Origin of the sequence: Acinetobacter boissieri (genome assembly GCF_900096955.1) — a bacterium.
Taxonomy (GTDB): Bacteria; Pseudomonadota; Gammaproteobacteria; order Pseudomonadales; family Moraxellaceae; genus Acinetobacter; species Acinetobacter boissieri.
In genome coordinates, this window is the sequence record NZ_FMYL01000008.1 from 57,672 (window position 1) to 115,342 (window position 57,671).

The window sequence follows — 57,671 nt, forward strand, 5'->3', positions numbered from 1 at the left end:
AAAACTACTTTATATTGATGATTCATCTGCACTCCCCCCCACAGAACTCAGATCACGTGCCAGACGTATTGCAAAACAGCATGATGGGAAAATTGGCTGCATTATGGTCGACTACTTGCAGCTAATGAAAGTCCCGGGTATGGGCGATAATCGTGTAAATGAAATCTCAGAAATATCAAGAAGCTTAAAAGCACTGGCTAAAGAGATGAATTGCCCAGTCATCGCATTGTCTCAGCTTAACCGAAGCCTAGAAAATAGACCCAATAAACGTCCAGTCATGTCAGACTTACGCGAATCTGGAGCGATTGAACAAGATGCTGACTTAATTATGTTTATTTACCGTGATGAAGTCTACAACAAAGAATCCAAAGAAGCAGGCACTGCAGAAATTGTTATTGGTAAACAACGTAATGGCCCTATTGGTACTGTACGACTCTCTTTTGAAGGACAGTACACCCGTTTTGGTAATTTATCTCCAGAATATTACAACCAATTTGATGATGATGAATAATCTTCAGAGAAAATTGATATTGTATATAGCCCTATGACCTTAAACTAAGGTATGATTATTTGAAAAGAACAACATGGTCATATCTACTTATTTCATATGTATACATCAGAAAAAGAAACATCAAATAGCTTATACCGCCAATGGCAAATACTATCGCATCTCAATACTGGAAAGTGGACCGGTACAAGACAACTGCAAACGATACTAGAAAGAGACGGTGTTGATGTCAGTATGCGTACAATACAACGTGATCTAAACCAACTGTCTGAACGCTTTCCCATAGAAAGAAACAAAGAAATTCCTCAAGGCTGGCGCTGGCGTGATGATGCACCCATTCAAAGCCTACCTCACATGACAAGTTCACAAGCAGTCACGTTTATGATGGTAGAAGATCATCTCAAACACCTGTTACCCCCTAGCCTAATTGAAGAAATGAACCCTTGGTTTGATTTAGCACGGCGCAGTTTATCTGAGCAAAACAATGCTCGCCAATGGATTAACCGCGTAAGAATTGTCCCCGCAACTCAACCACTTATTCCACCTATTGTAGACAAAAAAGCCCAACAAGCAATTTATGAAGGTTTACTACAAGATAAACAAATTGAATGTGTTTACCGTAGTCGTACTAATCCAGCTCAAGATAAAACCTATATTCTAAATCCATTGGCTTTAGTACAAAAAGGCGCTGTTATTTACCTTATTTGCACTCGCCATGATCGTTCAGATATACAGACTTTTGCACTCCATCGTTTTTCATCCACCAAAGTGCTAGAAGCGCGTGCGCTACACCCAGCAAACTTTAATATTGACGAATATATAGAATCAGGTGCATTAGGCTTCAGGGTTGATTTTAACCAACCAACACAAAATGTACGATTAGAACTGCATATGGACCACAACATTGCGCAAATGTTTTATGAAAGTCCTTTAAGCAAAGATCAAAATATTGGCATACTCAATGAACAACTGACGAAAGTCACTGCAACTGTGCCATTTACGTCGCAACTCATATGGTGGCTAAGAAGTTTTGGTCAACGTATTTCACATATTTCACCCGAAAACGTGGCCAAAGAAGTATATGAGCAATAAAAAAAACTGCTCATAACGAGCAGTTTTTTTATTTAAAGGTATGTTGTATTAAGCACTTTTTTGCTTGAAATGATTTTTACGTACAGTAATCATAATAAGCTGAACTGCAGCAGGTGTAACACCAGGTATACGATTGGCCTGTGCTAAAGTTTCTGGACGCACATTTTTTAACTTTTGCGTAATTTCACGAGACAATCCAGACACTACATCATAATCAAAATCCACAGGAATTTTTGTTTCCTCTAAACGCTTTAACTGAGCTACATCTTCTTGCTGACGGTCTATATATCCCGCATATTTCACAGCAATTTCAATTTGCTCACCCACTTGAGTGGAAACAGTAGAACCTGTAAGCTCTGCAATATGAGAGAAATCGATTTTAGGACGTTTTAATAAGTCAATCGCACTACACTCTTTACTTAAATCAGCACCTGTCATCTCTACAAACTTTTTACCCATTGGGTTGTTCGGTGCAGCCCACAAGTGTTTTAATCTTGCCATTTCAGACTCAACAGCGTCCATCTTTTCACAATATGCCGACCAACGTACATCATCAACCAAACCAAGCTCACGACCAATTTTAGTCAAACGTTGATCTGCATTGTCTTCACGCAACATCAAACGATACTCTGCACGAGAAGTAAACATTCGGTATGGCTCTTTGGTACCTAAAGTAATCAGGTCATCTACCAAAACACCCATATAAGCTTGGTCTCGCTGTGGTGACCATTGCTCTTGATCCCATGCACGGCGTGCTGCATTTAAACCAGCAAGCAAGCCCTGTGCACCCGCTTCTTCGTAACCTGTTGTACCGTTAATCTGGCCTGCAAAATATAAGTTTTGAATGGCTTTTGTTTCTAAAGTCATTTTTAGTGCTTGAGGATTAAAGTAATCATACTCAATGGCGTAGCCCGGGCGTAGAATATGCGCATTTTCCATACCACGTATTGAACGAACCAATTGAAACTGCACATCAAATGGCAACGATGTTGAAATCCCATTTGGATATAATTCATGTGTGGTTAAACCCTCAGGCTCGATAAAGACTTGGTGAGAATCTTTATCCGAAAAGCGATGAATTTTATCTTCAATGGATGGACAATAGCGTGGACCAACCCCTTCAATCACCCCTGTATACATTGGAGAGCGATCTAAGCCTTGACGAATAATGTCATGTGTTTGTTCATTGGTATGGGTAATATAACAATTCACTTGCTCTGGATGCATAGAAGCATTGCCCATAAATGACATGGTTGGTGATGGAAAATCACCTGGCTGTGCAGTCATTACAGAGAAATCTACTGAACGTGCATCAATACGTGGTGGTGTACCTGTTTTTAGACGTCCAACAGGCAAGTTTAACTCTCTTAAACGGTCGGCTAGCGCAATAGACGGTGGATCACCTGCGCGTCCCCCACTCGATTTTTGCAAGCCAATATGAATCACGCCACCCAAAAAGGTACCTGTAGTCAACACCACAGTTTTGGTGTCAAAGCGAACACCCATTTGAGTCACAACACCTTTAACCGTATCGCCCTCGACAACAATATCATCAGCTGCTTGCTGAAAAATATCTAAATTTGCTTGATTTTCTAATTTTTCACGAATGACTGCTTTATATAAAATACGGTCTGCCTGAGCACGTGTTGCACGGACTGCAGCACCTTTTCTAGAGTTTAAAATACGAAATTGTATACCGCTTTTATCGGCTGCTAATGCCATTGCACCGCCCAGCGCATCAATTTCTCTGACTAAGTGAGATTTACCAATCCCACCAATCGCAGGGTTACAGCTCATCTGCCCCAAAGTTTCAATATTATGGGTTAGAAGTAAGGTCTGACGTCCCATACGTGCAGCAGCAAGTGCAGCTTCGGTACCCGCATGACCACCACCAATCACGATAACATCGTAAACTTTTGGATAATGCATAATATAAACATCGGCAATGAAAAGACCGCGTATTATATCAGAGTATATTAAAATAAATAAATATATTCATGGCCCAGAAAAACCCCAAGAACACAATCACAAATATAAAGAAAATATGAGTGCACTTAAAAATAACAACGAGCCATTGATTTAGCTCATAAAATTGACAATACAGCATGGTTAAAATATGGCATAATATAAACATATGTTATGGCGTTAATTTAGGTATTTATTTGATGAATCTTGAACGTGTTGATTTAAATTTACTTATCTACCTTGATGTACTACTCAGAGAAAAAAATGTCACTCGCGCTGCTGAACAACTTGGTGTGACTCAGCCAGCCATGAGCAATATTTTACGCAGGCTCAGAACATTATTTAACGATCCACTGCTTATACGCTCATCTGAGGGCATGACCCCTACCGAACGTGCCATTGAGCTACAACCTAGAATACGCAGTGCTTTGGCTGACTTATCAAGTATTTTAGAACCTCGTACTGATTTTAAGCCTTATAGTAGTCATCGTGTATTTCGAATTATGACTTCAGACTATGCAGAAGCCACGTTAGTTCCCAAACTCATTAAAGCTTTACGTGCTGAAGCACCGCACGTTGTTTTAGACTTTCTCACACCAAGCGATGTCTCTTATAGAGATATGGAACAAGGTAAAGTCGATCTTGCGATTAACCGCTTTAATGAAATCCCACAAAGCTTTCATCAGGTTCTCGTGTGGCGTGACCGTTTTTCATGTTTAATGAATGCAAAACACCCTTACGTCAATAATCTCAACTTAAAAAACTATTTAGATGCAGATCATATTTGGGTTTCTAAAACAGGTATGGGAATTGGATTTGGTGTCAACCCAGAAAAACAATCTGGTCTAGGTTGGATTGATCAATCCCTTGAACGAATTGGACAGAAACGAAAGATTTCTATTTTTACTCGTCATTATCAAATGCCTGCACTCTTGGCACGAAATGTTGACCTGATTGCAACATTACCCACACGAATTGCAAATTTACAAAATAACAATAGCGACCTTGTGATTCAGGATCCTCCTTTTTATATTCCAGAAATAGAGCTTAAAATGGCATGGTGTCCACTACTTCACCACCACCCTGCACATCGTTGGCTACGCCAATTAATCTTATATGTTGCAAGACAAATGGTTGAAGAGGAAAATAAAGAGTTTCTTAATAAACAGAATACAGTCTTACATGCTTCACAGTAATGATTAGATAAAATCAAAGATATGCAGCAACCCTTTTTTATGTTAAAAAACATAAATAATGCAAAATTTATAAACATAGGTGCATTGTGACTTTTTTTCAAAGTATGATGGTGATGGGCATACTCATGATCGGTGGTGGCTTTCTTGCCCTTGCCGAAATTGCTTTAGCAGGTGCCCGCAAAGTAAAACTAAAAATATTGGCTGAGTCAGGTGATGAACGTGCACAAAAAGTACTCGATGTACAAGCACAATCAGCAGATTTTTTTGCAGCGTCTCAAATTGGTTTAAATGCCGCTGCAATTTTAGGTGGTATTGTTGCAGAACCGGCTTTTCGCTCTTTTTTTGCAGACTTTCTTTATCAGTTTTTTGTCGGTGCATGGATTGAAAAAGCAGCTTTTGGCTTATCTTTTTTGGTCGTCACTATGGCATTTATTTTATTTGCAGACTTTATGCCAAAACGGCTTGCTATGATTGCACCTGAAAAAATTGCTTTAGCTGTTATTAACCCAACCCTGATTTATGTCAAAATTTGCACACCGCTGGCGTGGGTCATCAATGCCATCAGCAACTTATTATTTAGACTATTTAAAGTGAACACTATACGAGAAGACAATGTCACGTTTGATGATATTGCGGCAGTCATGGAGGCTGGAGCTCAAGCAGGTGTTTTACTGAAACAAGAACGACATTTTATTGAAAATGTATTTGAACTAGAAGAACGTACTGTTCCTTCAAGTATGACCACTCGTGAAAATATTGTTTTTTTTACACCCAATGAACCAGAAGATAGTATTCGCCAAAAACTTGCTACATATCCTTTTTCTAAGTTTTTGGTTTGTAATGAAACAATTGATCAAACAATTGGTTATGTTGATGCAAAAGACCTATTGGTTCGTATTTTAAATAATCAAAAACTTAATCAACTTAATGAAACTACTATTCGTAGTGTACTCACTATACCAGATACACTTACTTTATCAGAGCTACTTGACCGATTTAGAGCCAGCAAAGAAACCCTTGCTGTTGTAATTAATGAATATGCATGGGTTGTTGGGGTCATTAGCTTAAATGATATTATGAGCACTGTTATGGGCGACTGGGTCACCCCAATGGATGAAGTTCAACAGATTATTAAACGAGATAATCATTCATGGCTGATTGAAGGTAGTACACCCATTGAAGACATGAAGCATGCTTTAGATTTAGATGAATTACCAGACGAAGAAAACTATGAAACAGTCGCTGGTTTTATGATGTATAAACTGAGAAAAGTACCACGCCCTGCGGATTTTGTAGAATTCGACCACTTTAAATTTGAAGTCGTCGATGTAGACCACTATAAAATTGATCAGCTATTAGTGACTCGCCTCTCAGTGATTAATGAAAATCTCATCATACCCAATAAAACAGATTAACTAAAATGATTTAAAAAAAACCCTCAAATTTGAGGGTTTTTTATTAGCTACCGATTAAACATCTTTACGGCGCATGTGAGGAAATAATAATACATCTCTAATACTTGCAGCATTTGCAAACAACATGACTAAGCGGTCAATACCAATGCCCTGACCTGCTGTTGGCGGTAAACCATATTCTAGTGCTTCAACAAAGTCAGCGTCATAGTGCATTGCTTCATCATCACCCGCATCTTTTTCAGCAACTTGTGCTTGAAAACGCTCAGCCTGATCAATTGGGTCATTTAATTCGCTAAAACCATTCGCCAGCTCACGACCACCAATAAAGAATTCAAAACGGTCGGTAACGTGTGGATTATGGTCATTACGGCGAGCCAATGGTGAAGTTTCTGCAGGATACTCGGTAATAAACGTGGGTTGACGTAACTGTGTTTCTACTGTCTCTTCAAACACAATTGTTTGTAGCTTGCCTAAACCAAAACCTGCTTTTACCTGCTCTTTCAGCTCAGTTTGAATAAACTGTGCAAGAAATTCACGGTCTGCTACATTTTGTGCTGTAAAGCTTGGGTTATGCTCTAAAATTGCATCAAACATAGAGATTTTTTTATATGGCCCTTTAAAGCTAAAGACTTCTTCAGCATATGGCACATCAGTAGAACCCAAAATATCTACAGCTAATTTTTCAAGCATGTTTTCAGTCAGGGTCATCAAATCTTTATAATCTGCATAAGCCTGATAAAACTCAATCATGGTAAATTCAGGATTATGACGAGTAGAAACCCCCTCATTTCTGAAATTACGGTTAATTTCAAACACACGTTCAAAACCACCTACTACCAGACGCTTTAAATATAGCTCAGGTGCAATACGCAAGAATAAATCCATGTCTAGCGCATTATGATGCGTAACAAAAGGTTTTGCAGATGCTCCGCCTGGAATAATATGCATCATTGGTGTTTCAACTTCCATAAAACGCTGATCAACCAAATACTGACGTACACCAGCCACGACTTTGGCACGAATCTCAAACGTTTTACGTGTTTCTTCATTTACAATCAGGTCTAAATAACGCTTACGATATTTTGCTTCAGTATCATTTAAACCATGAAATTTATCTGGTAATGGACGCAATGACTTGGTAAGCAACTCAAAAGCTTGCAAATGCACATATAAATCACCTTTACCTGAACGACCAATATAGCCACTGGCCGCTACAATATCACCTAAATCTAATGATTTAATCGACTCAAGTTGTTCGCTTGGTAGCCCTTTACGATCTACATAAAGCTGAATACGACCTGTCATGTCTTGTAATACAATAAAAGAGCCACGGTTAAGCATGACACGACCTGCAATTTTTACATGCACGTGTTCAGCGGCTTCAATGTCTGCTTTTTCTACCCCATCAAATTGCGCTTGCAAGTCACCTGCATAGTGCTCACGTCTAAACGTATTTGGCCAAGGGCTTGTGCCATTTTCTTTAGCTTGTGCCTGAATCTGTTTTAACTTGGCATGACGCTGTGCAATTAAATCGTTTTCGGAAATAGTGGGTTCAGAACTCGACTGAGCGTGTTGTTGCGCCATCTCTGCCTCTATAAAATATCAAAAGAAATAAAGGTGATAGCATAGCAGAATTCGTACTTAATTTTCATCTCTTCTTGAGATTAGATGCAAAACATTCTCTTAGATATAACCACCTATTAGACCATTTGCTAAGTTGATAGCGCGTTAAAGCAAGGTAAGATCAATAGATTAAGTCAGTTTGATTGGTCTATTTAAAAGAAAGATAATAATGAAAATACACCCCGCGCAAAGTGCAAAAATTTTATTTTTACACGGTTTAGATTCATCTAAAGCATCAAAAAAATTTGATGCGATTGCCTGTGAGAACAAGTATTGTATTGATGTAGATTACCGTCATCTTAGTTTTCAGACTGTACTCGACTTATATATCAATACGATTGACAAAATTCAACCTAACTTATTGATTGGTCACGGCATAGGTGGCTACTGGGCACTTAAACTGTCTTATTTTTTTAAAATACCCACAATTATTGCCAATCCCAGTTTAAAACCACGATTTAGAAATGATTATACAGATATCCAAGACAGCGACCTTCAACATGACATACCTCAATTGGCCTATATTGAACTTGGTGATGAAGTTTTAAATATGCATGAAACGAAAGCACTATTAGAGCAATTTATGTTTATAAAAACTTATTGGGGAGGATACCACCGTCTAGAACACCCTGAAAACCTAAACCCTCTCATCGATTTTTTTCTAGATAATCATTTAATGAGCAACATACAGCTGGCATAAAAACACCCAATCATGGGTGTTTTTATTTAAATCATTTTACTTATCTGTTTCAAACAATGCTGCTACAAAAGATTTAGCCGAAAATGGGCGTAAATCATCAATCTTTTCGCCTACGCCAATAAAGCGAATAGGTACTTGAGTGCGACTCGCAATATTAAACAAGACTCCACCTTTGGCTGTACCATCAAGTTTAGTAATGGTAATTCCTGTTAAACCAACCACTTGATCAAACTCTTTTACTTGGTTAATCGCATTTTGCCCTGTGCCTGCATCAACCACCAACATAATTTCATGCGGGGCTGTTGCATCTGCCTTTTGCATAACACGTTTAACTTTTCGGAGTTCTTCCATCAAGTTACTTTTATTGTGTAAACGGCCTGCTGTATCTGCAATTAAAACATCTATCCCTTTGGCTTTTGCACTTTCAAAAGCATCAAAAATAACAGATGCACTATCTGAACCATGCCCTTGTGCAACCACAGGAATTTGATTGCGCTCACCCCAAATCTGTAATTGCTCTGTCGCAGCAGCACGGAACGTATCTCCAGCTGCAAGCATGACTTTTTTCCCTTCACCCTGTAATTTTTTAGCCAGTTTACCAATGGTTGTTGTTTTACCTACACCATTCACACCAACTACTAAAATTACATACGGATTTTTTGAAGTGTCTATTTGTAGTGGTTTAACGCACGGCTCAAGTAAACTCACTAACTCTTCTTGTAATGCTTTATACAACGAGTGTGAGTAAATCAGATCACCACGGGCTGTGCGCTCTGTCAGGTTAGTAATAATACGTTTAGTGGCATCTATGCCAATATCTGCAACCAATAATTGCTCTTCAACTTCTTCAAGCAGCTCATCATCAATTTCTTTACCACCAATTAAAATACTGACCATACCATCAGTAAAATTCTTTCTAGTTTTAGTCAAGCCTTCTTTCATACGACCAAAAAAACCACCTTTCGATTTCTCTTCTTCTGGTTGTTTAGGCTCTGAAAGTTGTTCTAGAGGCTGTTCTATAATCGGGACATTGGCCACAGGTAAGCTAGGTAACGTGACATCGTCATCACCGATCTCTGTATCAATTAGAAACTTGTTAGACACATTGTTTTGCTCTTGCATGCTGGTCCCTTGAAAAACAGTGCATTATAAAAATTATAATCTTAACATATATCCATGTTGCGTACTGATGCTTTCATACACGTAACGTATCTCTTTTAACGTGTTTTTACCTGTATCGCAGGGTAAGTTTTTATACTTTTTTGTTCTGTATGATATGCATGTAATAAACGAAAGTAATCTCTTGTAGTCACATGGTCTTGCTGTAATAACACTTTTGCCATAGATTCTGTTTGACGATATTTCATTTGTTCTGAAATCTGTTGTACTTGTGTATACTGACGATCACTGATCGGATTTTTCAGTAAAAAATACCCAAAAATAAAGACAACAAGAATTAAAAATATAGGCATAAAACGATGTAAATAGACTAAAGCCAGCTTTAATGACTCATTTTTAAATGGAAACTGAACAAAATTAAACATATTAAACCTCTTCTGTTCAGTCTAATGTGAATGTACGACGATAACAATCCTAAATAAATGGTTATCTCAAATATTGTATATGTCTATGTTTTTTAATTACATCCTTTGCTTTTCATAAAAAATGGAAACATTTGCTTAAATTTTTCTTAAAAATTTTCAGCAAAAGACTTTTTGTTTACTTATTATTCATGTAACATCAGTTTTCTACTCAGCAACCCTAATATTGGGTTGACACAATTGTGTGAATGTAATATTAGTTTAATAAAATAAGTTTAAATTAATATCTTATTAGGACTTGTGAGAAGTCCTTAAAATCATAATTACAACACTTAGGAGATTTAAATATGATTCAACAACTCTCTCAACATGATTTAGATCATGTATACACTACAGCAGTTCATACTATTCAATCACAAATGAATTTTAAAGATGCTGTAACAGACTTAGAAAACGTTGCACGTGCTGGACACGGTAAATCTGCACTGTTCTTGGCTGAATTATACATTCAAGGCTTCCGTGTAGAACGTGACAGTTATAAAGCACAATATTGGCAAAAGATGGCCACAATGGTCGCATGATAAAACGTCACCTCGGTGGCGTTTTATTTTATCTGCTCTTTTAAAACTGTAAACACTTTACATATATACATCGATTTATGCACGAGCTCTTAGAAACTTCATAATACAAAAGCCACTAAGCAACCCAAGCCCTATCACAAATACAATTGCAGCAGCATTAAACCAAATTAGATTATGCTCTTTGGTTAATATACCAAACAACAAACCAAAAATTGCAGGCGAAACAGCTGCATTATTTCCTTCAGATACCGTTGGCGTGACAAGTAAAGCAAATAAGACCAAAGAAGATACTGCGCAAAACTTGGAGTACGGTTTTGTAATAAGGTACCAACACAGTAATACAATGAATGTACCACCACAATACACAGAAATTGCAATCGCTCCTTCAGGAAACTGATCAAGTAATGAAAGTAACTGATGCAACATTCCTGTTTGTGTATTAAGCACCTCTTAGCCCCTCTGGTTCTACCGCATTAGGATTAATCAAACCTTCTGGAGGCATTTGTATAAAAAAACCTCTCGTTTGCAATGAGTCTAACACGTGCAGAGTATTTGCTCTTGCTAATCTTCTTGCTTCAGTCAGCTCTAAATGCATTACAAACGTTGCTCGACCAAAAGCTTGGCGCATGGCCTCAGGCAAAATTTCTAGCGGGTCTACCCCTTCAATACTTTCATCTGTTTGTTCATTTGTTGCAATGTAAACATACATTTCATCTTTTTTACTTGAACGATAAATATTACAGTGCATAAATCACCTAAATTAAAGTAATGTGTATGAAAACTAAAATTGTCGTTTCACAGCAACTTGCTGTAGTAAGTTTTCCTTATCTTGTTCTAGTAACAACAATAAAGGTTGTGTGAGCACAGCATATCGCCAGCCCTGTAAGTAAGGAGACAAAGTCACTCGATCTGTTGTACCAGCTGTGACATGTACATACAGTTCATTAAACCATTTCTTACGCATGAGTACCATTTTTGGAATATGCAACTCATCAGCAACTTGGCTAACCAAGTTCTCTATTTTAACAGCAACATGTTCAGAAATATACTTCACTGGACGAGAGATGTTTTTAGGCCAAAGCTCTTTGTCAGGTAAAAAACGTAGTAAGTCTAAAATTGTTTTACCATGCTCTCGAATCACCGAAACACGTATACTTTTTATTTCTGACAACTGAAAAATACTTTTAGGATTTTTTTCAACCAAATCAATCATTGCACTATTTTTCAAAACAAAACTTCGTGGAATATTGACCGCTTTAACCAATTGCTCACGCCAAACCATGAGTTGTTGTAATTGCATGAGCTGTCTAGATGAATGTCGATAATTACCTACATCTTGATATAATTTTGACGTTACTGTTTTTCGAGAGATTTCTTGCGCTAAGCTTTTACAATCTTCCACTACATAGTCAAGTAGGTGTTTTTCTTGAAGCTGTAATTTTAGTAAATTTGCCAGTTTAGGCAAAAAAATCACATCATTAGCCGCATAACACAGTTGTTCAGACGTTAAAGGACGAGCTGTCCAATCTGAACGGGTTTGATCTTTTTCAAGGTCTACATTTAAATGTTGCTTTAATGCATTTTGATAACTGACTTGCAAACCATGTCCCAAAAAAGACAATGCAACCTGTGTATCAAATACATTGGTCAGCGGTGATTGTTTAGAATAAAAGTATATTAAGTCGAGATCTTCACCACAGGCATGAAAAATATTTTCTTCTGCTTGTGTAAGTAATGACCAAAACTCAGTCAAGTCTAAAGTAGTCCCATCAAGCAGATAAATTTGCTCTTGGATATTAATTTGAAATAACCCTAATTTGGGCCACAATGTATCTACTTTTAAAAACTCTGTATCTGCCGCATATTTTCTATGCTGTACCATATGATCTAACACTTGGGTAAGCTGGCTTTGCGTTTGAATAAATTGATACATACCCATGTTGTAGATCCAAACAATAATGATATAAGCGCTATTTAAATTGCAAGCGATGATGCATGGCTTGGCCTAGAGTATGGCTATCTACATACTCTAACTCACCACCTTGTGGTACGCCTTGTGCAATACGCGTAAGTTTTACAGGTAAATGTTTGCATGCTTCGAGTAAGTAATGTGCCGTTGCCTGACCTTCTACCGTTGCATTGGTTGCTAAAATTACTTCTTGAACAGTGCCTTGACGCAAACGTGCCATAAGCGCAGGAATGCCAATATCATCTGGCCCAATACCATCTAATGGAGACAAATGTCCACCAAGTACATAATATTTACCCCGAAAACTTCCTGTTTGCTCAATGGCCATGACATCTGCTGGTGACTCTACAACACACATTAGCCCATCATCACGCTCAATAGATAAACAAATATCACAGACATCTTGCTCAGTCAAAGAGTGACACTTTTGACAGCTCCGAATACTATTTACAGCATTGTGTAATGCATTCGCTAATATTTCAGCTTGAATTTTATTTTTCATCACTAAATTAAGCGCCATACGCTGAGCCGACTTTGGCCCAACGCTTGGTAATGTACGCAACGCTTGAACGAGCTCATCAAATTTTGGGCTAAACATGCCTGTTTACCTTATTAAAATAAGCCTGAAAGACCTGGTGGTAAACCCGTACCTGCACTGGCTGCTTTCATTTTTTGCTCAGAAATAGTTTCTGCTTGGCGTGACGCATCGTTTATTGCAGCCGCAATCAAGTCTTCAACCATATCTGCTTCATCTTGTAAAAGCTCTGGGTTGATTTCTATACGTTTCACCACATGACGACAAGTCATGGTCACTTTAACCAAACCACCGCCCGCCTCTGCATGAACTTCTGTTTGTGCAAGCTCTTCTTTCGCCTTTTTCGCATTGGCTTCTACATCTTTTTGCATGCGCTGTGCTTGCTGCATTAACATATTAATATTCATAAGAAACGCTCCAACGTTATATCAAATCTAAACCACGAGATAAGTCACGTATAATATCATGAATGTCTTCTAATCCGACAGAAAGTCGAATTAAACTCTCATCAATGCCAGCATCTTTTTGCGCTTGCGCTGAAAGTTTACCATGTGTTGTGGTTGCAGGGTGTGTAATGGTTGATTTAACATCACCTAAATTTCCCGTAATTGAAATAAAAGTGGTACTGTCAATGACTTTCCATGCTTCGTCTTTGCCACCTTTAACTTCAAAAGAGACGATTCCACCAAATCCTGATTGCTGTTTTTTAGCCAACTCGTGTCCAGGATGTGTTTCCAAACCAGAATAATAAACTTTACTGACTTTTTCATGTTGATTCAGCCATTGTGCAATCTGTAACGCCCCCTCACAATGTGCTTTCATACGCAAATTCAACGTTTCTAAACCTTTTAGAAACACCCATGCATTAAACGGACTCATTGATGGCCCAAGCGTACGTACCACAGAAAACACATCTTCAAGTAAGTCATGCTTACCCACAACTGCACCACCCAATGCACGGCCCTGACCATCAATATATTTGGTTGCTGAATACACGATCAAATCTGCACCAAATTTAATGGGTTGCTGTAAAGCCGGGGTACAAAAGGTATTATCAACCACCAATAAAGCATTATGCTGGTGTGCAATATCTGCAATCGCTTGAATGTCACCAATCACAGCCAATGGATTAGATGGCGATTCCATAAAAAACATTTTAGTATTTGGTTTCGCTAAATTTTTCCATTGTGCTAAATCAGTTAAATCCACAAAGTCAACTTCGACACCAAATTTACGAATATAACGCTCAAACAATCCAACAATAGAGCCAAACACATCACGTGAGCAAATGACATGGTCTCCAGCTTTAAGGTAAGCCATCATAATCGCTAAAATTGCGCCCATGCCAGAACCTGTAGCGACAGCTCTTTCGCCACCACATAATACTGCCAGTCGTTTTTCAAAGACAGCGACAGTCGGGTTTGTAAAACGTGAATAAACATTCCCAGACTCTTTACCTTGAAACTTATTGGCCGCCTCTTGTGCATTTTTATATACAAAAGAAGAGGTTAAAAAAATAGGTTCACTGTGCTCACCTTCGTGAGTACGTTCATGCCCTGTTCGAATCGCTAAGGTATTTGGTCCAAATAAGTCATCTTCTTCATGCATGTTATTTACTCTGAGCTCTTTTTTACTTTAAATTTAGTTTCCATTTTGAATAGCAACACATCTGTGGGTCAAGTAGAAAGTGATAAAGATGGGATATAGATAAAAAATTTCAGCAAATAAATCAAAAGCATGAATTTTTTTAAAATTTATGCATCAAAAATCTCAAATATTAGTGCATTTATCAGTAGACGAATGGCTTTGAGCCACTTAGGATAAACAATCAACTCAACACAAATAGATGTGAGACAACAATGACACAAAGCATTTCTTTTATTGGACTCGGGGCAATGGGATACCGCATGGCATCGCATTTACCAAAAGCATTTAGTGATGTCCGTGTCTGGAACAGAACGACAGAAAAAGCACAAAAACATGCACAAGAGTTTGGCACACATGCTGTTTCGTTAGAAAATGCGGTACAGGCAGATATTATTTTTTCATGCTTACCTACAAGCCAAGATGTTGAGAAATTAGTGGCCAGTGTTCACATTAAATCGGGCGCTATTTGGGTAGATTGTACGAGCGGTGTACCTGAAAGTGCTCGTAACTTGGCACCAATACTCTTAGAAAAAGGCGTACAATACTTAGATGCACCTGTCAGTGGTCAAACCATTGGCGCAGAAAATGCAACACTTACTTTTATGGTTGGTGGACAAAAAACGGCATTTGATCGTGCATTACCTGCCATGCAAACCATGGGTAAACTCATTAAACATGTCGGTGATTCAGGCGCAGGATTTGCTGTAAAAGCAGTCAATAACATGTTGCTTGCAATTCATTTATGTGCAGCGTGCGAAGGCGCATCTACACTCAAATCACACGGCGTTAACCTACAAGAAGCCTTTGATTGTATCAATGCATCGAGTGGTCAAAGTGGAGTTACTTCAAGTGTATTACCAAACCGTGTTTTTAACCGAAGCTTTCCATCTACTTTTGCCCTCTCACTGCTTGCAAAAGATACAGGAATCGCTTTAGATTTAGTCCGTGAAAGCAAATTATCTGCACCAATTATTGCCGCATCGCAAAGTCTTGTACAAGCGGCAAGTCACTTATCTGAAGATGGCAGTGATTTTTCCACTTTAGCGAAAATGTATGAATCAATGAATAAGCTAACCATAGAGTAAGCCTTGAAATTGGCATATATGTCCGCATATATAGCGTATAAGGTGAGCAATTTTGTCATTTCGATGATTGCAACAAAGGACGTATTTATGAAAAAGTTTTCTATTCTTATGTGTGCAAGTTTACTCAGCACGTATGCGTTAGCATCTGCACCCACTTGCCAAAAACTACAAGACGACTACAACCTCATTTATGCAGCGAAAGGCTTTTGTTTTAAAGAGCCAGAGGCGATTGCAAAATATGGAAATGACAACTGCTTTACCAATAAACCAAAGTTCTCCGAACGTGAACAACAACGCTTAGATCAAATTAAAGAAAACCAAAAGACATTAAACTGTAATTAGCCGTATAAGTAACAACCAAATGCATAACGCTTTTGGTTGTTGCTTAACACTTGTATTTTTCGGAAAAACACCATGGCTTACGACCAAAATAATATTTTTGCAAAAATTTTACGCCAAGAAATCCCATGTATTAAAGTCTATGAAGACGAACATACCTTAGCATTTATGGATATTATGCCTCAAGCAGATGGCCATACGCTGGTCATTCCTAAATATGAAGCAGTGACTTTGTTAGACTTACCCACTTCTGAACTGACACATACGATACAAGTTGTACAGAAAATTGCTTTAGCGCTTGAAAAGTCACTCGATGCGAAAGGTATTGTACTCATGCAATTGTCTGGCGAAGCTGCTGGGCAAACTGTACCCCACCTGCATTTTCATTTAATTCCAAGCTCTATACATACACTTAAAAATCATGCTTCAGACATGGCAGATCAAGCACAACTCCAGATCTTTGCAGAAAAAATTAAAGCAGCCCTGTAAGCTGTTTGACACTTTAAATATCAATAAAAAACCCAGCATATTAAATATGCTGGGTTTTTTATTGAATCATGACTTATTTTAAAAAGCCAGACACCATACCTAAAACTTTTTGAATATCGTTATTCGCTTCTTGTGAACTAGATTGTTCACCTTGAGGAGTTAATGCATTAATAATTTGTGGGAGAACTGTGCTAATTGCACCATATACATCTTGTTTATCTGTTTGGGTTTGATTTGCCACATCCTGTACATCTTGGTCATTAAATAGGCCTTGTACATGGCTTTGTGATACGTCATCACCGCTTGCAGATGGGTTCACCCAGCTTTGTACTTGGCTAGTTAAACCAGCACCACGCAGTTTATCTAAAGCGGATTGTAAGCCACCTTGTTGCTGAATCCATGACAATATTAATGGCACTACAGCAACCAATAAAGATTGTGCATTAAAACCACCAGAACCAGAAGATGTATTATTTTCAGTACTTTGCTGATTTGAGCCGCCTGTTAATGAACCCAATACTGAACCTAACATGCCACCCATACCAGAGCCACTACTTTGGTTATTATTACCTAAAGAGCCCAGTACTGACCCCAAAACACCACCTAAACCCGATGAACTTTGGTTATTTTGGCTACCTAATGCTTGTTTTGCTAAAGTTTCAACAATACTACTCAGATCAGTCATTTATACAACCTCTATTATTGCGCTGATTAAATTATGATTTAAGACTAACCCATTTTAAAGTAGCTGTCTGTTACTTTTTCATACAAGCGAAATTGAATATATACCTACCAGCGAAATTTATCCCAATTTTCTGGGTTCGCCCAAAAACGAGAATTAAACCAATCTGGCACATGTTTATAGGTCAAAATATTAAACTGCCATAACATCATTTTTTGTCCGAGCTCTGCATACTGCCCCAGCATTTGAGTAAACCCGAGTGAACGTAATAACTTTTGGTCATCTAGCTCACAGATTACAATCAATTTTTTCACGAACAAATCTCTTAATTTCACCAATACCTGAGACTTTTGCTCTGCTGTACACTCCGTAATACTCTCTACATTCAGTACAACAAAACCTAAATCATAACGCTGTGTAAATGGCAGACTTAACAGGTCAGATACGTTAAAATACTGCCAATATATTGGTTGTGTGGTTTCAAAGCGTGCAATATTTTGTCCAACACACAACGCTGTTTTTATGGGTTGCTCTTGAGCCAAATCGTCTAGCAAAGACGTGATGACATTTTGCTCTGCCATAACCTGCACCTTTTAAAAATTTAGAGAGATTTTATATGGAATTTCAAGGCATTTGCCATAAAATGCATGCCGATTTAGCCAATATCAGTATGAAAGATGAACATACTGAACAAGCCAATGTTCAATATAGCTTTGTTCTTAACAAATCCGTCGTTGATACCCCATTAAGTTTAGGTCAGCATCTCGAAATTTTATGGACTGGTCATATTTACTGTACATCATGTGGTAAAAAAACACCGAAGTCATATGCGCAAGGGCATTGTTATCAGTGTTTTAAAACCAAAGCAGAATGTGACATGTGTATTATGAAGCCGGAAACTTGTCACTTCCACCTCGGGACTTGCCGTGATGAAAGTTTTGCACATCGAATATGTTTTCAACCACATATTGTTTACCTCGCAAACTCAAGTGCATTAAAAGTAGGTATTACACGTATTAGCCAAATGCCTACCCGCTGGCTAGACCAAGGAGCAAGCCAAGCATTACCTATTATGAAAGTAGGATCAAGACGACTATCAGGCTATTTGGAAACCATGTTTGGTGAACAAGTTGCCGATAAAACAGACTGGCGTAAATTGCTAAAATCAGCACCTGAGCAAATTGACTTGCTGTCTATTCGTGATGAACTATGCCTAGAGTTTGAAGAACAAATCGAAGCCATCTCCGATGAGTTTGCTTTAAATATGGAATTTGATGAACACGTTGAATATATGGAGCAACAACCCGTTAGAGAGTTCATCTACCCCATTCAGCACTATCCAACCAAAATAAAATCCCACAACCTAGATAAAACCCCCCATATTTCAGGGGTATTACAAGGCATTAAAGGTCAATATTTACTTATGGATACAGGCGTGATTAACCTGAGAAAATATACAGGCTATGAGCTGATCATTCGAACTACGGTATAAAATACTAAATCAGCGCCAAAATTGCTGAAACAGGATCTTCTGTTTCACCAGAGATCAATTGTTTATGCATACTAAGATGTTGCATTTTTTGTAGTTGCGCTTGCTCATGATTCATCAAATAGCGTATTTCTTGGGCTAAGCGTTCAGGTGTTGCATCTTGCTGTACCAATTCCGCAATGACTTTTTTACCTGCAATAATATTTGGTAGCGATACATAAGGTATTTTTATCATTTTTTTTACTAACCAGTAAGTTAGCTGATTAAGTTTATAAAATGTCACCATAGGGCGATGCAGTAACATCGCCTCAAGCGTTGCTGTACCTGATGCCAATGCAACAACGTCACTCGCAGCCATGACTTGCCGACCAATTTTAGCATCTGTATATGTATTGTTTAAAATGTTAACACTGCGCTGTAAATTCATTGAAAATGTAGAGAGTACCTGTTGAATTTGAACTTTACGTTTCTCGTTAATTGCAGGAACTAAAAACTCGCCGACATAACCATGCTGTTGTAAAATTTCTGCAGCCCCAAAAACCAATGGTACAAGGCGTTGTACTTCTGAACCACGGCTACCTGGCAATAAAGCAATGTATTGTTGATCTTTAGCTAAACCGAGGTCTTGGCGCGCAGCAACAATATCATCAATTAATGGTAATTGTTTTGCCAAAGGATGCCCCACAAAAATTGCAGGTACATTATGAGATTGATAAAAATGCTTCTCGAAAGGGAATAAACACATCACTAAATCGATGTTTTTGCGAATCCCAATCACCCGCTTTTGTCGCCATGCCCATACAGATGGACTCACATACTGTACTGTTTTAATCGCCAATTGCTTTTGCTTAATTTTTTGTGACACCCTTAAATTAAAATCAGGGGCATCTATACCAATAAAAACATCAACGGGTTGCTGTTGCCAACGCTGAATTAAACCATCCCGTATTGCAAAAAGCGCTTTAATGTCTTTTAAAACTTCAATAATACCCATAACGGATAGCGTATCCATGGCGTAAAGGCTATTAAACCCTTCTGCAATCATTTGCGGGCCACCAATGCCCTCAAAGTCTGCATCAACTCCTTGTGCTTTAAACTGTCGAATCAATTCAGCACCGAGCGTATCGCCAGATACCTCACCAACAACAATACCGATTCTAAGTTTACGTTTTTGCACAGGTCTATACCTTATTTTTTGTCTATCACTATTATAAATACATTACAACAAGACTGCACTGTAAAATACAATCGCAATAATGATGTGACTTTTTATACTTTATTTACATCAAAGATGTGCCTGCTTGAAATAACATGAAAAGAATCTATGACCCAATTTAAATAACAAAATTCTTTTAACCTAGTTTTATGTTTTAAATAAACTTACAATCTGCAAGCACTCTTCTTTCATAATATATATGGAATAAAAAACCAGAATAACTAGACAACAAAATAAATCACATAAAAAAAATAAGATCGTGAAATACAACACCTAAAATTTACAATTTAATTGTAAAAACTCACTAAAACCATAAAAGGACACTTGCAAAAAAATACAAATATAGTAATGATACTGCAAATTATTTTCATTTAGATTTAGGGAATCTTTACATGAAATACAAACTCTCTCCCCTTACTGTTGCTATTGTTGCAACAATGAGTATGTCTTGTGTATATGCTGCAGATAATTCAGCCACAGCCGTACTTCCTACCATTAACTCTAAATCTGAAAAATCATCTGTACAGCCTTCCGAACAAACGAATGCCTATACTGTTAAAAATAATTCCAGCGCAACTGGTTTAAATTTATCTGTTCAAGAAACCCCACAAACGGTCAATGTTGTCACACGTCAGCAAATGAATGACTTCAACCTGACCAGTACTCGTGACATTTTAAGCAACACTCCAGGCGTGACTGTGACAGGTTTAGAAACCAACCGCACAACCTATACTGCTCGTGGTTTCGATATTTCTAATATTTTGTATGACGGCGTAGGTATCCCTCAAGTAGATAGCTACAACTACAATGGCTCAGATGATGACAGCTATTTTTATGACCGTGTAGAAGTCATTAAAGGTGCAGATGCGCTCACCAACTCACTTGGTGACCCTGGTGCAACCATTAACTATGTTAGAAAACGTCCAACTCAAGAGTTTCAGGCCAATGCAGGTTTCAGCTATGGCTCTTGGAGTACTAAACGCTATGAAGCAGATATTTCAGGTGCTTTAACACAAAGTGGTAACGTACGTGGTCGTATTACTGCTTATGAAAAAACAGGCGACTCATATTTAGATAAATACTCTGAAGAAAAAAATGGGGTTCAAGCAATTATAGATGCTGATCTTTCTGACAGCACTAAAGCGTCTGTAGGTTTTTCTCGCACCAATCAACTCACCAACGGTTCACAATGGGGTGCTTTACCGCTGACCAATACTGCAGGTCAGCAACTCAGCTATGCACGTAGCTATAACTATGCACCAGATTGGACTTATTTCGACTGGACCATTAATAACTATTTTGCAAGTATTGAGCAAAAGCTAGGTGGCGATTGGGTTGCTAAGTTAAATTACGATGGCAAGAACTCTACCGCACAAGATAAAATGCTTTATCTTTGGGGAAATCCAAGTGCAACTGACAACACATCTGGTATTTACTTGTATCCAGACATTTATAACCAAAAGTTTAGAAAACAAACCTTTAATACCAGTGTTTCAGGAACATTTCCGCTCTTTGGCCAACGCCATGAAGCAAACTTTGGTTACACATGGTCTAAAAGTGTGACGAATAATGTTGCTGCTGGGGCTTATATTGGCTTAACAACAGATCAAGCAAGTTGGTCACCAAGTGAACCGACTTGGGCAACTTTAAGTGATGCAGGTACACAGCAATATATTATTCGCTCACTTTATGGTGCAACACGTGTACATCTAAATGATGACTTAAAGCTTATTTTAGGGGCAAACTTCTCTGAAATTAACTTTAAAGATACTTATGTAAAAAACAAAACGTCACCTTATGCAGGGTTAACATACAACTTTACCCCGCAGTACACAGGCTATATGAGCTATACCTCTATATTTAGGCCTCAAACCGTCATTGACAATGCAACCAATCAAATTGCAATACCTGTTGATGGTAAAAGCTATGAAACAGGTCTGAAAGGCACATGGTTAGATGAGCGCTTAACAGGCTCTATTTCAATTTTCAGTACAGAGCAAAACCACTTTGCATTAAACCCAACCTTTGCGGGTACAGCATACCGTTCTGACTTAGGTACAGTACGGTCTCAAGGTGTCGAGCTTGGTTTAGGCGGTAAAGTAACCAATGATCTTGAGCTTTCTGCGGGCTACACAAAATTTAGCTTAAAAAATACTGAAACAGGTGTAAACCCTCGCCAGTACAACCCAACTCAAACCTTTAATATTTTGGCAAACTATACTATTCCACAATTCCCACAAGTGAAAGTGGGTGCAAGTGTAAAATGGCAAGACAGTATTCGTGACCCAGCATCTAGCTCACACAATGGGACAATTACACAAAGTGCATATGCATTGTTTGATTTAATGGCGAGCTACAAAGTCAATGACCATATTAACTTACAGCTTAATGCCAAAAACATTGGTAATGAAAAATATCTTACAGGTTTAAAAGATGGCCAAGGCTATTATGGTGCGCCTGCGAACTACACTGTATCTGTGAAGTTTAACTACTAAATCATGAAAAGCACGATACAAAAATATAAATATGCCCATCAAATCAATGTGCTTTATCGCACATTGCTGTCTTGTGTTGTTGGTTATTTTTGTGTCGTGTATTTTAGCCTGTGCTTAGCAGCGATTTTCCTACAGGTTATTCCTCGTGCAGAAGCTGTTTTTTTAGCCATATTTTGTGCAATTATTTTTGCGCTCATTTTTTTTATTGCTTGCTTTTCAATTCAATCCATTCAACGTTTAAGCCTACTCAGTTTTGGGATTACACTGCTATTTTACGGGCTGTCTTACCTCATAGGTTAACTGATGTATAAATCAATTCGCCAATCTATGGCTTGGTTACACTCTTGGACAGGCCTACTCCTTGGTTGGTTATTATTTGCAATTTTTTTAACAGGCTCACTATCATACTATCGACATGATATAACGGCATGGACACAACCTGCTTTTCATCACATGCAAATCGCCCAACCACAAGCCATACTTTCAAGCCTTGACTACTTACAACGTAACGCAATAGATGCACAGTCATGGAATATACAAGTCGCATCAACAGACAATCCCGTTAATACCATTTATTGGCAAAAAAATGATGGCAGCTATGTTTTTAAACAACTAGACCCTCGCACACAGCAGGAAATAAACTTACTCCCGACCGAAGGCGGAGACTTTTTTTATAATTTTCACTTTCAGCTTTTTGGCCTACCTATTGTATTTAGCCGTCTATTGGTCAGTTTTGCTGCATTTATAATGCTTATTGCACTCATTTCTGGGGTGATTACCCATAAAAAAATCTTCACTGACTTTTTTACCCTACGTACATTTAAATCACAACGTTCATGGCTTGACTTCCATAATATTGTTTCTGTGATTGCATTACCCTTCTTTTTCACGATTACCCTCACAGGGTTAGTCATGTTTTTTTACTTATATTTACCATCTGCTATTCAAAAATATTATCCTCAAAATAACTATGACATTTTTACTGAATTACGCAGTCAAACAAAAATAGCAGCAAAAGAAGTACAAATTGCACCTATGTTAACGGCTACACAAATCAGTCAACATTTACAGCAACATTGGCCTGATCAACCATTAATTGATACTATTGAAGTCAAAAAGCCATTCACAACGGCCACTGAAATTACTATTAAACAAAAACAAGATCGCTCGATTACGCAAAATGCCTCTCAAGTTACATTTAGTGCGCAAGGACAATTAATTGCAGATACACGCAACACTCATCCTGTGGCGACCTTATACAATGGCGTATATGGCTTACATATGGCACCTTTTGCCGAACCAATCATTCGTGTGGCTTTATTTTTCTCAGGCATACTCGGTTGTTTTATGGTGGCTTCAGGGCTTTTACTTTGGAGTTTGAAACGTCAAATCCAAAATAAAAAAAATACCTTTCATTTTGGCCACTATATGGTAGATCGGCTGAATATTGCGACTTTTGTTGGCTTACCTATGGCCGTACTCTGTTATTTTTATGCCAATCGTATTATTACACTATCTCACTCAAGTACCAACAACCAAGAAATTGTTGTGTTTTTTAGCGTTTGGGGGCTAAGCTTTTTATTCGCTTTACTATGTAAAAAACAATACTTATGGCGTACGCAGTTATCTATTTTTACCATCTTAGCCATAGCTCTACCTATTTTAAATATGGCTATATTGTGGCGATACAGCTATATCAAACAAATTTCTGAGTATTACAACTATGTTCAAGTAGATATATTTTTCTGGTTCTTCGCATTACTTGCAGGTTTTATTACTAAAAATATTCATCCAATCCAACAGCAAGCAACCAAGAAAATTCAGCAAAAAATCATGCAAAAGGAAAATCAAGTATGATCATTATTTTTGCATGGGCCATGAGCTACTTTTCATTCTATCTCTTGTATTTAAGCAGTGATAAGCAAAAAAAAATTGTATCTGTCTCAAAGCTAGCCATCATTGCTCAAAAGCCTCGTGTATTTAAAGCACTGGCTTTTGGATTATTTTTTACTACATTTATATTACTTAGCCAACACTACAGCTATAGTGTCGCTTTTTTCTCATTTTGGATCTTTGCCACACCACTCATATTTTTATTGGTTTTGAGAAACAATCAGCTAAAATCTAAAAAATAGGCCATGATCATACTAAAGCCTATTTTAAAAACTTATCTGTTCACGGTATGATAATATTTGTTTTTTACCGCCATGACCTATATAGTTCTTTCATCTTACTTAATTTATTTTGCGATTAGTGAAGGCAATGAATCATTCAGAATCTCATTCTATTACCTCAAATGATATTGATGACGTCAATATTAGTAATGTTCAAACACTCATCACGCCTGCACAGCTTAAAAAAATCCTGCCTTTGTCAGAAAAAGCGTATGAAACAGTCGTTACAGGGCGCGACAGTATTCGTAAAATTCTAGACGGTGAAGATAAACGTATTTTTATTGTGATTGGGCCATGCTCTATTCATGATCCTAAAGCGGCTCACGAATATGCAGACCGCCTGAAAGCATTAAGTGAAAAAGTGAAAGATACGCTTTGTATTGTAATGCGTGTATATTTTGAAAAACCACGTACGACTGTGGGTTGGAAGGGCTTAATTAACGACCCAAATATGGATGACTCATTCGACATTGAAAAGGGCTTACATATTGGGCGTAAGTTATTGCTCGAACTCAATGAAAAAGGCCTTCCTTGTGCAACCGAAGCACTAGACCCAAACTCACCACAATATTTACAAGATTTAATTTCATGGTCTGCCATTGGCGCGCGTACTACTGAAAGCCAAACCCACCGTGAAATGTCATCGGGTCTATCTTCACCGGTTGGTTTTAAAAACGGTACAGATGGTGGCTTAACTGTAGCGATTAATGCCATGCAAGCCGTTGAACATGGTCATAATTTCTTGGGCCTAAATAATGACGGCCAAGTTGCGATTATTAGTACCCGTGGCAACAAATATGGTCACGTTGTATTACGTGGTGGTAATGGCAAGCCAAACTATGATGCAACATCAGTTGCTCAAGCTGAAAATGCCTTGATTAAAGCAAAAGTCAGCAAAAATATTATGATTGATGCAAGTCATGCCAATTCAAATAAAGACCCATACTTACAGCCACTCGTACTCAAAAATGTGACTGAGCAAATCTTAAATGGCAACACATCTATTGTTGGATTAATGGTAGAAAGTCATTTAAAGGGGGGGCGTCAAGACATTCCTTCCCAACTGTGTGATTTAGAGTATGGACAATCTGTCACTGATGGTTGCTTAGATTGGGATACCACTGAAAACGTGCTATTAGAAATGCACAATGCATTAAAAGATGTGTTACCACATCGTTAAGCTCAACTTACGCCATCATTGATGGCGTTTTTTTATGAAAAACATTATGAATCATCTTGAAGAAACTCTCTGTAAAATTCCAAATTTTCAATATGTACACGAGCATTTATTTAGCTCAGGGCAGCCCAATGCAGAACAACTACGTCATATCAAAGAATATGGTATTTCAACAGTCATTAATTTAGCATTAGGCAATTCACCCGACCATCTCACCAATGAAGATCACATCTGTTTAGATTTAGGCTTAAATTATATTCAACTTCCTATTTCATGGGACACACCCGCTCCAGAACAAGCACTGTTTGCTTTAGATACTATTGATTTTTTAGTACAAAACCAGAGTGTATGGGTACATTGTGCTAAAAATTTACGAGTCAGTGCTTTGGTTTATCTGTATAGACAATATTACATGGGTATGGATATGGTAGAAGCTCAGCAACTACTAGAACAAATTTGGGAGTTGAATGAAACATGGACAGGACTTGTACATAACGTGGCATTACAACTTCAAGGTCGTAAAGCCACTCAAGAACTACAAAATTTATGTAATCAAGCCAATTAATTAGTCTGCAAATAGAAGTACTGTCGCCGTTGCTAAAATACCCTCTTGACGGCCAGTAAAACCGAGCTGTTCAGTCGTAGTTGCTTTCATGCTCACTTGTGAAACATCAACTTCTAACACGTCTGCAATACTTTGACGCATCGCTAAATTATGTTTAGCAAGTTTTGGGCGTTCGCACGCCACGGTCATATCTGCATTTCCTAAATGATAACCTTGCTCACGGATGAGCTGATATACTTTTTTAAGTAAAATACGGCTATCGGCCCCTTTAAATGCATCGTCTGTATCTGGAAAATGTTGTCCAATATCTCCAAGTGCTAATGCACCTAATAAAGCATCACTGAGTGCATGTAAAACAACATCACCGTCTGAATGGGCTTTTAAGCCTTGAGTATGCGGTATTTGCAAACCCGCTAATGTTACAAAATCACCATCTTCAAATGCATGAACATCTATACCCTGACCAATTCTTACTTTTGCAACCACAATAAATTTCCTTTAAAGAAAAATGAATTCTTGTATTCTTTAGCACGATTTCGCTATATTAGCATGAGCATTAGATTATTAAAGTATTCGTACACATGCATCTGGTTTTGAACTATATAAAAAAAATAAGTGTCATACTCGCAATCATTTGCGCGTACGACCAAGCACACGCAAATGATCGCCTTTGTACACAAAATTTATGCCAAGAGCAAAATGAGTTAGATAAAAAAAAGCTTGTTACACTCACTGAACAAACAAATTTTGTGAGTAATGCGCCACGCTCTATTTTAGATATGACTCATCATTTATGGCAAAAGCGTATGCAATTATGTAAAACCAAACAATGTCTTGCTCAACAAATTACCCAGCGCACTCAAGAACTTAATGAATTTGCAACACTCAACCAAGCACTTACACAACATTTTATTAAATATCAACATGGTAAAGTTGCTAAACAGCAAGTTTATTTACAACTTCATCAACTCGAGCAAAATAAATTAAAAATTGATGGCTATGGTTACTCAAATCAACAACAACAGCATTTTTTAGCATATAGCCAAAATACAGATTTAGCCCAAATAACCAACAATGAAGATGGCTGTACTTACGCCATGACACTCAGTAAAGGGCTACTCAATATACAAAGCGGAGAAAAAAAATGTCGGCTTTTTGCTGGAAATTATCGTAGATATGATTAAATAAACAACTATGACTTTACTTGCTAGATAAAACCAAACGAGCAAAATTTAAGTCTTCTGGATAAGTAATTTTTATATTGTCTGAGCGCCCCATGACTACACGTACCGTTTCCCCTATTGCTTCTAAAGCACTGGCTTCATCAGTCACTGTTCGCTGATGCGCCAACCCTTGCTCTAATGCACCTATTAAACAGCCTAACTGTGCCAGTTGAGGTGTTTGAGCCTGCCATAAGCAATCGCGAGATACCGTCTGTTCAATCGAATCGCATGGTACTTTCTTTAACGTATCTCGTACCGGTGTTGCTAAAATAACACTCTTTGAATGCAACTGTGCATCTGCTAATAATGCAAATAGACTCTCTTTATGTACACACGGTCTTGCTGCGTCATGTACTAATACCCAGTCATTTAAGTCTGCAATATTTGCCAAATGATAAAGTGAATTCAGTACAGAATTTACCCGCTCTGCCCCGCCAGTACAAAAATGTATTTTGTCTAAATGATTAAATTGAATATTATTAATCTCAGTATCATTTTGATGTACTGCCAATACACAACCGGCCAAAGGTAATTGAAAAAGTGCATTTACACTATGCTCTAGCACAGTTTTATTTTGAATCTTTTGATATTGTTTTAATTCCGTTTTAGAAAATCGACTTCCAGAGCCTGCAGCAGGAACGACTGCCCAAAGTTTAGTGGAGATTGGGGTTGTCTTCGTCTTCATTGGTTGGGTCTTTACTATTAGCTGGAAGTGGAATGTATTGTTGTTGTAGCTGTGGAGCACTTAAAGTACTCATTTGAACAAATGTTTCATTCGGTTTAATTAAACCAAGATCAAGACGAGCATGCTCTTCAACGGCTTCTGCACCATTTTTTAGATCATATACTTCTGCACCCAAAACACGGTTACGCTCACGCAATGTTTGATTCGTATCTGCTTGTTGCTGAATCTGTTGCATTAAATGTTGATGGTCGTAATAGCCACCCTCTCCAAACCAGTACATATATTGAAAGCCTGCGACCAAAATGATCGCAAGCCCTAAAATAAATGCACTTGAAAAAGAGTTCATTGTCTCTTTTAAAAATGTGATCATATTAAATTAGTTCAGACCTTTGAACTCTGCACGCCCACGGTAAACCGCTTTCGTGATTTCTTCAATACGAAGCAACTGGTTGTATTTTGCAACACGGTCAGAACGAGACAATGAGCCTGTCTTAATTTGACCTGCAGCAGTACCTACTGCTAGATCGGCAATCGTAGAGTCTTCTGTTTCACCCGAACGATGTGAAATTACTGTGGTGTAGCCATTTTGTTTAGCAAGGTAAATAGCATCAAGCGTTTCTGTTAACGTACCAATTTGATTGTATTTAATCAAAATTGAGTTACCAACTTTTTCATTAATACCACGTTGTAAAATTTTTGGATTAGTTACAAATAAGTCATCGCCAACTAACTGAATCTTATCGCCCAAAATTGAAGTCAAATAAGACCAACCGTCCCAATCTGACTCATCCAGACCATCTTCAATTGAAATAATTGGGTACTGATTTGCAAGGCCTGCTAAGTAATCTGCGAACTGGTGGCTTGAAAATGCTTTATTGCCTTCACCTGCAAGTACATATTGACCATTTGAGTAAAACTCAGAAGCAGCACAATCAAGTGCTAACATCATGTCAGAACCTGCCTTGTAACCAGTTTGCTCAATCGCTTCTAAAATAACAGTGATGGCTTCTTCATTTGAACGTAAGTTTGGTGCAAAACCACCTTCATCGCCCACAGCTGTGTTTAAACCTTTTTTCTTCAGTACAGATTTCAGTGCATGGAATGTTTCTGCACCTGCACGCAGGCTTTCTGCAAATGATGTAAAGCCCACGGGCTCAATCATAAACTCTTGAATATCTACTGTATTGTCTGCATGTGCACCGCCGTTGATGATGTTCATCATTGGTACAGGCATAGACAATGTTGTTTGACCACGTAAGTCAGCAATATATTGGTACAGTGGGATTTTCTTTTCGTCTGCAGCAGCACGAGCAACTGCAAGTGATACTGCAAGCGTTGCATTTGCACCTAGTTTTTCTTTATTTTCAGTGCCATCTAAAGCAATCATTGCTTCATCAATTGCTTTTTGATCAAATACGTTTTGACCTACAAGTAATTTTTTAATTTCAGTATTTACATTATTAACTGCTTGTAAAACACCTTTCCCTAGGTAACGAGACTTGTCGCCATCACGCAATTCTAATGCTTCACGAGAACCCGTAGAAGCGCCTGATGGTGCACATGCACGACCTACAACACCTGATGCTAAAATCACATCTGCTTCAATAGTTGGGTTACCGCGTGAATCTAAAATTTCACGTGCACGAATATCAACGATCTGGCTCATAAAAACTCCTGTGTATTATATGCTAATGCATTCTGTGCATTATTTTGTGTCTAGTTTACTAAATCCTTTTACAAGCGTATCTAATTCTTTAGTCTGTGCTAAAAACGGCTCAAGTTGAGATAATCTTAGCGCACACGGCCCATCACACTTTGCTTGGTCTGGGTTTGGGTGTGCTTCTAAAAATAAACCTGCAAGACCAGTTGCCATGCCTGCACGTGCTAAAGTTGCAATCTGCTCACGGCGTCCACCTGCCGAATCAGCTCGCCCACCTGGTTTTTGCAGTGCATGTGTCACATCAAAAATGACTGGCACATTCATTGCCTTCATGATATCTAAGCCCAGCATATCAACAACTAGATTATTGTAACCAAACGAAGAGCCACGCTCACAAAGAATCACCTTATCATTACCTGCTTCTAAGCATTTTTGCAAGATATGATTCATTTCTTGCGGCGCTAAAAACTGCGCTTTTTTTACATTAATCACAGCATCAGTTTTAGCAATTGCCTCAACTAAATCTGTTTGACGGCTTAAAAATGCGGGCAGCTGTATCACATCGGCAACTTCAGCCACAATTGCAGCTTGGTGTGGCTCATGCACATCTGTAATAATAGGAATATTCAGTTGCTTTTTAAGCTCGCCTAGCCACTCTACGCCTTTTTCTAAGCCCGGCCCACGATATGAATGCAAACTTGAGCGATTGGCTTTATCAAAGCTGGCTTTAAAGACATATGGAATATCAAGACGCTTACAAATTTCAATATAAGATTCAGCAATTTCAAACGCTAAATCTTTAGACTCTAGTACATTCATGCCGCCGAATAATACAAATGGCAAATGATTTGCCACCTGTATATCGCCTAAACGTACAATTTGTTGTGGTTTTAATTGTGACATTTAAACTTCCTAAGTAAGTTTTCTATTGCACTTTTTGATATTGCTTTTTAGCAGCATCAATAAAACTTGCAAATAAAGGGTGTCCATCACGCGGTGAACTTGTAAATTCAGGATGGAACTGTACTGCAACAAACCAAGGATGGGCTGGAATTTCTACCGTTTCAACCAAGTGCTGTACAGATGAATACCCTGATATTTTTAACCCAGCTTCTTCAAGCGGTGCAATAAAACGGTCATTCATTTCATAGCGGTGACGATGACGTTCGGTAATTTCAGCTTTACCATAAATTTCACGTGTTTTTGTACCCGCAACAAGTTCTGATTTTTGTGCACCTAAACGCATTGTGCCGCCTAAATCAGACTCTAAATTACGCTGTTGTAATTCGCCACGCTCATCTAACCATTCAGTAATTAAACCAATAATTGGATACTTAGTTGAACGATTAAACTCTGTTGAACTGGCTTCAGACATATTTGCAACATGGCGTGCATATTCAATCACGGCCAATTGCATGCCTAAACAAATGCCTAAAAATGGAATGCCTTGCTCACGTGCATAACGAATCGCAGTCATTTTACCTTCAGTACCACGCTCACCAAATCCACCTGGGACTAAAATTGCATCTGCAGTTGATAAAATAGAAAGGTCTTGTGACTCTAAACTTTCAGCATCTACGTAGTCAATTTGTACTTTAACGCGATTTTGAATCCCTGCATGCAGTAATGCTTCATTCACCGACTTGTATGCATCTGGCAGTTCAACATACTTACCCACCATCGCAACACGTACAGTATATTCTGGGTTGAATAATGCTTCACATACTTGGTCCCAGTCAGACAGGTCCGCTTGAGGCAGGTTATCAAAACCAAAACGTTCGCAAATTAGGTCATCTACCTTTTGCTCAGAAAAATTACGTGGAATTTCATAAATTGTTTTTGCATCTTTACATACAATCACTGCACGTGCTTGCACATTGGTAAATAATGCAATTTTACGCGTGGTCTCGGCATCTACATCATGCTCTGTACGGCAAATTAAAATATCGGGTTGAATACCAATAGACAGTAATTCTTTCACCGAATGCTGTGTTGGTTTAGTTTTAAGTTCAGCAGCAGACTTCACGTAAGGTAGCAATGTTAAGTGCATTAACATGCTATGTTTATGACCTAGCTCAACCATCAACTGACGTACAGATTCCATAAATGGTAGTGATTCAATATCACCTACCGTACCGCCAATTTCTACAATAGCAACGTCATAGCCTTCGCCAGCACGAAGTACACGCTCTTTAATGTTATCTGTAATATGTGGAATGACCTGTACTGTTCCACCAAGATAGTCGCCACGGCGTTCTTTATTTAACACATCTTGGTAAACACGACCGCTGGTAAAATTATTCAGCTTAGTCATTTTAGCACGGCGTAGAAAACGCTCGTAGTAACCTAAGTCAAGGTCAGTTTCAGCACCATCTTCTGTCACGAAGACTTCACCATGCTGAAATGGGCTCATTGTCCCTGGATCAACGTTAATGTATGGATCCATTTTAACCATGGTCACTTGTAAACCACGGGCTTCCAACAATGCAGCAACTGAAGCTGCCGAAATACCTTTACCAAGTGATGATACAACACCACCAGTAACGAAAATAAAATGGGTCATTCGAGTTCTCGTACAATCAAGCCTAAATTGGCATGCAATGTTGGATAATTTTACTTGAGTCTGTCGTTTTAAGCAAAGTCATTCAGCATCTATTCACATAACTATTTACAGTCGCCCACATTATCTACAATAAAATGACGTGAAATATAAAGCCATACCATGCTCTCATCTATTTTTTTGCTATAATGAATCGGTCAACACTTGATTAGAACTTAAAAATGATGAAGAAAAAAATTTTTATTGGTACTGCTATCGCGGCCTGTCTTATTCTAGTGGCTTGCTCTAAAAAAGAACAACACGAAGAACAAAAGACAGAAAGCCAAACAACAAATGAAACACCTGTCGCAAAAAATCCTGCGTCAGAACCATTACAACCCCTTACAAAAGTAACTCCTGAACCAACTCAAGGTATGAGTAAAGAAGAAGCATCAAGTATCATGGCCGAACCTGCAGCAAAACCTGTAGAGAAAGTACACCATAAACATAACGACGAGATGCAAGAAAAAGTAGCAACTGTTGAGCATGTGGATTCAATGGAATCAAATACACAAAATCAGCCTGATGTAAAAGAAATACCAAGTACAACACCTAAAGTAAAAGCTGAAAAAGTGGCAAGTACAGACACTGTAAAACCTAAAAAACCTGCAGCTCATTTATCAGAAGATGACGCTGTAGCTGCTGCTATAGCAGCCGCTCAACCTGCACTCAAAAATTAACTTAAAAAAAAACGCACTGACTCACCTTTACCGGTGGGTCGTGCGCTCAAAACAGATCAAGTTAACGTTTTGGCTTTTCTGTTTTGGTTAATATCTTAATTTGTTGTCCCTCTTTCACCATTTGCATGACCGGATAACTTCGGGTTTCTTTTACCCCCGGTAGTTTCCAAATCACATTCCCCGCAATACGGCGAAAATCGTCCATATCTTTACTGCGTACTTTAACTAAAAAATCAAAACCGCCACTAATCATATGACATTCTATAACTTCTGGATAATTACGTGCCGCTTCAACAAATTCATCTAAAACATTCGGTGTAGTTTTATCAAGAAGTATTTCAACAAATACTAAAAAACCTGCATTAAGTTTTTCTGGATTTAAATGTGCGTAGTAACCTAAAATGTAGCTATCTGCAACCAAGCGTTGCACTCTGGCTAAAACGGCTGTAGGTGACAAACTGACTGCTTCAGCCAATTTTGTATTTGATATACGCCCATCTTTTTGTAATAAATCAAGAATTTTAAGATCAATACGATCTAGTGATGCATCTCCATCAGCCATAAAATATTTACCTAAAAAAAATAAAAAATATAGTGAGTTATTCGGCATATTTTTTGCAATGATTAATTTTATAAACCAAAAGTCACTATTTAATGTTGCATACGCTAGGATGTCATCTTATGAATACACCAGATCACACTACATCACCTTGCTCTACAGTGTTCCAAGATATTACAAACCTTCATGAGTACACAATACTACAAAAAAATATTAATACCCATTGGCGCACAAATGAAAGTGAAAGTGTTTCTGAGTTACTGGAATTTACCCAAATTCCAAGCCAGTTAAATCAAGAAATTTATGATCTTGCATATAAACTGTCGGAACATTTACGTGAAAAAAGTAAAGCATCGGGCAAAGCTGGTATTGTACAAGGCCTCTTGCAAGAATTTTCTCTCTCTTCACAAGAAGGGATTGCACTCATGTGCTTGGCTGAAGCATTGCTTCGTATTCCAGATGCAGCAACGCGTGATCGCTTAATTAAAGACAAAATTAATCAGGGCAACTGGAAAGAACACGTTGGTCAAAGTAGCTTAGTCTTTGTAAATGCTGCAGCATGGGGACTCATGCTGACTGGCAAACTAATGGCAACGCCAACTCGAAAAACAATGAGTAGTACACTTACCGGCATTTTAGCACGTAGTGGCCAAGGTATTATTCGTAAAGCCGTTGACGCAGCTATGCGCATGATGGGTGAGCAATTTGTAACCGGCGAAACTATTCAAGAAGCCTTAGAAAAATCTAAACCGATGCAACAAGCAGGCTTTTTGTATTCATATGACATGCTTGGTGAAGCAGCACTCACTGAACATGATGCTAAGCGTTATATGAAAGACTACGAACAAGCCATTCATGCGATTGGAAAGTCTGCCAATAAAAAAGGCGTATATGCCAGTGCAGGCATATCAATTAAGCTTTCTGCGTTACACCCACGCTATCAACGTGCACAAACAGACCGTGTGCATGACGAGCTGTACCCTCGCATCGTTGAATTAGCACTCCTTGCAAAACAATATGATATTGGCTTAAACATTGATGCAGAAGAAAGTGAACGTCTTGAGTTATCTTTAGAATTGCTTGAACGTTTGTGCTTTGACCCTCAACTTGCAGATTGGAATGGTATTGGGTTTGTAATCCAAGCCTACCAAAAACGTTGTTTCTTTTTAATTGATTATATTATAGACCTTGCTAAACGCAGTGAAAAACGACTCATGATTCGCTTAGTCAAAGGTGCATATTGGGACAGCGAAATTAAAAAAGCACAAGTTGAAGGCATGTCAGACTACCCTGTATTTACACGTAAAGTACATACAGACCTTTCTTACTTAGCGTGTGCAAAGAAACTCTTGGCAGAGCCTGAAGCCATTTACCCACAATTTGCGACACATAATGCACAAACTTTAGCAACTATTTACCACCTTGCAGAACCAGAAAAGTACTACTCTACTCAATATGAATTCCAGTGCTTACATGGTATGGGTGAACCACTTTACAAACAAGTCGTTTCAACTCTTGGTATACCATGTCGTATTTATGCACCTGTGGGCAATCATGAAACACTACTGGCTTATTTGGTGCGTAGACTGCTTGAAAATGGTGCAAACACATCTTTTGTTAACCGTATTTCAGATAAGTCTGTAAAAATTGAAGATCTTATCCAATCACCTATACAAGATATTGAAACTGCTGCGAGCAAAGAGCATGTCATTGGTGCAAAACATCCATCTATTTGCTTTCCCAAAGACCTTTATAGTTTAGGACGCATCAATTCTGAAGGTTTTGACTTGGCAGACGACAGTTGCTTAACTGCGCTTAACCACGTTGCAAAAACACTCTCTCAGCACCAGTGGCAAGCCACTCCGCTGATTGCAAACAAAACAGCCTCTGACTACAGCACGGCGGCAAAAGAAATACTCAACCCATCGCAGCATCAAGATATTGTTGGTCATGTGATTGAAGCAGATACCCAAAATGTAAGTGTCGCGCTAGAGCAAGCACAACACATACAACACACTTGGGCGAATACCACACCAGCAGAGCGGGCAAGCTATTTAGAAACAGCTGCCGACACAATGCAAGATCAACTACTAGAACTAATGGTGTTGCTATGTCGTGAAAGTGGTAAAACCTATGCCAATGCCATTGCCGAAGTCAGAGAGGCTATTGACTTTTTACGTTATTACGCCAAACAAGCACATACTTTTGATGCCCAAGTTAAACCGCTAGGTAATGTACTATGTATTAGCCCGTGGAATTTCCCATTGGCAATTTTCACAGGACAAATTGCAGCAGCACTTGTTACAGGAAACTGTGTATTGGCAAAACCTGCTGAACAAACACCACTTGTGGCATACCAAGCGGTTAAAATGTTGCATCAAGCAGGTATACCTGAAGCTGCTTTACAGTTTTTACCCGGTGATGGCGCAAGCGTAGGTGCAGCACTGAGTGCAGATGAACGCATTCATGGCATTATGTTTACAGGATCAACAGACGTGGCTAAGATTTTACAAAAAACCACCTCTAAACGCCTTACACCAGAAGGTAACCCTGTCACACTCATTGCAGAAACAGGCGGTCAAAATGCCATGATTGTTGACTCATCTGCACTCACCGAGCAAGTCGTACTCGATGTCGTCAGCTCTGCATTTGACAGCGCAGGTCAACGCTGTTCTGCCCTACGTATTTTATGCCTACAAAAAGACTGTGCAGCATCTATTCAAACCATGCTCAAAGGGGCGATGCAACAATTACGTTTAGGCAACCCACACTTTTTACAAACTGACATTGGACCTGTGATTGATGCAGAAGCACAACAGACCATTCAACGTCATATTGAAAAAATGAGAACCAAAGGCTATGCCGTACATCAGTTCACGTTCGATGATGTGGCGACGCAACATGCATCAGCTCAAGGTACATTCATACCACCTACAGTAATTGAACTTCCTAACTTAGATGACTTAGAGCGAGAAGTTTTTGGCCCTGTGCTTCATGTCATTACTTATCAACAAAATGAACTACCACAACTCATTGAACGAATTAATGAAAAAGGCTATGGCTTAACTATGGGCGTACATACCCGTATTGATGACACTATCCAACAAGTCATTAATCACTCAAATGTGGGTAACCTTTATGTGAACCGCAACATTGTTGGTGCTGTTGTTGGTGTACAACCATTTGGCGGTGAAGGCTTATCAGGTACTGGGCCAAAAGCAGGTGGACCACTATATTTACACCGTCTCATGCAACCACATGACTTTGACACATCAACACCGTTCGCAGTAAAACAAGCATTGAATAGTCCATCGAAACCTAATTTTGAAGCACTTCGTGCGTTTAAAACATGGGCAAAAACCACGTTCCCAACACTCAATGTTGTAGACACACAACCATTTATTGTGGGAACAACTTACGAACTGCAAGGACCAACCGGTGAAAGTAACCAATACACCATGCAACCACGTAAACACATTGCAAGTATTGCCAGTAATGAGCAAGACTATATTACGCAATTATTGGCTATTTTTGCAGTCAATGCACATGCTGTTATTGCTAAAGATGCCGTGATCAGCAAGCATTTTAACGACTTACCAAGCGCTGTCAAAACACAAATTCACCTTGTTGAAGATACCAATACTGCAACTTTAGATGCCGTATTACATCACGGTGAAACGACTGCGCTGTCTGTACTACAAGAGCGTATTGCAGCACGAGAGGGTGCAATTGTTTCGATTCATCACCAACCGAGCCATAGCACACATGTTGCTATAGAGCGCCTAGTGATTGAACACGCAGTCAGTATTAACACCACAGCAGCAGGCGGTAATGCAAGCCTCATGACCATGTCTTAAACAACACGTACGCTACGCCATTTCAGCACTAGGCTAAAATGGCGTAGTTTGTTAACATTGCCGCTTCTATTTTAGCGTGTGGCCAACCAACATATGACCTCTGCATACCAACAACAGTTGCAAGCAAAAGTTGAGCGTATTTCTGCCCAATTTCAAACCTTTCAACCACCACAACTTGAAGTGTTTGAGTCGCCTGAAACCAATTTTCGTATGCGTGCAGAATTTCGTATTTGGCACACAGATGACGACATGTTTTATGCCATGTTTGAAGCCGATGAGATAGGGAAAAATAAAAAGGCTGTTCGTGTAGACCAATTCCCAATTGCCTCAACACAAATCAATCAGCTCATGCCTGTATTGCTTGAAGAAATTAAACAACAAAAACAACTACACCACCGTTTATTTGAAATTGACTTTTTAGGTAGTCTAAGTGGTGAAATGCTGGTCACACTTATTTATCACCATAAGCTCAATGAAGAATGGCAACAGCTTGCACATGCCCTCGGAGAAAAACTCAATATCAAAATTATTGGACGTAGCCGTGGTCAAAAGCTCGTTTTAAGTGATGATTTTGTAGTAGAGAAATTTACAGTCGATCAAAAAACTTATCAATACAAACAAATTGAAAATGGTTTTACACAGCCAAATGCAGTAATTTGCCAAAAAATGTTGCAGTGGGCGTCAGACGTAGCCAATGTATGCACAGGTGACCTACTTGAGCTCTATTGTGGTAATGGTAACTTTACACTCCCACTTGCACAAAAGTTTCCCAAAGTACTTGCCACTGAACTTGCCAAATCATCTGTATATGCAGCCGAGTGGAACATTCAAGCCAATCAAATCAACAATATTGCCATCGCACGTTTAGCAGCTGAAGAATTTACTCAAGCCTACACAGGCGAGCGTACCTTTAGGCGCTTACAAGAAGCACAAATTGAGGTAGCAGACTATAATTTTGGCACAATTTTTGTCGACCCACCACGCGCAGGTATTGATGCTGAAACTTTAAAACTTATGCAAAATTTTAAGCATATTATTTATATTTCATGTAATCCAGATACGCTTGCAGACAACTTACAAACACTTTGTCAAACGCACCGCATTATTCGATTTGCCATGTTCGACCAGTTCCCATACACCCACCATGTGGAAAGTGGAATATTACTAGAAAAACGCTAAGACTCATCTGTGGCGGTCACACAAAACCGCCACATATTATCTAACTTACCAATAATAAAATACCTTTTAATTCAAAAAAACTCTTAATAAAATGATGTGCTTACATAAATAAAAAACAAAGATGTTTCAAAATATTAAACGAATAAAATATTAAATTTATAAACAATTCAATATCTTTTAAAACTGATTATAATTTTATATGGTCAGAACAAAATTTATATACATATGTCCTAAAATTATCATGACTTGAATTTTTTATTTTTTGATTTATATTTCGACATATCTTTGTTAATGGTCACGGCTCACATGAGTATTTGGCAAAAACTATTTCTCCCTAAAAACATTTTCAACAGTGGCAAAAACAATATTGCATGTATTGAAAATGACTCGGCATGTAAAAGTAACGAACAACTTCTACACGCTCTCCAAACCACCGATGACGATTGCATTGCAACAGGCATCAAACGTGTGCTTATGTCACGTGGGTTTAGCAAAAGTGAGTTGAACACCTTACAACACAGTATTCACTAATCTGTATCAACTCGCCTACCGAATCAGACTAAGCGATAAACTAAAGTTTCTAAGCAGACATATTTTCGATACAATACAGTCTTATTTAGCAAAATTAGGTTATTTCAGTGAAGTGGTTACAAATTCATATTACTGTTGATCAAGCTCAAGTCGAAATAACAGAGTCACTCCTCCTATCTCTTGGAGCAGTCAGTGTGACGCTTGATGATGCAGAAGATCAAGCACTTCTTGAACCACTTCCCGGTGAAACACCACTGTGGAATAAAGTGATCGTCACTGGTATATACCAACAAGATGATTCAGAAACCATTGATGTCAATGCACTGATTTCATTTTTAAATATGCAGTTACCAGCACACACAACTATTCGTCACGATATACTTGAAGACCAAGTATGGGAACGTACATGGATGGATTATTACGAGCCCATTCAAATTGCAGACCACTTTTGGATTGTTCCAGAATGGCTTACACCACCCGATCCTCAAGCGGTAAACCTAAAACTAGACCCAGGTTTAGCCTTTGGTACAGGTAATCATGCGAGTACTTTTCTATGCTTACAATGGTTAGGAAAAACTGACCTTAAAGGCAAAACTGTGATTGACTACGGTTGTGGCTCAGGTATTTTAGGTGTCGCTGCTCTTTTACTGGGTGCAGAGAAAGTCTATGCAACGGATATTGATCCGCAAGCTGTACTTGCAACACGCCAAAATGCCGAACTAAACAATGTTTCAGATGGCCTATTTGTTGACTTACCAGAAAACTTTAATCAACAATTTGAAGCACAACAAGCTGATGTATTGGTCGCTAATATTTTAGCGGGGCCACTCATGGCGTTAGCCCCTGAATTTAGCCGACTCACCAAACCCCATGCAGCCTTTGCTTTAGCAGGTGTTATAGAAGAACAGCTGCAGGACGTCTGCGATGCTTATGCTCCCCTTTTTGAAGTGACTGAAGTTGAAAAAAGAGAGCAACATTGGTGTCGTATCTCAGGAAAACGTTTAGGCTAACTCATCCCCTATGCAAAGTATTACAAGTACTTGTCCAGCCTGTAAAACAAAATACCGTGTATCTGTTTTACAGCTGCGTGTAGCTCAAGGAAAGGTGTGCTGTTTCAAGTGCTCAAACACTTTTAACGCATACCTTTGCATGTCAAATAAATATAAGCCACAGCAAATACACAATGCACCCCTACTGAGTAGTGCCACAGTTCACCAGAGCAAACAGACCAATCATCCAATACTTGAAATTTTTGAGAGTAAAAGCAACTCATCTAATATCGATTTACGAACGTATCTTAACAACACACATTATATTCACCCGCAACACGATACACCCAAATTACAACATACGCTCAGGCTCTATCCACGTAAGGGGCAATATCGACCGAAAAAAACATCTTTTCCACTCCTTATTATTGCTATTTTTTGTTTCATATCCTTGGGTCTACTCATTTTAATTGTTTTAGCTTATACACTGATTGGGATTGGTTAATGCCAATAAAAATATAACAAATCAACCTAATCAGACACATAAAATTTTCATCTTGTAAATAAAAGCACTACCAATATTATTTTAAGCAATTAAAAATACAATTCAATTCAAAAAAACGATTAAAAAACACAAAAAAACTGACTCAAATTTACTCACTTTATTTTGCACAATGTTATTATGTGCGCCAAGAAAAGCTTAGCCAAATAAACACCTCGTCTTACCCCATGAAGAAAAAAAATAAGCTCATGTGCATTATTTAATACTGCGCATACAGCTCTTTTTTGTTTCTGATTAATGGCTGTAACAATTCTTAAATATTTGTTACGGTTATTTTTCAACCAAAGCGAGAAAAATGTGGCAAGCTATACTCGTTTTCTAGATATCTCATTTTACCAATGAGTTTATATCTACCTTTAAATATAAAACCAATACCATTTTGGTAAGGTTTAGATTGATTTCGGATTAAAACGCATGAATAGCAAATCTCCTATTTTTACTGCACAGTCTGATGTTGCGCTTCGTATCCATGTGGATCGCGCAGTTCGTCACTATTTTGCATCTTTGCAAGGTGAGCAACCATCGCAAGTTTACGACATGGTGCTAGCAGAAATGGAGAAACCTCTTTTGTCTGTAGTCCTTGAATACACACGTGGTAACCAAACACGTGCTGCTGAAATTCTAGGCTTGAACCGTGGCACACTACGTAAAAAGTTGAAAGCTCACGGATTAATGAGTGAATAAATGATAAAATGCTCACGTCTTCGTGGGCATTTTTTTTACCTTTTGTTTTCCAACTTCAAAGACTAAATACATCATGACTATTAAACGTGCTTTAATTTCTGTTTCTGATAAAACAGGTATTGTTGAATTCGCGCAGAACCTTTCAGATCTAAACGTAGAAATCCTATCTACTGGTGGAACATATAAACTTCTTAAAGAAAATAATATTTCAGTCATTGAAGTATCAGAGCATACTGGCTTCCCTGAAATGATGGATGGTCGTGTTAAAACACTTCACCCTAAAATTCATGGTGGTATTCTGGCTCGCCGTGGTATTGATGAAGATGTTATGCAAGCACACGATATTGCAGCCATTGATCTTGTTGTCGTAAATTTATACCCTTTTGCAGCGACTGTTGCTAAACCAAACTGTAGCTTAGCTGATGCCATTGAAAATATTGATATTGGTGGCCCAACGATGGTACGTGCAGCGGCTAAAAACCACGCCTCAGTCGGTATTGTAGTCAATGCATCAGATTATGGGACTGTGATTGCGGAGTTAAAAGCTGATAATACGCTTTCTCAAGCAACACGTTTTGACTTGGCTGTAAAAGCATTTGAACACACAGCACAATATGACGGCATGATTGCTTCTTATCTCGGTGCACGTGTTGGTCATACAGATGGTTCAGCAGATACATTTGCACGTACATTTAACACCCAATTACAAAAAGCTCAAGACTTACGATATGGTGAGAATCCTCACCAATCTGCAGCGTTTTATGTTGAAGACAAGGCAACCGAAGCATCTGTCTCTACTGCAAAACAATTACAAGGTAAGGCTTTATCTTATAACAACATTGCAGATACAGATGCCGCCCTCGAGTGTGTAAAATCATTTGAAAAACCAGCATGTGTTATTGTAAAACACGCAAACCCATGTGGCGTTGCAGTATCTTTAGATGGCATACAAGCCGCTTATGATCTTGCTTATGCAACAGATACAGAATCTGCTTTTGGTGGCATTATTGCCTTCAACCGTGAATTAGATGTTGCAACAGCACAAGCCATTGTTTCACGCCAATTTGTCGAAGTGATTATTGCACCAAGTATTGCAGACGGCGTATTAGACGTAACTTCAGCTAAGAAAAATGTACGCGTACTCACCTGTGGTGAATTACCAAATATTGAAAACCGAGCTACACAACTTGACTACAAGCGTGTGAATGGCGGTTTATTGGTTCAAGACCAAGACTTAGGCATGATCAAAGCCAGTGATCTTAAAGTCGTGACCAAACGTGCACCGACAGAAGCTGAAATTAACGACTTAATTTTTGCATGGAAAGTTGCAAAATACGTGAAATCAAATGCGATTGTATATGCAAAAAATCGCCAAACTGTGGGTGTGGGTGCAGGTCAAATGAGCCGTGTCAATTCAGCACGTATTGCAGGTATTAAAGCAGAACATGCAGGGCTTGTTGTTGAAGGTGCTGTCATGGCATCAGATGCATTTTTCCCATTTCGTGATGGCATAGACAATGCTGCAAAAGCGGGCATTAAATGCATTATTCAACCAGGTGGTTCAATGCGTGATGAAGAAGTCATTGCAGCGGCAGATGAAGCTGGTATTGCAATGGTATTCACAGGCATGCGTCATTTCCGCCACTAAAATTCCTTACGATTTGCTTGGCATGTTAAAACCGAACATTAACATGCCCCATTCATAGAGAGAGTCTTCATGAATATTTTAGTTCTAGGCAACGGTGGTCGTGAACATGCACTTGCATGGAAAATTGCACAAGATGACCAAGTTAAACAGGTCTTTGTTGCGCCAGGCAATGCAGGTACAGCCACTGAAAAAAAATGTACTAATATTACGCTCAATATTTTAGACAATAGCGCTATTATTGAATTCGCTCAAAGCAATAATGTTGACCTCATTGTGGTTGGCCCAGAAGCACCGCTTGTCAATGGTGTGGTTGATGCAGCACGCATTGCTGGTTTACGTATTTGGGGACCAACTCAATACGCAGCACAACTCGAAGGCTCAAAAGCATTTGCAAAAGACTTCTTAAAACGTCATGACATTCCAACTGCTTTTTATGATGTCTTCACCGAAATTGAGCCAGCAAAAGCCTATATCAAACAACATGGTGCTCCAATTGTCATTAAAGCAGACGGTTTAGCTGCGGGCAAAGGCGTGATTGTTGCCATGACAAATGATGAAGCATTTGAAGCCATTGATGACATGCTGTCTGGCAACAAATTTGGTGATGCAGGTAGCCGTGTAGTCATTGAGCAATTTTTAGCAGGCGAAGAAGCCAGCTTTATTTGTATGATTGACGGTGAAAATATTTTACCTATGGCTACGTCTCAAGACCATAAACGTATTTTTGAAGGAGACCAAGGGCCAAACACAGGTGGTATGGGTGCTTACTCACCTGCTCCTGTGGTGACAAATGAAGTCTTTGAACGTGTTATGCAAGAAGTGATGCGCCCAACTGTCGCAGGCATGAAAAAAGATGGTCACGTATATACAGGCTTTTTGTATGCAGGTCTAATGATTGACGAGCAAGGTCAACCTCGTGTCATCGAATTTAATTGCCGCTTTGGTGACCCTGAAACACAACCGATTATGATGCGTTTACAATCATCACTTGTTGAGTTAATTCAATCGGGTATAGATGGAACACTTCCAGCCGAAGCGCAGTGGGATCCACGCAAATCAATAGGTATTGTACTGGCGTCTGAAGGCTACCCAGAAACGGCTCGCCAAGGTGATGTCATTTCAGGTTTAGGTCAATCACCAGAAGGTACAAAAATATTTCATGCAGGGACAAAACTCAGTGAAGATGGCCATATTCTGACTGCTGGTGGTCGTGTGCTGTGTGTAACTGCTCTCGGTGACACTGTACTCGAAGCTCAAATTAATGCACTGGAAGTTTGTGGTCAAGTAACCTTTACTGGTATGCAATATCGTACAGATATTGGCTATCGTGCGATTGCAAGAGAACAACTATAATAATTAAAAATGCGCCTTTCATTGGGCGCATTTTTCACTTATCAGTCATAAAATGATTATTTAAATGAAAAAAATTCATATAGATTGTGAATTTTATTGTTTTGACTTATAAAAAATAGACTTTATACTGCCCTCAATCTTGCCAGTCTACCGCTATACAAAGCCACCATTTGCACAAATATTGGCTGGGTATTACAAGGCATACCTTGTCACACCCTATATACAAGCGACTGCTCCACCTTACTCTTTCGTTTTAGCACACAATATTGGCAAAACAACTACAATATTGTATTGGCAATACTTACCCGTTAAAACGAGAATATCTCAATATAGAGAACCTATATTACCGACATAGGACAATTCAATACATGAAAAAACTACTGAGTATTTTTTTAGGTGCTAGCCTTTTAGTTTCTGCAGGTTGCAGTAAAGCACCATCTGATCAGGCAAGTACAACAGAAGACAAGAAAATAAGCACAATTGTATTGGCATCTGATGGTTCAGATACAGATGTTTGGCGCTATATCGCAACACTTCCTGCAACCAAACAAGCAGGCATCAAACTTGACGTTAAAAACATGACTGACTATGTTGCTATGAACAAAGCCACTGCAGCCGGTGAAATTGATGTCAATGCATTTCAAACATACAACTATCTTTCTGCATACAACAGTGAAAACAAAGACAAACTCGTTGCTATTGCCACTACATACATTGAACCAATGGGTATTTACTCAACGAAATATAAAAAAATAGATGACATTAAAAACAATGCAGAAATTGCAATTCCAAATGACACATCAAACCAAGCACGTGCCTTATCTTTACTTAAAAGCGCAGGCCTGATAGAGCTTAAGAAAGATTTTGACCCAATCCATGGTCAACTTAAAGACATCACTGCCAATCCAAAACACTTACAGTTAAAACTTATTCCTATGGCAACAGCCGTACGTATTATGAGTGATGTAGACGGCATTGTTTTAGGTAACACTTTGGCAATGGAAGGTGGTTTAAACGTTCTTAAAGATGCATTATTCTACGAACCAATTGATCAATCAACCAAGCTTAACGTCAACTTACTTGTAACATCAGAAGCGAAGAAAGACGACCCAACACTGCAAAAACTTATTCCACTGTATCACAGTGAAGAAGTGAAAAAGTTTATTGCTGATCGTTTTGGTGGAACTAAAATTGACGTAAACAAACCAGTTAGCTACTTGACTGAAAAATAAGCCACTGCATATTTTATGCTTTTTCTCTTTGAACAGGTAAAGTAGCTATACTTTACCTGTTTTGCATGCCGAGCATTGTTTTGACATATGATTGAATTTAAAAATATCTCTAAGCACTATATGCTTAAAGGACAGCGTGTAAACGCATTAAATGAGATTAACCTACAGATTCCTGAAGGCAGTATTTTTGGAATTATTGGTTATAGTGGTGCGGGAAAAAGTACCCTCATCCGCTTGATTAATTTACTCGAGCGTCCCAATGCTGGGCAAGTCATTATTCACCAAAAAGACTTTACCGCACTAGATGCCAAAACGTTACGCCAAGAACGTACGCACATTGGAATGATCTTTCAGCACTTCAATCTCATGCAAACCAAAACAGTAAGTCAGAATATTGCTATGCCAATGCGACTACTGGGTTATAGTGCATCTGAACGACAAAAACGTGTTGATGAACTGCTTGAATTTATTGACCTTAAACATAAAAAAGATGCTTATCCAGATGAGCTTTCTGGTGGCCAAAAACAACGTGTGGGAATCGCCCGTGCTTTAGTGAATCATCCTAAAATTTTACTGTGTGATGAAGCAACATCTGCGCTTGACCCACAAACTACACAGTCTGTACTCGACTTACTTAAAAAAATCAACAAAGAACAAAATATTACGATTGTCATGGTCACCCATGAAATGGATGTGATTGAAAAAGTCTGTGACTATATTGCAGTCATGGAAGCTGGCCAAGTCATTGAACATGGCTCAACAATAGATATTTTCAGTCACCCTAAACACCCAACCACACAAAACTTTATTCAAACTGTATTACAGCAACATCTACCACGTGGCATTTTAAATCAATTAGAGCACAAACATCAGCAAAGTATCTACAGACTACAATTTTTAGGGCAGTCAGCACAGCAACCTGTCATTGAATCGATGATTCGGCAGTTTGATGTCAGCCTCAATATTTTATTTGCAAATATGACTGAGATTAATGGCACGGTCATTGGGCAAATGTTTGTGCAATTATTAGGAAAAGATGTAGATGAAGCGATTCAACATTTAGAAAAAGCAGATGTATCTGTGCAACGTGCAGGAGTAGACGCATGAGAGACGCATTTATTGCATGGCTGACCCAAATCACACAACCCGTTTGGACAAGCCTCGTTTCTGTCGAAGACTTTATTCAAGCACTTGAGCAAACCATTTATATGGTAATTGTAGCTTTTTTCTTTGGTGCAATATGGGGCTTCTTACAAGCCATTACCTTAGTATTGACACGAGATAAAGGTATTTTACCCAACAAGCCAATCTATCAGATTTTAAACCCAATTGTTAATGCACTGCGCTCACTCCCCTTTGTCATTTTAATGATCGCCATGATTCCGATCACCAAATTGATTACAGGTAAAACAATTGGTACAGCTGCAGCGATTGTACCATTGGTTGTATATATTGGCCCATATATGGGACGACTGATTGAGACATCCTTATTAGAAGTCAATGAAGGCATTATTGAATCTGCTCAAGCCATGGGCGCAACACCACTGCAAATTATCTTTAAATTTATTTTACCAGAAGCACGCAGCTCACTGATCTTAAACCTCACCACAGCTAACATCAGTTTAATTGGTGCAACAGCAATGGCAGGTGTGGTCGGTGGTGGTGGTATTGGCGACCTTGCTTATGCATATGGCTATCAAAGATTTGACACCTTTATTATGATTTTAACCATTATTGTACTGCTCATCTTGGTGCAGATTGCTCAAACATTTGGGCAGTGGTTATCCAAGCTCAGATGGTAACATCCCTAACGCATCAGACACGAGCCTAACCGACTATTGTTGGGTTCGTATAGATTAAAAATGGTAGACTACACCCACTTGTGCCGAAGGTAACCACAGATCTTTTTGTGCCAACTTTGGTCGCTGTTCTGTACCACTGAAAGAAAAACTTGGCTGAGACATATAATTTACACCCACTTCAGCCAACCACCCCCAATGTAAACCTAGCATAGGTCTAACACCTATACCTAAATAAGGCGATATTTCATGACTCGTCATATCCCCATTTAAATGATTAGTGGCACTTTTGAGCACATAATCCTGTTGTAGATATGCCATACCAAATGCTAAATAGCTCGACTTAACAAATAATGAAGATTGCTCTAAAAATGGGTGCCATTCTGCTTGGACAAAAGTACTTTTACTTTGCTTAGACTGTCGTTTGAATGATCCCAATGAGGTTGATATATTTTTATCATACAAAAGCTGGTTATTTTTATAGCCCAAAGTTATACCAATATTTTGTTGTGTGTCCCACATCATTGCCACGCCATAGCCAAGTGACCCTACATTTAAACTAAATGCGACTGGAATATACTGCTGTGCAGTTGAATCTCCCCCTAAAATCACTTTTTCATCGGCCATCGCTGGAGCAGTGAACACAAAACCACTCAATATAAACAACATAATTTTTTGATACATCATCCACAACAACTCACTTTAAAACCCATCTACAGCACATGCTGACCTACTTAATATACAAAACCGATCTTAGATTTAAGCTTAAATTATGCCTTATGTTTTGCTATATAAAGATGGTTAAATAATACAGATACGTACTTTATTTAATTGTCCACAAAAAATTCAGCCCGCAAGTGTACTTTTTAGTGTAAAATTAATGGCATTTTATACACTAGATTTGGAATGAGTGATTATGTCTGAACTGTCAACAATTATTGAACAAGCCTTTGAAAACCGTGCAAACTTTACTGCTGCAGATTGCCCAGCAGAAATTCGTCATGCTGTTGAAGAAGTAATACAAGGTTTAGACAACGGTTCACTCCGTGTTGCAGAAAAAATTGATGGTGAATGGATCGTTCACCAATGGATTAAAAAAGCAGTACTTTTATCATTCAAACTCAATGACAACAAACCTGTTGAAGCAGGCGATCTAGCATTTTTTGATAAAGTAGATACAAAATTTGCAGGTTGGACTGAAGCACAGTTTAAAGAAGCTGGTGTGCGTGTTGTACCACCTGCTGTTGCTCGCCGTGGTAGCTTCCAAGCTAAAAATGTTGTACTCATGCCTTCTTATGTCAACATTGGTGCATATGTTGGTGAAAACAGTATGGTAGACACATGGGCAACTGTAGGTTCATGTGCACAAATTGGTAAAAACGTACATCTGTCTGGTGGTGTAGGTATTGGTGGTGTACTAGAGCCATTACAAGCAAACCCAACCATTATTGAAGATAACTGCTTTATTGGTGCACGTTCAGAAATTGTTGAAGGTGTAATTGTAGAAGAAGGCGCTGTTATTTCTATGGGCGTTTATATTGGCCAGTCAACACGTATTTATGACCGTGCCACAGGTGAAATTCATTACGGCCGTGTCCCTGCTGGCTCTGTGGTTGTACCTGGTAGCCTACCGTCTAAAGATGGCAAATATAGCTTGTATGCTGCAATTATTGTGAAAAAAGTAGATGCACAAACACGTGCAAAAACGAGCTTAAACGACCTTTTACGCGAAGACTAATTTTCAGCGTTTACCAAGTCTCTACGGTCAAAGGGTCGTAGAGATTTTTTTCTTTTAAAATACGGTTATTATTGTGTATGAATGCGTTACGCCGCTCTAAGTCTATTCCTGTGACAGACCCAACTGCAGGGCTAAAAATCACAGAAATTTTTTACTCACTGCAAGGTGAAGCAGATGCCGCAGGACTACCTACTGTATTTATACGTTTAACAGGTTGTCCGCTTAGATGTACCTATTGTGATACCACATATTCTTTTGAAGGTGGCCAACGACAATCGCTCGAATCAATTATAGCGACTGCCAAAAGTTACAATACACCTTATATTTGTGTCACAGGTGGCGAACCCCTAGCTCAACCTAACTGCATTGCCCTACTTACTCAACTGTGTGATTTAGGCTTTGAAGTGTCTTTAGAAACCAGTGGTGCTTTAGATGTATCGAAAGTAGATCCTCGCGTATCTAAAGTTCTCGATTTAAAAACACCGACCTCTGGTGAAGATCACCGTAATTTAATGAGTAATTTGGCCCACTTAACACCTAAAGACCAAATTAAATTTGTGATTTGTAATCAAACCGACTATGAATGGTCCAAACAACAAGTTTTATTTTATCAACTCCATAAAAAAGTAAATACTGTATGGTTTTCACCTGCTTTTGCTGTTGAAAAAGGCAATGCAAAACTACCTCAGTTTGCCCGTGATCTAGCACAATGGCTATTAGATGACCAACTCCCAGTACGTTTTCAGCTACAACTACATAAATTACTCTGGCAAGATGAAACAGGCCGCTAGCTTTCCAATTAAACTTCTCAGTATTCACGCATACATATAAAAATGTCTTTGTTACATTTATGCAAAACGAATATGATGTAAATCGACATAAAACATAGTGTAGACTAGGTCATAGTACTTCACAGTTCAGACTGTCATAGCGTACTGGCATAGTGTTCTAATTGAACATTGTATTTAACAACCGTACGATTATATTGACGACACAAGGTATATTTATGAAATTTTTACAATCAAAATTAGTTTTATCTACAATTCTTGCATCTATGGGCTTAGTCGCGACTGCAACACATGCAGCACAAGATCCATCAAAAAGTACCAACGTTCGCAGTACACTAATTAGCAACTGTAAAGAAAGTGCAACGAAAGCAGGTAAATTAAGCTCAACTGAAGCTGATAAATTCTGTAGTTGCCAAGTCGATGCTGAAGGTAAAATTACTAAAGCACAAGAATGGCAAATCATTAGCACTGTAAACCAAAAGAAAAGCCCAAGCTCTCTTCCGTTTATTCAACAGCAAAATGCAGCAGTACAGACTTGTTTTGGCCCTCAGCTGACTACAAAGCTTAAAGCACTGACTGAAGAAGCAATGAAACAACAAGCTGCTCAACCACAAACTCAACCTACGACTTCACAATAACATTTAACATTCTAAAACTAAAACTAGCCACATTTGTGGCTAGTTTTCTTTCTGGAGTATCTCACTTATGTCAGACGAAAATCTTGTTTTACCAACACAACATTTCAACACTGCTACAGGTCAAATTAACCTCACTCAATTAGATTCAGCATGGTTAGTACTGTATTTTTATCCAAAAGATTCAACTTCAGGTTGTACAACTCAAGCTGTTGGTTTCTCTTGTATGCTTGATCAATTTAAACAACTCGATACACAAGTGATTGGTGTATCTAGAGACTCTGTTAAAACACACCAAAACTTTATTGCAAAGCAAGGCTTAACCATTGATCTTATTAGTGATAAAGATGAAATCTTATGCCAACATTTTGATGTGATTAAAGAAAAAAATATGTATGGCAAAAAAGTGATGGGGATTGAGCGCTCAACCTTTATTTTTCATCATGGCAAATTGATAAAAAGCTATCGTAAAGTAAAAGCCGCAGGCCATGCTGAACAAATTCTGCAAGATTTAAAAACATTACAACAGTCAAACACCTAAACGATGTAAGCTTATTTTGAAATAAGCTCGCCATCTACAAAAATATTTACATGTTCTGTAAGTGAGCCAAATTTTGACTTCATCGCAAAATTATGGCTCTGAATTTCAGTGTGGGCTTTAAAAGTAAACTGATTTTCTTTTGCTGTAGGAATAATTTGAGTTTCAAACACTACTGGTTTTGTTTTCCCTTTAATGGTTAAATTTCCAAGAACATTGTAATTGTAAGCGCCTTTATTTTGAATATCGGTACTTTCAAATACAATATCTTTATATTGCTGTGCATTAAAGACATCAGGCCCTAACACCATATCGTGTAATGAGTCATTACTCAGCTTCAAACTATCAACTTTCATGGTAAACGCAATATGACTTTGTGCTAAATGTGTAGCATCAAAATCTACACGTGAATCGATCTGCTGAAATTCTGCTTCTAATATTTTAATCGCAAATTTTTTAATATAAAAACCAACATGACCATTTTTAGCCAATTGATAACTAGAGATTTGAGCATAACTGGTGGTTAACGGACATAGTACTATCAAACTTAGCAAATATTTATACATTGAAATTACTCTTAGAAATCTAAAAAATTATTCTTATTTATCCAACATAGACCATGCTTGTTTTAAGTATTGATAATCTGCTGTTGTTATAAAATGACTTAAAAAATGTGTAGTTCCTGAAGGTAAACTGTCTTGCTGAATTTCCCCAGCATAATATAAGTTTCTAATATCAGTTGCAGATAAAAAGTCTTCTAAATTATCTAATCTCAATAATTCCCACTCTGAAAAGAGCCCTAAATAATAGGATGAGTCATCTTTAAAATGCCCAATAAGACCTATGTGCTGTGCTGATTGCGTATGTTGAGACACTTTATCTTTAACTTGTTGAACCCACTTTTTATCATTATAAACATCAACTAAATGAACAAACGTAATCCGTTTTTGTTGTTCTAAAGATAAGCTATTTAAAATCATCTGCTCCCGTTCATCTGAAAAAAAAGGGTTTTTTAGCGAACGTTCAGCTTGTACAGAACCCAAAGCAATAATTAGCTTTGCACTATGTTGTAATGCAATTTCAACAGTTTTTAAGTGGGCATTATGAAAAGGCTGAAAACGACCAATAAATACTAGAGCATCAAAATCATACATATATTGTCATAACTTTTTAATCTAAATTTGCCATAGCATAACATTTTATTTTAATTCACAATGATATCTGTAGCATAAAAAAAACTGGCTCATATAAAGCCAGTTTTAGTACATGCCATTCTTCTTAACGAATTAACCAAAACGACCTGTGATATATGCTTCTGTTAGCTCATGATCTGGTTGAGTAAATACTTTTTCAGTTGAATTCACTTCAATCAAATCACCTAAATGGAAATATGCTGTGCGATGCGAAACACGTGCTGCTTGTTGCATTGAGTGAGTAACAATTGCAATTGTATATTGGTTAGACAACTCAGAAATTAATTCTTCTACCTTTGCAGTTGCAATTGGATCAAGTGCAGAACAAGGCTCATCCATTAAAATTACTTCTGGACTAATTGCAATAGTACGTGCAATACACAAACGTTGCTGTTGACCACCAGATAAACCCGTACCTGGTTGGTTTAAGCGCTCTTTTACTTCTTCCCACAAGCCTGCTTTACGTAAGCTATTTTCAACAATTTCTTCTAAGTCATATTTATTACGTGCTAAACCATGTAATTTTGGTCCATAGGCAACGTTATCAAAAATAGACTTTGGAAATGGGTTTGGCTTTTGAAAAACCATACCGACCTGTGCTCGAAGTAATACAACATCTAAGTTTGGATCATAAATATCTTGCTGATCAAGTAAAACTTTACCTGTTACACGACAGCTATCAATCGTGTCATTCATACGGTTCAGTGTACGTAAGAATGTTGACTTACCACAGCCCGATGGTCCAATAAAAGCAATGACTTCGTTTTGATATACATCTATATCAATCCCTTTAATCGCTTCTGCTTCACCATAGTAAACATGAACATCTTGAGCACTAATTTTAACCTCTTTAGCTTGATCTACTGACTTCCCCGAAGTCTTTTGTTGATCAAAACTACCAATACTGATTTTAGGCTGTTGTTGTTGCATAGACTGATCTTGATTTTTATCTGACTGTAGTGGCACCTGACTTTCCTTCTCTATCGTACGAGTTGGCTCTAACGTATTATTCATTGTCATACTAAAACTCTCCAATTACCAGCGTACTTCGAATTTCTTTCGTAACCAAATGGCCAAGCTATTTAGTCCGATCATCATTGCAAGTAATACAATAATTGCAGCTGCTGTACGTCCTTCAAAGAAATTACGCAACTCATTACCCTGCCATAAAAAGACTTGTACAGGTAATGCAGTCGATTGGTCTAATGGTGTTGTTGGTACACTTGCTACGAATGCGCTCATACCAATCAATAACAATGGTGCTGTTTCGCCTAATGCTTGTGCTACACCAATAATAGCACCTGTTAAAATACCTGGTAACGCTAAAGGTAGTACATGGTGAAATACCGTTTGCACGTTTGAAGCACCTAAACCTTGTGCAGCTTGGCGTATAGATGGCGGTACTGCTTTAAGTGATGCACGTGTTGTAATGATCACTGTTGGTAGAGTCATTAAACTCAGAACCAAACCACCAACTAATGGTGCGGAAAGAGGTAAATGCATCCAACCAATGAAGATTGCCGCCCCCAATAAACCAAAGACAATAGATGGTACAGCAGCCAAGTTATTGATATTTACTTCAATAATATCTGTAAGCAGATTTTTCTTAGCAAACTCTTCAAGATAGATGGCACTTGCAACCCCTATTGGAATTGAAATAAAGATGACAATAAACATCATAAATAAAGACCCCATAAATGCACCTGCTAAACCACTACTGGCAGGAGAACTTCTAGAATCGGTATTTGTGAAAATTTTAAAGTTAAACGTATTTTCTAAAATCCCTTGTGCTTTCATTTGATCAGCCAATTGACGTATTTCAGGGCTGAGCTGTTGTTGTTCATCGGGTAAACTGCGATCAATTTTACCGGTTAACCAAACATCAACATTTGCGTCAGCTAAGAATTTCAAATCAACTGTTTGGCCGACTAAGCTTGGATCTGCAAACACCATATCACGTAAGCGATATGTTTCTGAGCTTGTATAAATACTCGCTAAATCACTTTCTTTACCCGCTAAAGCTTTATCTTTGGCAACAATGGCATGTGTAATGACTGCATCCCAGTCCACCATACTCATTTTAGTTTGCCAATCAACATAGCGCTCTTGGTAAATTGCAGGAGATTCATCTTGCTTTTTAACAGGCGGTGCACCTGCATCAATCACTTTAGGATCAAAGTATACAGGCACTGTCATACTTGTTTGCCAAAACGCAGGCAGGCCTTTATATAAAATACTACCAAATAAAAGTGCAACAAAGAAAAGACCTGTAATCACCGAAAATAAACCTAAAAGTTTAAATCGTTTTTCTTTACTATGACGCTTAGATAAAGAGTCAATAATAATTTGCTTTCTTTCTTGCTTTTTATCAACCGATGATTGGTCAGCCAATGCTGTACTTGCAGAACTATTATTCATACTCATTCATATTGCTCACGATATTTACGCACAATGTACAGTGCAATAATATTTAGACCCAAAGTAATCACAAACAGTGTTAATCCTAGCGCAAATGCAACCAATGCTTGTGGACTTGCAAAGTCAGTATCACCTGTTAATTGGTTCACAATTGTAACCGTGACTGTAGATACTGCTTCTAGCGGATTAATTTGTAGCAGTGGACTATTACCAGCAGCCAGCACCACAATCATCGTTTCACCAATCGCACGTGATGCAGCCAATAAAAATGCACCCACAATACCCGGTAAAGCTGCAGGCAAAATAACCTGACGAATGGTTTCAGACTTAGTTGAACCTAGGCCTAGTGAACCGTCTCTGAGTGCACGTGGTACTTGGGTAATAATGTCATCTGAGAGTGATGATACAAATGGGATAATCATAATTCCCATAACAAATCCGGCAGTTAATGCACTAGTTGCATTAATATGAATGCCTACCATCTCGCCAATGAGTTTAAAGAATGGGCCAATAACCATCAGTGCAAATACACCATATACAATGGTTGGGATACCTGCCAAAATTTCAATAATAGGTTTTGCCCATGCACGTAACCGTGGCGATGCGTATTCAGCTAAATAAATTGCAATAAATAATCCGATTGGAATAGCAACAAGCAAAGCAATTGCACTGACGAGTAAAGTACCCCAAAGCAACGGCAGTAAACCATAGCTACCATCTGATGTACCACTGGTTGTAAAACCTGGGTCCCATTGTGTACCAAAGAAAAATTGTGTTGGGTTAACAAAATGGAAAAATCTAAGTGCTTCGCTAAACATTGACATCACAATGCCAATGGTCGTTAAAATAGCAACCCCTGAACATAACGCAAGTGCAATACGAATAAACCGCTCAACATAATTTCTTGCACGGTATTTTTGTTGAACTTTTTTATGTGCAAAAACTAGACCGGCTAAAGCAATACAAACCACAACTGCAAATTGTGCATAATCGCCAATTTTCATAGCGCTAGCATAATGTGCTGCAGCGGAAAGCTCATAAGGTTGTGCTTGATCTGTTACACCAAAACCTGAAGCAATCGCTTGTACTCGATCAAGTAAAACTTCTTTACTCGAAACATCTAAATGTGAAAGCACCTCTGCTGGTATTTGAGAAAAAACCATTTGTCGAAGTAGCATTGGCTCAACAAAGTTCCATATTCCAAAAATAAGAATTGCTGGAATACCACACCATAAAGCAACCAGTGCGCCGTAATAACCTGGTCTTGAATGTAATGTTGCAGAATTATTGCCCTGACCTGCAATATGGCGACTTTTTCTCAGACCGAACTGATAGCCTACCGCAACAACAGCAAGTAACACACCCAAAAGAAGCAGATTCATATCATCTCCGCTATGTATTATATAAAAACTAAAAAAGGTGGGGATGAGTCACCCCATCCTCACCTTAAAATGTATTGCATTACTTTACATATTTACCAGCTTTAAAGTCAGCAAGTATTTGTGCTCGCTCAGCGTCAGACATAGAAATTAAACCAGCTTTATCTAGCTTAGATCCCTTACCTGAGATTTTCTTGCTTAAGAAGAATTCTACATACTGCGGTAAGCCTTTAATTACTTTTGTATGCTCGCCTTTCACATAGAAAAATAAAGGACGTGATACAATGTATGAACCATTAAGAACTGTTTTTTCACTTGGCTCTACACCATTCACAGTTGCAACACGTAAACGGTCTTTATTTTGGTCATAGAAGCCTAAACCAAACACACCCACAGAGTTAGGCGATGTTTTTAAACGTGCTAAAGTTTCTGTGTAATCCCCAGAAATTTCTACAACACGACCGTCTTTACGGAAAGTAGAACATGCTTTTACACGATCGTCTTTAGGTAAGTTTTTATAGTATTCGTAAGTTTCACAACCAGCATCAATCATTTTCTCTTGGAATACTTCACGTGTTCCGTGGTTAGACGCTGGAATAACAAGTGTAATTGGCTCATTTGGTAAAGACGGATCAATTTGGCTCCAGTTTGTATACGGGTTTGGAACCAACTTACCATTTGATGGCAATTGTGCAGCAAGTGCAGCAAATACGTGATGTGGCTTTAATTTAAACGCAGGTTTTGAAGCATTTGATGCAAATACAATACCGTCATAACCAATTTTAATTTCTTGAATTTGACGAACACCCGCTTTGCGACAACCTTCAATTTCAGTGTCTTTAATTTTACGTGAGGCATTTGCAATATCTGTTGTGTTATCACCAACACCTTGACAGAATTGCTTCAAACCACCACCCGTACCGCCTGAACCAACAACAGGTGTTTTGTATTGAGGAAAAGTACTACCAAATTCTTCTGCAACAATACTTGCGTATGGCAATACTGTTGAAGAACCAGAAATCTGGATGGTGTCACGTGCAGCATTTACGTTTGCAGCAAAAGCTGCACCTGAAATTGCTAGTGCAAGTGTTGCATATTTTTTACTTAACTTCATTGTCATCTCTCAATGCCTCAAACTTACTTTACTCATAGTAAAGTGTGTTATACCGTGCTTTCTTGATTATATTCTGATTTGTTTATATGACAGTTAAGTTACAAATAGATGACGATTTAATTATGTTTTATGACAACAAAAAAGG

60 protein-coding genes and 1 pseudogene (1 of these 61 only partly in view) are annotated in these 57,671 nt (G+C 38.3%); 34 read left to right on the top strand and 27 right to left on the bottom strand.

The features are described from left to right. Both dnaB and BLS38_RS09240 read left to right on the top strand, forming a co-directional pair. A protein-coding gene (gene dnaB, locus BLS38_RS09235; protein ID WP_092748875.1) for a replicative DNA helicase crosses the window boundary here: on the top strand, nucleotides 1-511 show its end. It extends 935 nt beyond the left edge of the window; only the last 511 of its 1,446 coding nucleotides appear in the window; the start codon falls outside the window, past its left edge; its stop codon occupies nucleotides 509-511. 96 nt (nucleotides 512-607) lie between these two features. Continuing rightward, the gene (locus BLS38_RS09240; protein WP_092748877.1) at nucleotides 608-1,600 is read left to right on the top strand and encodes a helix-turn-helix transcriptional regulator; all 993 of its coding nucleotides are present in this window, start codon (nucleotides 608-610) and stop codon (nucleotides 1,598-1,600) included. Nucleotides 1,601-1,648: 48 nt separating this feature from the next. On the opposite strand, the gene mnmG is transcribed toward BLS38_RS09240, so the two are convergent. Continuing rightward, nucleotides 1,649-3,529: a tRNA uridine-5-carboxymethylaminomethyl(34) synthesis enzyme MnmG gene (mnmG, locus tag BLS38_RS09245; RefSeq protein WP_092748879.1), complete on the bottom strand. Its 1,881-nt coding sequence runs from the start codon at nucleotides 3,527-3,529 to the stop codon at nucleotides 1,649-1,651. A 236-nt stretch (nucleotides 3,530-3,765) separates the two neighbouring features. On the opposite strand from mnmG, the gene BLS38_RS09250 reads away from it, so the two are divergent. Together BLS38_RS09250 and paeA are read left to right on the top strand one after the other, a co-directional pair. Next, nucleotides 3,766-4,761 (top strand): LysR family transcriptional regulator, encoded by a 996-nt coding sequence (locus BLS38_RS09250; protein WP_092748881.1) that lies wholly within the window; start codon nucleotides 3,766-3,768, stop codon nucleotides 4,759-4,761. Nucleotides 4,762-4,847: 86 nt separating this feature from the next. Further along, on the top strand, nucleotides 4,848-6,176 hold the full coding sequence (paeA, locus tag BLS38_RS09255; protein ID WP_092748883.1) for a polyamine export protein PaeA: 1,329 nt from the start codon (nucleotides 4,848-4,850) through the stop codon (nucleotides 6,174-6,176). Between the two features lie 54 nt (nucleotides 6,177-6,230). Here the strand turns inward: paeA and lysS are convergent, their stop codons facing one another. Next, the gene (gene lysS, locus BLS38_RS09260; protein ID WP_092748885.1) at nucleotides 6,231-7,760 is read right to left on the bottom strand and encodes a lysine--tRNA ligase; all 1,530 of its coding nucleotides are present in this window, start codon (nucleotides 7,758-7,760) and stop codon (nucleotides 6,231-6,233) included. 208 nt (nucleotides 7,761-7,968) lie between these two features. Here lysS and BLS38_RS09265 point away from each other — a divergent pair, with 208 nt between their 5' ends. Beyond that, complete coding sequence (locus tag BLS38_RS09265) at nucleotides 7,969-8,499, top strand: YqiA/YcfP family alpha/beta fold hydrolase (RefSeq protein WP_092748887.1); 531 nt, start codon at nucleotides 7,969-7,971, stop codon at nucleotides 8,497-8,499. A 36-nt stretch (nucleotides 8,500-8,535) separates the two neighbouring features. Here the strand turns inward: BLS38_RS09265 and ftsY are convergent, their stop codons facing one another. Together ftsY and BLS38_RS09275 are read right to left on the bottom strand one after the other, a co-directional pair. Then, nucleotides 8,536-9,621, bottom strand: coding sequence for a signal recognition particle-docking protein FtsY (gene ftsY, locus BLS38_RS09270; RefSeq protein ID WP_092748889.1), 1,086 nt, complete (start codon nucleotides 9,619-9,621; stop codon nucleotides 8,536-8,538). Between the two features lie 95 nt (nucleotides 9,622-9,716). Beyond that, nucleotides 9,717-10,043, bottom strand: coding sequence for a hypothetical protein (locus BLS38_RS09275; protein WP_092748891.1), 327 nt, complete (start codon nucleotides 10,041-10,043; stop codon nucleotides 9,717-9,719). Between the two features lie 344 nt (nucleotides 10,044-10,387). Here BLS38_RS09275 and BLS38_RS09280 point away from each other — a divergent pair, with 344 nt between their 5' ends. Next, nucleotides 10,388-10,621 carry a hypothetical protein gene (locus BLS38_RS09280; protein ID WP_092748893.1) on the top strand — a complete coding sequence of 78 codons (234 nt, stop codon included), beginning with the start codon at nucleotides 10,388-10,390 and terminating at the stop codon, nucleotides 10,619-10,621. 75 nt (nucleotides 10,622-10,696) lie between these two features. Here BLS38_RS09280 and BLS38_RS09285 read toward each other — a convergent pair whose 3' ends face one another. From BLS38_RS09285 to BLS38_RS09310, 6 genes are read right to left on the bottom strand one after another with little or no spacing between them, the layout of a single operon-like run. Then, nucleotides 10,697-11,047 (bottom strand): hypothetical protein, encoded by a 351-nt coding sequence (locus tag BLS38_RS09285; protein ID WP_092749083.1) that lies wholly within the window; start codon nucleotides 11,045-11,047, stop codon nucleotides 10,697-10,699. Between the two features lie 13 nt (nucleotides 11,048-11,060). Then, nucleotides 11,061-11,369 (bottom strand): YcgL domain-containing protein, encoded by a 309-nt coding sequence (locus BLS38_RS09290; RefSeq protein WP_092748895.1) that lies wholly within the window; start codon nucleotides 11,367-11,369, stop codon nucleotides 11,061-11,063. Nucleotides 11,370-11,402: 33 nt separating this feature from the next. Then, entirely contained in the window at nucleotides 11,403-12,554 is a 1,152-nt protein-coding gene (locus tag BLS38_RS09295; protein ID WP_092749085.1) for a ribonuclease D, read from the bottom strand. 37 nt (nucleotides 12,555-12,591) lie between these two features. Beyond that, entirely contained in the window at nucleotides 12,592-13,188 is a 597-nt protein-coding gene (gene recR, locus BLS38_RS09300; protein WP_092748897.1) for a recombination mediator RecR, read from the bottom strand. A 14-nt stretch (nucleotides 13,189-13,202) separates the two neighbouring features. Then, nucleotides 13,203-13,532, bottom strand: coding sequence for a YbaB/EbfC family nucleoid-associated protein (locus BLS38_RS09305; protein WP_092748899.1), 330 nt, complete (start codon nucleotides 13,530-13,532; stop codon nucleotides 13,203-13,205). 16 nt (nucleotides 13,533-13,548) lie between these two features. Next, nucleotides 13,549-14,733: an O-succinylhomoserine sulfhydrylase gene (locus tag BLS38_RS09310; RefSeq protein ID WP_092748901.1), complete on the bottom strand. Its 1,185-nt coding sequence runs from the start codon at nucleotides 14,731-14,733 to the stop codon at nucleotides 13,549-13,551. A 212-nt stretch (nucleotides 14,734-14,945) separates the two neighbouring features. Here BLS38_RS09310 and BLS38_RS09315 point away from each other — a divergent pair, with 212 nt between their 5' ends. The 3 genes from BLS38_RS09315 to BLS38_RS09325 all read left to right on the top strand — a co-directional run bounded on the left by BLS38_RS09315 (nucleotide 14,946) and on the right by BLS38_RS09325 (nucleotide 16,685). Continuing rightward, nucleotides 14,946-15,857, top strand: coding sequence for an NAD(P)-dependent oxidoreductase (locus BLS38_RS09315; RefSeq protein ID WP_280137756.1), 912 nt, complete (start codon nucleotides 14,946-14,948; stop codon nucleotides 15,855-15,857). 108 nt (nucleotides 15,858-15,965) lie between these two features. After that, the gene (locus tag BLS38_RS09320; protein ID WP_425283481.1) at nucleotides 15,966-16,199 is read left to right on the top strand and encodes a YARHG domain-containing protein; all 234 of its coding nucleotides are present in this window, start codon (nucleotides 15,966-15,968) and stop codon (nucleotides 16,197-16,199) included. Nucleotides 16,200-16,271: 72 nt separating this feature from the next. Next, complete coding sequence (locus tag BLS38_RS09325; RefSeq protein ID WP_092748907.1) at nucleotides 16,272-16,685, top strand: HIT family protein; 414 nt, start codon at nucleotides 16,272-16,274, stop codon at nucleotides 16,683-16,685. 73 nt (nucleotides 16,686-16,758) lie between these two features. On the opposite strand, the gene BLS38_RS09330 is transcribed toward BLS38_RS09325, so the two are convergent. Beyond that, nucleotides 16,759-17,370 carry a YidB family protein gene (locus BLS38_RS09330; protein WP_092748909.1) on the bottom strand — a complete coding sequence of 204 codons (612 nt, stop codon included), beginning with the start codon at nucleotides 17,368-17,370 and terminating at the stop codon, nucleotides 16,759-16,761. A 104-nt stretch (nucleotides 17,371-17,474) separates the two neighbouring features. Further along, nucleotides 17,475-17,948, bottom strand: a complete 474-nt coding sequence (locus BLS38_RS09335; RefSeq protein ID WP_092748911.1) for a DUF6231 family protein — start codon at nucleotides 17,946-17,948, stop codon at nucleotides 17,475-17,477. Between the two features lie 35 nt (nucleotides 17,949-17,983). On the opposite strand from BLS38_RS09335, the gene BLS38_RS09340 reads away from it, so the two are divergent. Continuing rightward, entirely contained in the window at nucleotides 17,984-18,859 is an 876-nt protein-coding gene (locus BLS38_RS09340; protein WP_092748913.1) for a DUF2797 domain-containing protein, read from the top strand. Between the two features lie 4 nt (nucleotides 18,860-18,863). On the opposite strand, the gene lpxB is transcribed toward BLS38_RS09340, so the two are convergent. Beyond that, nucleotides 18,864-20,033 carry a lipid-A-disaccharide synthase gene (gene lpxB / locus BLS38_RS09345; RefSeq protein WP_092748915.1) on the bottom strand — a complete coding sequence of 390 codons (1,170 nt, stop codon included), beginning with the start codon at nucleotides 20,031-20,033 and terminating at the stop codon, nucleotides 18,864-18,866. Nucleotides 20,034-20,464: 431 nt separating this feature from the next. On the opposite strand from lpxB, the gene BLS38_RS09350 reads away from it, so the two are divergent. The 6 genes from BLS38_RS09350 to BLS38_RS09375 all read left to right on the top strand — a co-directional run bounded on the left by BLS38_RS09350 (nucleotide 20,465) and on the right by BLS38_RS09375 (nucleotide 26,483). Beyond that, entirely contained in the window at nucleotides 20,465-22,567 is a 2,103-nt protein-coding gene (locus tag BLS38_RS09350) for a TonB-dependent siderophore receptor (protein ID WP_092748917.1), read from the top strand. A gap of 3 nt (nucleotides 22,568-22,570) precedes the next feature. Continuing rightward, entirely contained in the window at nucleotides 22,571-22,867 is a 297-nt protein-coding gene (locus BLS38_RS09355) for a hypothetical protein (protein WP_092748919.1), read from the top strand. Between the two features lie 3 nt (nucleotides 22,868-22,870). Next, nucleotides 22,871-24,424 carry a PepSY-associated TM helix domain-containing protein gene (locus tag BLS38_RS09360; protein ID WP_092748921.1) on the top strand — a complete coding sequence of 518 codons (1,554 nt, stop codon included), beginning with the start codon at nucleotides 22,871-22,873 and terminating at the stop codon, nucleotides 24,422-24,424. Then, complete coding sequence (locus BLS38_RS09365) at nucleotides 24,421-24,702, top strand: hypothetical protein (RefSeq protein ID WP_092748923.1); 282 nt, start codon at nucleotides 24,421-24,423, stop codon at nucleotides 24,700-24,702. The genes BLS38_RS09360 and BLS38_RS09365 overlap by 4 nt, the downstream gene beginning before the upstream one ends. Before the next feature lie 127 nt (nucleotides 24,703-24,829). Next, entirely contained in the window at nucleotides 24,830-25,921 is a 1,092-nt protein-coding gene (locus BLS38_RS09370) for a 3-deoxy-7-phosphoheptulonate synthase (protein ID WP_092748925.1), read from the top strand. A 46-nt stretch (nucleotides 25,922-25,967) separates the two neighbouring features. Next, complete coding sequence (locus BLS38_RS09375; RefSeq protein ID WP_092749087.1) at nucleotides 25,968-26,483, top strand: protein tyrosine phosphatase family protein; 516 nt, start codon at nucleotides 25,968-25,970, stop codon at nucleotides 26,481-26,483. Here the strand turns inward: BLS38_RS09375 and ispF are convergent, their stop codons facing one another. Continuing rightward, on the bottom strand, nucleotides 26,484-26,969 hold the full coding sequence (gene ispF / locus BLS38_RS09380) for a 2-C-methyl-D-erythritol 2,4-cyclodiphosphate synthase (protein ID WP_092748927.1): 486 nt from the start codon (nucleotides 26,967-26,969) through the stop codon (nucleotides 26,484-26,486). A gap of 95 nt (nucleotides 26,970-27,064) precedes the next feature. Between ispF and BLS38_RS09385 the strand changes: the two genes are divergently transcribed. Then, a complete protein-coding gene (locus BLS38_RS09385) occupies nucleotides 27,065-27,667 on the top strand; it encodes an A1S_1983 family putative colistin resistance protein (RefSeq protein ID WP_092748929.1) in 603 nt (200 codons plus the stop codon). 16 nt (nucleotides 27,668-27,683) lie between these two features. Here the strand turns inward: BLS38_RS09385 and ispD are convergent, their stop codons facing one another. The 5 genes from ispD to BLS38_RS09410 are packed head-to-tail and all read right to left on the bottom strand — an operon-like array spanning nucleotide 27,684 to nucleotide 32,614. Beyond that, nucleotides 27,684-28,391, bottom strand: coding sequence for a 2-C-methyl-D-erythritol 4-phosphate cytidylyltransferase (gene ispD, locus BLS38_RS09390; RefSeq protein WP_092748931.1), 708 nt, complete (start codon nucleotides 28,389-28,391; stop codon nucleotides 27,684-27,686). After that, nucleotides 28,360-28,737, bottom strand: a complete 378-nt coding sequence (gene ftsB / locus BLS38_RS09395) for a cell division protein FtsB (RefSeq protein ID WP_244518262.1) — start codon at nucleotides 28,735-28,737, stop codon at nucleotides 28,360-28,362. Before ftsB ends, ispD begins: the two co-directional genes overlap by 32 nt. A 30-nt stretch (nucleotides 28,738-28,767) precedes the next feature. Next, nucleotides 28,768-30,057, bottom strand: coding sequence for a phosphopyruvate hydratase (gene eno, locus BLS38_RS09400; protein ID WP_092748935.1), 1,290 nt, complete (start codon nucleotides 30,055-30,057; stop codon nucleotides 28,768-28,770). A 39-nt stretch (nucleotides 30,058-30,096) separates the two neighbouring features. Beyond that, nucleotides 30,097-30,954, bottom strand: coding sequence for a 3-deoxy-8-phosphooctulonate synthase (gene kdsA / locus BLS38_RS09405; RefSeq protein ID WP_092748938.1), 858 nt, complete (start codon nucleotides 30,952-30,954; stop codon nucleotides 30,097-30,099). Nucleotides 30,955-30,976: 22 nt separating this feature from the next. Then, nucleotides 30,977-32,614 (bottom strand): CTP synthase, encoded by a 1,638-nt coding sequence (locus BLS38_RS09410; RefSeq protein WP_092748940.1) that lies wholly within the window; start codon nucleotides 32,612-32,614, stop codon nucleotides 30,977-30,979. A 218-nt stretch (nucleotides 32,615-32,832) separates the two neighbouring features. On the opposite strand from BLS38_RS09410, the gene BLS38_RS09415 reads away from it, so the two are divergent. Further along, on the top strand, nucleotides 32,833-33,330 hold the full coding sequence (locus tag BLS38_RS09415) for a hypothetical protein (RefSeq protein WP_092748942.1): 498 nt from the start codon (nucleotides 32,833-32,835) through the stop codon (nucleotides 33,328-33,330). Nucleotides 33,331-33,391: 61 nt separating this feature from the next. On the opposite strand, the gene BLS38_RS09420 is transcribed toward BLS38_RS09415, so the two are convergent. Continuing rightward, nucleotides 33,392-33,892, bottom strand: coding sequence for an Lrp/AsnC family transcriptional regulator (locus BLS38_RS09420; RefSeq protein ID WP_092749089.1), 501 nt, complete (start codon nucleotides 33,890-33,892; stop codon nucleotides 33,392-33,394). A gap of 119 nt (nucleotides 33,893-34,011) precedes the next feature. Between BLS38_RS09420 and putA the strand changes: the two genes are divergently transcribed. The 12 genes and pseudogenes from putA to BLS38_RS09475 all read left to right on the top strand — a co-directional run bounded on the left by putA (nucleotide 34,012) and on the right by BLS38_RS09475 (nucleotide 47,726). Continuing rightward, nucleotides 34,012-37,746, top strand: coding sequence for a trifunctional transcriptional regulator/proline dehydrogenase/L-glutamate gamma-semialdehyde dehydrogenase (gene putA, locus BLS38_RS09425; protein ID WP_092748944.1), 3,735 nt, complete (start codon nucleotides 34,012-34,014; stop codon nucleotides 37,744-37,746). A 93-nt stretch (nucleotides 37,747-37,839) separates the two neighbouring features. Next, on the top strand, nucleotides 37,840-38,925 hold the full coding sequence (gene trmA / locus BLS38_RS09430) for a tRNA (uridine(54)-C5)-methyltransferase TrmA (RefSeq protein ID WP_092749091.1): 1,086 nt from the start codon (nucleotides 37,840-37,842) through the stop codon (nucleotides 38,923-38,925). Nucleotides 38,926-39,231: 306 nt separating this feature from the next. Then, nucleotides 39,232-39,456, top strand: a complete 225-nt coding sequence (locus BLS38_RS09435) for a hypothetical protein (protein ID WP_092748946.1) — start codon at nucleotides 39,232-39,234, stop codon at nucleotides 39,454-39,456. A 107-nt stretch (nucleotides 39,457-39,563) separates the two neighbouring features. Further along, on the top strand, nucleotides 39,564-40,466 hold the full coding sequence (gene prmA / locus BLS38_RS09440) for a 50S ribosomal protein L11 methyltransferase (protein ID WP_092748948.1): 903 nt from the start codon (nucleotides 39,564-39,566) through the stop codon (nucleotides 40,464-40,466). Between the two features lie 10 nt (nucleotides 40,467-40,476). Then, nucleotides 40,477-40,551, top strand: a pseudogene (locus tag BLS38_RS13355) (MJ0042-type zinc finger domain-containing protein); the annotation flags it as partial. A gap of 54 nt (nucleotides 40,552-40,605) precedes the next feature. Then, complete coding sequence (locus tag BLS38_RS09445) at nucleotides 40,606-40,950, top strand: hypothetical protein (protein ID WP_244518264.1); 345 nt, start codon at nucleotides 40,606-40,608, stop codon at nucleotides 40,948-40,950. Between the two features lie 471 nt (nucleotides 40,951-41,421). Then, on the top strand, nucleotides 41,422-41,691 hold the full coding sequence (fis, locus tag BLS38_RS09450; protein ID WP_005014868.1) for a DNA-binding transcriptional regulator Fis: 270 nt from the start codon (nucleotides 41,422-41,424) through the stop codon (nucleotides 41,689-41,691). A 73-nt stretch (nucleotides 41,692-41,764) separates the two neighbouring features. Continuing rightward, a complete protein-coding gene (purH, locus tag BLS38_RS09455; RefSeq protein ID WP_092748952.1) occupies nucleotides 41,765-43,339 on the top strand; it encodes a bifunctional phosphoribosylaminoimidazolecarboxamide formyltransferase/IMP cyclohydrolase in 1,575 nt (524 codons plus the stop codon). A gap of 69 nt (nucleotides 43,340-43,408) precedes the next feature. Next, on the top strand, nucleotides 43,409-44,692 hold the full coding sequence (gene purD / locus BLS38_RS09460) for a phosphoribosylamine--glycine ligase (RefSeq protein ID WP_092748954.1): 1,284 nt from the start codon (nucleotides 43,409-43,411) through the stop codon (nucleotides 44,690-44,692). 368 nt (nucleotides 44,693-45,060) lie between these two features. After that, nucleotides 45,061-45,924, top strand: a complete 864-nt coding sequence (locus tag BLS38_RS09465) for a MetQ/NlpA family ABC transporter substrate-binding protein (protein WP_092748956.1) — start codon at nucleotides 45,061-45,063, stop codon at nucleotides 45,922-45,924. Between the two features lie 87 nt (nucleotides 45,925-46,011). Then, a complete protein-coding gene (locus tag BLS38_RS09470) occupies nucleotides 46,012-47,031 on the top strand; it encodes a methionine ABC transporter ATP-binding protein (protein WP_092748958.1) in 1,020 nt (339 codons plus the stop codon). Beyond that, nucleotides 47,028-47,726 carry a methionine ABC transporter permease gene (locus BLS38_RS09475; protein ID WP_092748960.1) on the top strand — a complete coding sequence of 233 codons (699 nt, stop codon included), beginning with the start codon at nucleotides 47,028-47,030 and terminating at the stop codon, nucleotides 47,724-47,726. Before BLS38_RS09470 ends, BLS38_RS09475 begins: the two co-directional genes overlap by 4 nt. A 54-nt stretch (nucleotides 47,727-47,780) precedes the next feature. On the opposite strand, the gene BLS38_RS09480 is transcribed toward BLS38_RS09475, so the two are convergent. After that, nucleotides 47,781-48,368 carry a hypothetical protein gene (locus tag BLS38_RS09480; protein WP_143230124.1) on the bottom strand — a complete coding sequence of 196 codons (588 nt, stop codon included), beginning with the start codon at nucleotides 48,366-48,368 and terminating at the stop codon, nucleotides 47,781-47,783. A gap of 271 nt (nucleotides 48,369-48,639) precedes the next feature. On the opposite strand from BLS38_RS09480, the gene dapD reads away from it, so the two are divergent. The 4 genes from dapD to BLS38_RS09500 all read left to right on the top strand — a co-directional run bounded on the left by dapD (nucleotide 48,640) and on the right by BLS38_RS09500 (nucleotide 51,425). Then, the gene (gene dapD / locus BLS38_RS09485) at nucleotides 48,640-49,461 is read left to right on the top strand and encodes a 2,3,4,5-tetrahydropyridine-2,6-dicarboxylate N-succinyltransferase (RefSeq protein WP_092748964.1); all 822 of its coding nucleotides are present in this window, start codon (nucleotides 48,640-48,642) and stop codon (nucleotides 49,459-49,461) included. A gap of 77 nt (nucleotides 49,462-49,538) precedes the next feature. Continuing rightward, the gene (gene queE / locus BLS38_RS09490) at nucleotides 49,539-50,252 is read left to right on the top strand and encodes a 7-carboxy-7-deazaguanine synthase QueE (RefSeq protein ID WP_092748966.1); all 714 of its coding nucleotides are present in this window, start codon (nucleotides 49,539-49,541) and stop codon (nucleotides 50,250-50,252) included. A gap of 215 nt (nucleotides 50,253-50,467) precedes the next feature. Further along, nucleotides 50,468-50,887 carry a hypothetical protein gene (locus BLS38_RS09495; RefSeq protein WP_092748968.1) on the top strand — a complete coding sequence of 140 codons (420 nt, stop codon included), beginning with the start codon at nucleotides 50,468-50,470 and terminating at the stop codon, nucleotides 50,885-50,887. A gap of 67 nt (nucleotides 50,888-50,954) precedes the next feature. Then, nucleotides 50,955-51,425, top strand: a complete 471-nt coding sequence (locus BLS38_RS09500; RefSeq protein WP_092748970.1) for a peroxiredoxin — start codon at nucleotides 50,955-50,957, stop codon at nucleotides 51,423-51,425. A gap of 11 nt (nucleotides 51,426-51,436) precedes the next feature. On the opposite strand, the gene BLS38_RS09505 is transcribed toward BLS38_RS09500, so the two are convergent. The 6 genes from BLS38_RS09505 to BLS38_RS09530 form a co-directional block, all read right to left on the bottom strand. After that, on the bottom strand, nucleotides 51,437-51,988 hold the full coding sequence (locus tag BLS38_RS09505; RefSeq protein WP_092748972.1) for a YceI family protein: 552 nt from the start codon (nucleotides 51,986-51,988) through the stop codon (nucleotides 51,437-51,439). Nucleotides 51,989-52,021: 33 nt separating this feature from the next. Beyond that, entirely contained in the window at nucleotides 52,022-52,576 is a 555-nt protein-coding gene (locus tag BLS38_RS09510) for a nicotinate-nicotinamide nucleotide adenylyltransferase (protein ID WP_092748974.1), read from the bottom strand. 132 nt (nucleotides 52,577-52,708) lie between these two features. Continuing rightward, nucleotides 52,709-53,629 carry a phosphate ABC transporter ATP-binding protein PstB gene (gene pstB / locus BLS38_RS09515; protein WP_092749093.1) on the bottom strand — a complete coding sequence of 307 codons (921 nt, stop codon included), beginning with the start codon at nucleotides 53,627-53,629 and terminating at the stop codon, nucleotides 52,709-52,711. Between the two features lie 21 nt (nucleotides 53,630-53,650). Continuing rightward, on the bottom strand, nucleotides 53,651-55,039 hold the full coding sequence (gene pstA / locus BLS38_RS09520) for a phosphate ABC transporter permease PstA (protein WP_092748976.1): 1,389 nt from the start codon (nucleotides 55,037-55,039) through the stop codon (nucleotides 53,651-53,653). Beyond that, complete coding sequence (gene pstC, locus BLS38_RS09525) at nucleotides 55,036-56,415, bottom strand: phosphate ABC transporter permease subunit PstC (protein ID WP_092748978.1); 1,380 nt, start codon at nucleotides 56,413-56,415, stop codon at nucleotides 55,036-55,038. Before pstC ends, pstA begins: the two co-directional genes overlap by 4 nt. Before the next feature lie 79 nt (nucleotides 56,416-56,494). After that, nucleotides 56,495-57,526, bottom strand: a complete 1,032-nt coding sequence (locus BLS38_RS09530; protein WP_092748980.1) for a substrate-binding domain-containing protein — start codon at nucleotides 57,524-57,526, stop codon at nucleotides 56,495-56,497. Nucleotides 57,527-57,671: the final 145 nt, after the last annotated feature.

What these genes read in the sequence shown, in the direction of transcription:
- BLS38_RS09475 (WP_092748960.1), top strand. Translation starts at nt 47,028, where the DNA reads ATGAGAGACGCATTTATTGCATGGCTGACCCAAATCACACAACCCGTT.
- BLS38_RS09335 (WP_092748911.1), bottom strand. Translation starts at nt 17,948, where the DNA reads ATGGCAGAGCAAAATGTCATCACGTCTTTGCTAGACGATTTGGCTCAA.
- trmA (WP_092749091.1), top strand. Translation starts at nt 37,840, where the DNA reads ATGACCTCTGCATACCAACAACAGTTGCAAGCAAAAGTTGAGCGTATT.
- BLS38_RS09505 (WP_092748972.1), bottom strand. Translation starts at nt 51,988, where the DNA reads ATGTATAAATATTTGCTAAGTTTGATAGTACTATGTCCGTTAACCACC.
- BLS38_RS09435 (WP_092748946.1), top strand. Translation starts at nt 39,232, where the DNA reads ATGAGTATTTGGCAAAAACTATTTCTCCCTAAAAACATTTTCAACAGT.
- pstC (WP_092748978.1), bottom strand. Translation starts at nt 56,415, where the DNA reads ATGAATCTGCTTCTTTTGGGTGTGTTACTTGCTGTTGTTGCGGTAGGC.
- purH (WP_092748952.1), top strand. Translation starts at nt 41,765, where the DNA reads ATGACTATTAAACGTGCTTTAATTTCTGTTTCTGATAAAACAGGTATT.
- purD (WP_092748954.1), top strand. Translation starts at nt 43,409, where the DNA reads ATGAATATTTTAGTTCTAGGCAACGGTGGTCGTGAACATGCACTTGCA.
- recR (WP_092748897.1), bottom strand. Translation starts at nt 13,188, where the DNA reads ATGTTTAGCCCAAAATTTGATGAGCTCGTTCAAGCGTTGCGTACATTA.
- BLS38_RS09410 (WP_092748940.1), bottom strand. Translation starts at nt 32,614, where the DNA reads ATGACCCATTTTATTTTCGTTACTGGTGGTGTTGTATCATCACTTGGT.
- fis (WP_005014868.1), top strand. Translation starts at nt 41,422, where the DNA reads ATGAATAGCAAATCTCCTATTTTTACTGCACAGTCTGATGTTGCGCTT.
- BLS38_RS09295 (WP_092749085.1), bottom strand. Translation starts at nt 12,554, where the DNA reads ATGTATCAATTTATTCAAACGCAAAGCCAGCTTACCCAAGTGTTAGAT.
- BLS38_RS09465 (WP_092748956.1), top strand. Translation starts at nt 45,061, where the DNA reads ATGAAAAAACTACTGAGTATTTTTTTAGGTGCTAGCCTTTTAGTTTCT.
- kdsA (WP_092748938.1), bottom strand. Translation starts at nt 30,954, where the DNA reads ATGTCACAATTAAAACCACAACAAATTGTACGTTTAGGCGATATACAG.
- BLS38_RS09495 (WP_092748968.1), top strand. Translation starts at nt 50,468, where the DNA reads ATGAAATTTTTACAATCAAAATTAGTTTTATCTACAATTCTTGCATCT.
- BLS38_RS09250 (WP_092748881.1), top strand. Translation starts at nt 3,766, where the DNA reads ATGAATCTTGAACGTGTTGATTTAAATTTACTTATCTACCTTGATGTA.
- lysS (WP_092748885.1), bottom strand. Translation starts at nt 7,760, where the DNA reads ATGGCGCAACAACACGCTCAGTCGAGTTCTGAACCCACTATTTCCGAA.
- BLS38_RS09385 (WP_092748929.1), top strand. Translation starts at nt 27,065, where the DNA reads ATGCATCTGGTTTTGAACTATATAAAAAAAATAAGTGTCATACTCGCA.
- pstA (WP_092748976.1), bottom strand. Translation starts at nt 55,039, where the DNA reads ATGAGTATGAATAATAGTTCTGCAAGTACAGCATTGGCTGACCAATCA.
- BLS38_RS09530 (WP_092748980.1), bottom strand. Translation starts at nt 57,526, where the DNA reads ATGAAGTTAAGTAAAAAATATGCAACACTTGCACTAGCAATTTCAGGT.
- BLS38_RS09240 (WP_092748877.1), top strand. Translation starts at nt 608, where the DNA reads ATGTATACATCAGAAAAAGAAACATCAAATAGCTTATACCGCCAATGG.
- ftsY (WP_092748889.1), bottom strand. Translation starts at nt 9,621, where the DNA reads ATGCAAGAGCAAAACAATGTGTCTAACAAGTTTCTAATTGATACAGAG.
- BLS38_RS09470 (WP_092748958.1), top strand. Translation starts at nt 46,012, where the DNA reads ATGATTGAATTTAAAAATATCTCTAAGCACTATATGCTTAAAGGACAG.
- putA (WP_092748944.1), top strand. Translation starts at nt 34,012, where the DNA reads ATGAATACACCAGATCACACTACATCACCTTGCTCTACAGTGTTCCAA.
- BLS38_RS09360 (WP_092748921.1), top strand. Translation starts at nt 22,871, where the DNA reads ATGTATAAATCAATTCGCCAATCTATGGCTTGGTTACACTCTTGGACA.
- pstB (WP_092749093.1), bottom strand. Translation starts at nt 53,629, where the DNA reads ATGAATAATACGTTAGAGCCAACTCGTACGATAGAGAAGGAAAGTCAG.
- BLS38_RS09370 (WP_092748925.1), top strand. Translation starts at nt 24,830, where the DNA reads ATGAATCATTCAGAATCTCATTCTATTACCTCAAATGATATTGATGAC.
- BLS38_RS09325 (WP_092748907.1), top strand. Translation starts at nt 16,272, where the DNA reads ATGGCTTACGACCAAAATAATATTTTTGCAAAAATTTTACGCCAAGAA.
- dapD (WP_092748964.1), top strand. Translation starts at nt 48,640, where the DNA reads ATGTCTGAACTGTCAACAATTATTGAACAAGCCTTTGAAAACCGTGCA.
- BLS38_RS09340 (WP_092748913.1), top strand. Translation starts at nt 17,984, where the DNA reads ATGGAATTTCAAGGCATTTGCCATAAAATGCATGCCGATTTAGCCAAT.
- BLS38_RS09350 (WP_092748917.1), top strand. Translation starts at nt 20,465, where the DNA reads ATGAAATACAAACTCTCTCCCCTTACTGTTGCTATTGTTGCAACAATG.
- BLS38_RS09290 (WP_092748895.1), bottom strand. Translation starts at nt 11,369, where the DNA reads ATGCACTGTAATATTTATCGTTCAAGTAAAAAAGATGAAATGTATGTT.
- BLS38_RS09330 (WP_092748909.1), bottom strand. Translation starts at nt 17,370, where the DNA reads ATGACTGATCTGAGTAGTATTGTTGAAACTTTAGCAAAACAAGCATTA.
- BLS38_RS09420 (WP_092749089.1), bottom strand. Translation starts at nt 33,892, where the DNA reads ATGGCTGATGGAGATGCATCACTAGATCGTATTGATCTTAAAATTCTT.
- queE (WP_092748966.1), top strand. Translation starts at nt 49,539, where the DNA reads ATGAATGCGTTACGCCGCTCTAAGTCTATTCCTGTGACAGACCCAACT.
- BLS38_RS09445 (WP_244518264.1), top strand. Translation starts at nt 40,606, where the DNA reads ATGTCAAATAAATATAAGCCACAGCAAATACACAATGCACCCCTACTG.
- BLS38_RS09365 (WP_092748923.1), top strand. Translation starts at nt 24,421, where the DNA reads ATGATCATTATTTTTGCATGGGCCATGAGCTACTTTTCATTCTATCTC.
- mnmG (WP_092748879.1), bottom strand. Translation starts at nt 3,529, where the DNA reads ATGCATTATCCAAAAGTTTACGATGTTATCGTGATTGGTGGTGGTCAT.
- BLS38_RS09280 (WP_092748893.1), top strand. Translation starts at nt 10,388, where the DNA reads ATGATTCAACAACTCTCTCAACATGATTTAGATCATGTATACACTACA.
- eno (WP_092748935.1), bottom strand. Translation starts at nt 30,057, where the DNA reads ATGAGCCAGATCGTTGATATTCGTGCACGTGAAATTTTAGATTCACGC.
- BLS38_RS09275 (WP_092748891.1), bottom strand. Translation starts at nt 10,043, where the DNA reads ATGTTTAATTTTGTTCAGTTTCCATTTAAAAATGAGTCATTAAAGCTG.
- BLS38_RS09500 (WP_092748970.1), top strand. Translation starts at nt 50,955, where the DNA reads ATGTCAGACGAAAATCTTGTTTTACCAACACAACATTTCAACACTGCT.
- BLS38_RS09510 (WP_092748974.1), bottom strand. Translation starts at nt 52,576, where the DNA reads ATGTATGATTTTGATGCTCTAGTATTTATTGGTCGTTTTCAGCCTTTT.
- ftsB (WP_244518262.1), bottom strand. Translation starts at nt 28,737, where the DNA reads ATGAACTCTTTTTCAAGTGCATTTATTTTAGGGCTTGCGATCATTTTG.
- BLS38_RS09285 (WP_092749083.1), bottom strand. Translation starts at nt 11,047, where the DNA reads ATGTTGCATCAGTTACTTTCATTACTTGATCAGTTTCCTGAAGGAGCG.
- ispD (WP_092748931.1), bottom strand. Translation starts at nt 28,391, where the DNA reads ATGAAGACGAAGACAACCCCAATCTCCACTAAACTTTGGGCAGTCGTT.
- BLS38_RS09265 (WP_092748887.1), top strand. Translation starts at nt 7,969, where the DNA reads ATGAAAATACACCCCGCGCAAAGTGCAAAAATTTTATTTTTACACGGT.
- BLS38_RS09415 (WP_092748942.1), top strand. Translation starts at nt 32,833, where the DNA reads ATGATGAAGAAAAAAATTTTTATTGGTACTGCTATCGCGGCCTGTCTT.
- BLS38_RS09375 (WP_092749087.1), top strand. Translation starts at nt 25,968, where the DNA reads ATGAATCATCTTGAAGAAACTCTCTGTAAAATTCCAAATTTTCAATAT.
- BLS38_RS09355 (WP_092748919.1), top strand. Translation starts at nt 22,571, where the DNA reads ATGAAAAGCACGATACAAAAATATAAATATGCCCATCAAATCAATGTG.
- BLS38_RS09310 (WP_092748901.1), bottom strand. Translation starts at nt 14,733, where the DNA reads ATGCATGAAGAAGATGACTTATTTGGACCAAATACCTTAGCGATTCGA.
- BLS38_RS09320 (WP_425283481.1), top strand. Translation starts at nt 15,966, where the DNA reads ATGTGTGCAAGTTTACTCAGCACGTATGCGTTAGCATCTGCACCCACT.
- BLS38_RS09305 (WP_092748899.1), bottom strand. Translation starts at nt 13,532, where the DNA reads ATGAATATTAATATGTTAATGCAGCAAGCACAGCGCATGCAAAAAGAT.